Raw genomic sequence first — 57117 nt, 5'->3', positions numbered from 1 at the left:
CGGGACATACGGCGGCTCCTGAATGGAAATGTTTCGCAATTGCCTAGGTGCCGGACGAGATTGGAAAAGTGATAGGGGCGGATTGAAAATAATTTAGATTTAGACTGATTGAGGCTAATTCGCCGGCAAGCCAGCTCCTACGGGATCGGTGCAGGAGCCAGCTTGCCGGCGAAGGCTGCGACACCGACCTCAGTGCTTGGCGTCGGCCTTGGCCACCACCGTCACCCACCAGGGAGTGTGCCGTTCGATCTTCACCGGCAGGGTCGGCAGCAGGGCATTGAGCGCGAGGTCCGTGTCCTGCAATGGGAAACTGCCGGTGATCCGCAGGTCGGCCAGTTCCGGTGCGACGCCCAGGTGACCACGGCGGTAACGGCCCAGCTCATCGATCAGGTCACCGAGCCGGGCGTTGTCCACCACCAGCATGCCCCGGGTCCAGGCGTCGGCCCCCAGGTTCAGGGCCTGCAGCGGGCCGAGGCCATCGCGGCGCATCAGCACTTGCTGGCCTTCCTTGAACACGTGCTCGTCCTGACCGGCTTGCGGCCGCGCCGCCACCGCCGATTGCAGCACCCCGAGGCGGGTGCCCTGGTCCTCGCGCTTGACCAGGAACCGCGTGCCCAGGGCGCGCATGCGGCCGTCGCGGGTTTCGACGATGAACGGCCGGCTGTCGTTGTGCCCGGTCTCGATCAGGATCTCGCCTTCCTGAAGCACGATCCGCCGCTGCTTCTCGTCGAAGCGCACATCCAGCGCACTGTGGGTATTGAGGTTGATCACCGTGCCGTCGGCCAGGCGCAGGGTGCGCTGCTCGCCGGTGGCGGTGCGCTGGTCTGCCAGCCAGTAGTCCATCGGCAGGTAGCGTTCCCCGGCAAACAGCGCCAGGGCGCCGAACAGCACGACGCTGGCGACCCCGCGACCCAGCTTGCGTACCCGCCGGCGCAAGCCTTCGCGCGATTGCAGCAAGGCGTTGCGGGCCGGGCCGGTGGCCACGCCAAAGCGCTGGTCGAGCATGCCCAGCTGGCGCCAGGCGCGGGCGTGTTCTTCATGGGCAGCGTGCCACTTGGCAAACTCTTCGCGCTCCACGGCACTGGCGCCGCCATCCAGCGACAGCTGCCAGGCGATGGCGGCATCCAGCACCTGGGCCGACACCGGCTTGGAACTCATGGGGGTCATAGCGGCTCCCCGTACAGGGCGATGTAGCACTGGCGGATGCCCTGGGCCAGGTATTGGCGCACCCTTGGCACCGAGACCCCCAGGCGTTCGGCGATCTCGGCGTGGCTCAGGCCGTCGAGGCGGTTATAGAGGAAGGCCATGCGCGCCTTGCTGGAGAGCTTGCCCAGCAGGCGGTCGATGGCCTTGAGGTCTTCGAGGATCATCTGCTGTTCTTCGGGCGACGGTTGTTCGCCTTCGGGGATCAGCATCAGTTCGCTGAGGTAAGCCTGTTCCAGCGCGGCGCGCCGGAAATAGTCGAACAGCAGGCCCTTGGCGATGGCCACCAGAAACGCCCGCGGCTCCCGGGGCGCCTTGAGTTCGTCGCGGCCCAGCAGGCGCACGAAGGTGTCCTGGCTCAGGTCCTCGGCCCGCTGGCTGCAGGCAACGTTGCGCCGTAGCCAGGCCAACAGCCAACCACGATGGTCGCGATACAACGCACCAACCAGCTCATTGTGAGGGCTTTGGACTGACGACAACGGAACTCACCAATCGAGAAGTTTAAACTAACGAGAATTATTCGCGATTGTGGCAGAGGCGAAACAGTGGCGCAATTCACGCTGGTCGGCTGCCTTGTGGCTGAAAGAGGGCGGGTGCCCAAGACAAGGAACCAGTTGTGTCGAGGAAACTGGCTCCCGTTGGCGTGCGCAGCGCGCCCAAGGCGTTGTATCAGTTAGATCCAGGACTCAGGTTCTACGGCCGCTGCGCGGCCGAGCGGGAGCAAGCTCCTTCGCCACAGTACGGATGCTCAGAACGAAGGTGCCTGCTGCCGGCGTTTCCACTGGCCCAGGCGCTGTTGCAGGTTCAGCGGGCTGTGGATCTGCTGCTGGCGGGCGCGGTTGAACAGGATCAGCGCCAGCTCCGCGGTGGCCAGGGCATCGGCCGCCGCGTTATGCCGCTCCACCACTTGCAGGTTGAACCAGCGCACCCAGTCGTCCAGCCCGGCTTCGCGGATCTGGGCCTGGGGGCACAGCAGCGGCGCCATGTCCGCTACATCGAGGAAGCTGTGTTGCAGGCGGTAGCCCAGGCTGTCCTTCAGCGCCCGGCCGAGCATGTGCTGGTCGAACGGGGCATGAAAGGCCAGCAGCGGGCTGTCGCCGACGAACTCCATGAAATCCAGCAGGGCCTCCACCGGATCACAGCCGGCGGCGATGGCGCTGGGCCCCAGGCCGTGGATCAGCACGCTGGGGCTGAGCTTGTGGCCCTCGCGTTGCAGGGTGCGCTCGAACTGCTGGCTGAAGTCGATGGCACCGTCTTCGATCACCACCGCGCCAATGGACAGCACCTGGTCGCGGTTGAGGTTGAGGCCGGTGGTTTCCACGTCCACCACTACCCAGCGCTGCTCTCGCAGGCTGCTTTCATTCAGCTCGGTGAAGGCCGGTAGCCGATCGCGACGCTGTTGCTGCTCGGCACTCAGCAGGCTGACTGCGGGGCGGAACCAGGCAAACAGGCTCATAGCTGGTACCGCAAGGCCAGGCTGCTTTGCAGGCGCTGGGCCTGGCGCAGGGATTCACGCAGGATGCGCCGGTCCAGGTGGTTCAGGCTGTCCGGGTCGACCCGGTTGGAATAGGGCTGGTTCTCCCGGGTCTGGCGCTGGTGCTGCTGCATGCGGGTCTGCTGGATGAAGTGATAGGCCTCTTCATAGGCGGCGCCGTCCAGGGGCTCGATCACTTGTTTGGACACCAGCTGGCGCAGGCGCTCCAGGGTATTGATCGCGCCGATGCCGTTGGCCAGGGCCAGCAACCGGGCACCGTCGACGAAGGGGGTGAGGCCCTGGACCTTGAGGTCCAGGGTGGCCTTTTCGCCATTTTTCCTGGCCAGCACGAACTCGCGAAAACGCCCCACGGGCGGGCGCTGGCGCAGGGCGTTTTCCGCCATCATGCGTTGGAACAGACGGTTGTCCGCCACCTGGTCGAGGATGCCCCGACGCAGTTGTTCGGCGCTCTGTTCATCGCCCCAGACCACCCGCAGGTCGAAATAGATGCTCGAACCCAGCAGGTTTTCCGGGGTGGCCTCGCGGATGAAGGCCGCGAAGCGCCGGGCCCATTCAGCACGGGACAGGCACAGCTCGGGGTTGCCGGCCATGATGTTGCCCTTGCACAGGGTGAAACCGCACATGGCCAGGCTCTGGTTGATCTGCTGGGCGATGGGTAGCAGCTTGCCGCGGATTTCTGCCGCGTGGGCCGCGTCCCGGGCCTCGAACAGGATGCCGTTGTCCTGGTCGGTGTGCAGGGTCTGTTCGCGTCGGCCTTCACTGCCAAAGCACAGCCAGCTGAAAGGCACGCCGGGGTCGCCCTTGTCGGCCAGGGTCAGCTCGATGACCCGGCACACGGTGTGATCGTTGAGCAGGGTGATGATATGGGTGATCTGGGTCGAGGAGGCGCCGTGGGCCAGCATGCGCTCCACCAACTGGCCGATCTCGCCCCGCAGCGCCACCAGGTGTTCGACCCGGGGCGCGTTGCGGATGGTCCGCGCCAGGTGCACCAGGTCGACCCGCTGCAGGGAAAACAGATCGCGCTCGGAAACCACCCCGCACAGGCGCTGTTCTTTCACCAGGCAGACGTGGGCGATATGCCGCTCGGTCATGGCGATGGCGGCGTCGAAGGCGCTGTGGTCCGGGCTGAGGAAGAACGGCGCCTGGGTCATGTGCTGTTCGATGGGCTGGTTGAGGTCCTGGGTGCCGTCGGCCACCACCTGGCGCAGGTCGCGCAGGGTGAAGATCCCCAGCGGGGCCTTGCGTTCGTCCACCACGACGATGCTGCCGACCTGCTGCTCATGCATCAGCGCCACGGCTTCGCGCAGCGGCGTCTGCGGTGAACAGGCCACCGGATGACGCATGGCCAGCTCGCCCAGGCGGGTGTTCAGGGAATACTGGGTGCCGAGGGTTTCCACGGCTTTCTGTTTGACTTGCTGGTTGACCTGGTCCAGCAGGCTGCTGACTCCACGCAGGGCGAAGTCGCGAAACTCCGCGGACAGGGCGAACAGCTTGATGAAAGCGCCCTTGTTCAGTTGCAGGCAGAACGTATCTTCGGCGGCGCGATGCTCGGTGCGGGTCGCGCGCTCGCCCAGCAGCGCGGCCAGGGGGAAACACTCGCCGGAAGTGATTTCGAAGGTGGTCTCGGTGCTGCCCTTGGCGGCGTGTGTGCGTTCGCCCACCACGCGGCCCTGCTTGACGATATAGAAGTGCTCAACCGGGCCGTCGGCCGGCTTGATGATGCTGTCGCCGGGGCCGTAGAAGCGCAGTTGGCATTGTTCTACCAGGTAGGCCAGATGCAGCTGCTCCATCTGGTTGAACGGCGGGAACCGTTGCAGGAACTGCACGGTCCCCTGGATGTTCTGCAACACCGCGGTCTTCCCGGCCTGGGTGAAGGCGTCCGCTTTACTCATAACGATTACCGCAGTCTTTTTGGATTTGTTGTGGTCGGATCACGGCATGGTCGGCTGCAACGTCTGGGGTGCCCATTGGACGTAAGTCTAGGTAGCGCCCTAGGGGCCGGACATTTGGCTTTGAAGCGTCGGCAATCAATGCGAAAAAGCTCTGATCAAGACTCTTGGCAATTTTTCCGACGAAGTGCACATTGGAGGCCTGCTTAGCGATGTCTGACCACTGTGCTAGGGGATTGATCTGTTCATGTAGAGAAATGTATGCCCGACCACGATATTTTGAGTGACGCCGAGCGCGAGGCCCTGAGTGCGGTCATGCTGGAACCGGATCTGCCGCCCCAGCGGGTGCTGATCGCCGATGACGACAAGGATGCACGGGAGCTGCTTGCGGAGATTCTTGGCCTGGATGGCATCCGTTGCATCACGGCGGCCAGTGGCAAGGCCGCACTTGAGTTGCTTGAATCGAATAAATCCATCGGCCTGTTGATCACCGATCTGCGCATGGCGCCCTGCAATGGCCTGGACCTGATCCGCCAGGTGCGTGAATCGGAGCGGGCGGCGCTGCCGATCATCATCATTTCCGGCGACGCCGATGTCCGCGATGCCATCGCCGCCATGCACCTGAGCGTGGTGGACTTCCTGCTCAAGCCGATCGACACCACCAAGCTGCTGGCCCTGGTCAAGCACGAGCTGGGCGTGGTGCTCTAGCCGATCCCTTGCCACACAGGCGAAAAAAAGCCCCGGCCTTGCGACCGGGGCTTTTTTAATTACTGCTGGTTACGCGGGCTTACAGACCGTTCTTGGCCTTGAACTCGCGACGCCGGCGGTGCAGGACCGGCTCGGTGTAGCCGTTTGGCTGCTTGGTGCCTTCGATCACCAGTTCCAGGGCGGCCTGGAAGGCGATGTTGCTGTCGAAGTCCGGTGCCAGGGGGCGGTACAGCGGGTCGCTGGCGTTCTGCCGGTCAACCACCGGAGCCATGCGCTTGAGGCTTTCCAGCACCTGCTCCTGGGTGACCACGCCGTGGCGCAGCCAGTTGGCGATGTGCTGGCTGGAGATACGCAGGGTGGCGCGGTCTTCCATCAGGCCGACGTCATTGATGTCCGGCACTTTCGAACAGCCCACGCCCTGGTCGATCCAGCGCACCACGTAACCGAGAATGCCCTGGGCGTTGTTGTCCAGTTCGTTCTTGATCTGCTCCGGCGTCCAGCTCGGGTTGACCGCCAGCGGGATGGTCAGGATGTCGTCCACCGAGGCGCGGGCACGCTTGGCCAGTTCGGCCTGGCGGGCGAATACGTCGACCTTGTGATAGTGCAGCGCGTGCAGCGCAGCGGCGGTCGGGGATGGAACCCAGGCAGTGTTGGCGCCGGCCAGTGGGTGAGCGATTTTCTGTTCGAGCATCGCTGCCATCAGGTCCGGCATCGCCCACATGCCCTTGCCGATTTGCGCGCGACCTTGCAGGCCGGTGCTCAGGCCGATATCGACGTTCCAGTTCTCGTAGGCGCCGATCCATTTTTCGGCCTTCATGTCGGCCTTGCGCACCATGGCGCCGGCCTCCATGGAGGTGTGGATTTCGTCGCCGGTGCGGTCGAGGAAGCCGGTGTTGATGAACACCACGCGCTCGCTGGCCGCCTTGATGCAGGCCTTGAGGTTGACCGTGGTGCGGCGCTCCTCGTCCATGATCCCGACTTTCAGGGTGTTGCGCGGCAGGTTCAGCACCTCTTCGATGCGGCCGAACAGCTCGTTGGTGAACGCCGCTTCTTCAGGGCCGTGCATCTTCGGCTTGACGATGTACATCGAGCCGGTGCGGCTGTTCTTGCGCGACGTGTTGCCGTTGAGGTTGTGGATCGACGCCAGGCTGGTGACCAGGCCGTCGAGGATGCCTTCCGGCACTTCGTTGCCATCCTTGTCGAGGATCGCATCGATGGTCATCAGGTGGCCTACGTTGCGCACGAACAGCAGCGAGCGACCGTGCAGTTTCACCGGCTCGCCATTGACCCCGGTGTATTCGCGGTCGGCGTTCATGGTGCGGGTGAAGGACTTGCCACCCTTGGAAACTTCTTCCGCCAGGTCACCTTTCATCAGGCCGAGCCAGTTGCGGTAGATCACCACCTTGTCGTCGGCATCCACTGCGGCGACCGAGTCTTCGCAGTCCATGATGGTGGTCAGGGCCGCTTCCATCAGCAGGTCCTTGACCCCGGCGGCGTCGGTCTGGCCGACCGGGCTTGTGGCGTCGATCTGGATCTCGAAGTGCAGGCCGTTGTGCTTGAGCAGGATCGCGGTAGGGGCCGCAGCGTCGCCCTGGTAGCCGATCAGTTGCGCGTCGTTGCGCAGGCCGCTGTTGCTGCCGCCCTTGAGGCCGACCACCAGCTTGCCGCCGACGATCTTGTAGCTCACCGAGTCCACGTGGGAGCCGGCAGTCAGCGGCGCGGATTCATCGAGGAAGGCGCGGGCGAAGGCGATGACCTTGTCGCCGCGGACCTTGTTGTAGCCTTTGCCTTTTTCCGCACCATCGGCTTCGCTGATGGCATCGGTGCCGTACAGGGCGTCGTACAGCGAGCCCCAGCGAGCGTTGGAAGCGTTGAGGGCGAAGCGCGCATTCATCACCGGCACCACCAGCTGCGGGCCGGCCATGTGGGCGATCTCTTCATCGACGTTTTGCGTCGTGGCCTGGAAATCCGCCGCTTCTGGCAGCAGGTAACCGATGTCTTGCAAGAAGGCTTTATAAGCCACAGCGTCATGCGCCTGGCCGGCACGGGACTGGTGCCAGGCATCGATACGTGCCTGGAAATCATCGCGTTTGGCGAGTAGGGCTTTGTTCTTCGGCGCCAGGTCGTGAATGACCTTGTCTGCACCGGCCCAGAACGAGTCGGCGGTGAGGCCGGTACCGGGAATGGCTTCGTTGTTCACGAAGTCGAACAGGACTCTGGCGACCTGCAGGCCACCGACTTGAACGTGCTCAGTCATTGCTTGCCTCACTCTGCTCAGCTATTTCGCTTTTCAGCTCTTCAAATTAACAATGAAGCCGGCGGCCATTTAAAGCACAACCCTGTTCTCCAGTACATGCCATCGCTGGCGGCTGGGTCCTTCCAATCAACGGCGGAGCCTTGCTGACGGGCTGTTGCGGGGGTTGCGATCAGGCCTTGGCGGACATCGTTCCAACGTTATGTAGTGCGCGCTGCGGCATACTACATGATGAACTGCGGTTGTGAAAATTAGACTAAAAGCGTCGTTCCGCGACTTTAAAGTGCAGTGCGGTCACGCAGGGGAATGCGATGTTCTCAAAAAGCCGGTGGATTGTTCCATATAAATACAAAAAGTTGTACACGATTTGTGTTTTGCCTTGCGCACCCTCGTAGGAGCCGGCTTGCCGGCGAATGGGCCTTCGGGGTTGGCGTCGGCCTTGCGGGCGCATTCGCTGTCCTGCACAAGCTGCTGCCATATGGGCTGGAAGGCGCGGGGAATGAGGCTGCCTATACTGGATCTTTCATTGCTCAAAGAGGGCTGCGCCATGGACCATCTCGTTCTCACGGTATTCGCCCCGGACAAGGCCGGCCAGGTCGAGCGCATTGCCCAGTGCATCGCCGAGCATGGCGGCAACTGGCTGGAAAGCCGCCTGTCACGCATGGCCGGGCAGTTCGCCGGGATCCTGCGGGTGGCAGTGCCGGCCGAAGCCTACGATGAACTGGTGGATGCCCTGCAAGGCTTGTCGGCCCAGGGCATTCGCGTGCTGATCGCCGAAAGCGGCGTGGAGCAGTCCTGCACCTGGAAACCCATCGCCATGGAACTGGTGGGCAACGACCGCCCGGGAATCGTGCGCGACATCACCCGGCTGCTGGCCGAGCAGGGGGTGAACCTGGAGCGCTTGGTGACCGAGGTGCGCCCAGCGCCCATGAGCAGCGAGCCGCTGTTCCACGCCGAGGCGATCCTTGCGGTGCCCCTGACCCTGTCCCTGGAAGTGCTGCAGGCGCGCCTGGAAACCCTGGCGGACGACTTGATGGTGGAATTGGTCCTGCGCAGCGAGCCCTGAGCCTTGTGAGGGTTATCCCAGTAAACCGTGCATGTGCCTGTGGATAACCTGTAGAGACCAGGCCCTGGCCCAGAGCCAGCGCGGCGTTGCGCCAGTTGATCAAAAAACCAGCAGTTTCAAGGGCTTGTGCACAAAGGGCGGGGATCAGGCTGTGGATAACCTTGGGAAGAACTGCTGCAAGCCACGAAGAACGTGGCCTGCAGGGCTTTGTACGTTTATTGATCAGCGACGCCCGCGCAGGCTGAGCCAGGCATCCACGCTGTATACCGCCAGGCCGGCCCAGATAAACATGAAGGCCAGCAGGGTGCTGGAGGACAGGTGCTCGTCGAACAGCAGCACGGCCTGCAGCAGCACCAAGGTGGGAGCCAGGTACTGGAGGAAACCCAGGGTGGTGTAGGGCAGGTCCCGCGCGGCAGCGTTGAAGCACACCAGAGGTACCAGGGTCACCGGGCCGGCAGCCACCAGCCACCAGGCCTGGGAACTGCTCCAGAACTCGGCATGGGCACTGCTGGCATCGGGGTGCAGCAGCAGCCAACCCAGAGCGATGGGCACCAGCATCCAGGTTTCCACCACCAGGCCGGGCAGGGCCTTGACCGGCGCCTGCTTGCGGATCAGCCCGTAGAAGCCGAAGCTCAGCGCCAGCATCAGCGAGACCCAGGGCAGGCTGCCTACCTGCCACACTTGCTGGGCCACGCCCACCGCCGCCAGGATCACCGCCAGCCACTGCATGCGCCGCAGGCGTTCGCCAAGAATCAGCATGCCCAGCAGCACGTTGACCAGTGGGTTGATGTAGTAGCCCAGGCTGGCTTCGAGCATGCGCCCGTTGTTTACCGACCAGACGTAGGTCAGCCAGTTGGCGGCGATCAGGGTGCCGCTCAGGGCCAGGATCGCCAGGCGCCTGGGGTTGTCTCGCAGTTCGCGCCACCAGCCGGGGTGCTTCCACACCATCAGCAGCAGGGCGCCGAACAGCGCCGACCAGAGCACCCGGTGGATGATGATCTCGACCGCGGGAACGCTGGCGATAGCTTTGAAATAGAGCGGGAACAGACCCCAGATGATGTAGGCGGTCAGACCCAGGATGTACCCGCGGCGCGGGTTGGCGGCTTGCATGCAGAATCCTTGCTTAGGCAGCTAACAAAGCCGCAATTGTAAGGACAATTGTCTAGACCTGTCCTGACTTTTACCCCGCCGCCCACTGTGGACGCCGGCTTGCCGACGAGGGCAATCTCTCGGGCCCTTTCGCTGGCAAGCCAGCTCCTACGGCTGGCGCCCTGGTGTGGACGCCGGCTTGTCGGCGAAGGCGGTTTCTCGGGCCCCTTTCGCTGGCAAGCCGGCTACTGCAGGCCGGGTCAGAACAGCTTGAGGGGTTCTTCGTTGAGGGCCGCCAGCTGTTCGCGCAAGGCCAGCACCTGATCGCCCCAATAACGCTCGCTGCCGAACCAGGGGAAACTGTGGGGGAACGCCGGGTCGTCCCAGCGTCGTGCCAGCCAGGCGCTGTAGTGCATCAGGCGCAAGGCTCGCAGTGGTTCGATCAGGGCCAGCTCCCGCGGGTCGAAATCATGGAACTCGCTGTAGCCATCCATCAACTCGGACAACTGGCCCAGGCATTCCTGGCGGTCGCCGGCGAGCATCATCCACAGGTCCTGCACCGCCGGGCCCATGCGGCAGTCATCCAGGTCGACAATATGGAACATCTCGTCGCGGCACATCATGTTGCCGGGGTGGCAGTCGCCGTGCATCCGGATGTTCTGGTGTGGCGTGGCCTGGTAGACCTCTTCCACCCGCTTGAGCAGGTCCCGGGCCACCGACTCGTAGGCTGGCAGCAGGCTCTTGGGGATGAAGTTGCCCTGCAGCAGGGTTGCCAGGGAATCGTGACCGAAGTTCTTCACCCCCAGGGCTTCGCGGTGTTCGAACGGGCGGGTGGCACCCACCGCGTGCAGGCGGCCCAGCAACTGGCCGAGTCGGTAGAGCTGGTCCAGGTTGCCTGGCTCCGGTGCGCGGCCGCCGCGGCGGGGAAACAGGGCGAAACGAAAGCCCGCGTGTTCGAACAGGCTGGCGCCGTCGTGAATGATCGGCGCCACCACCGGCACGTCGCATTCGGCGAGTTCGAAGGTGAAGCGGTGTTCTTCCAGGATCGCTTCGTTGGTCCAGCGCTGGGGCCGGTAGAACTTGGCGATCAGTGGCTCGCTTTCGTCGATGCCGACTTGATAGACGCGATTTTCGTAGCTGTTGAGCGCCAGCACGCGGGCGTCGCTGAGAAAGCCGATGCTTTCAACGGCGTCCAGGACCAGATCGGGGGTCAGTGTTTCAAACGGGTGCGACATGCTTACTCCTGCGCGCAGCAGGCTGCCGCGTCCGGCCAAGCATGGTAACGCAGACGGGGAGCCAGCGGGGGAGGGTTTGCCGGTGGTTCGGCCGTGCGTCGGGGTCGCCGCCCAGCCGGTTCCTACGGGTGCAGAAGCCGGCCGGGCGCGAGGCGGGGTCAGGCGCCGATGACGCCGCCGTCTTCCCGGGTGATAGCCATGACCGAGGAGCGTGGCTTGCCGTTGAGCAGGTGTTCGGGGAATGTCGAACCGCCGTTTTCCCCAGGGTGCTGGATACCCACGAACAGGGTCTTCTGGTCCGGGGCGAAGGCGATGCCGGTGACTTCGCAACCCACCGGCCCGACCATGAAACGGCGGATCTCACCGCTGTCCGGATCGGCGCAGAGCATCTGGTTGTTGCCCATGCCGGCGAAGTCGCCGCTGTTGCTGTAGTCGCCGTCGGTGAGGATCCACAGGCGCCCGGCCTTGTCGAAGCCCAGCCCGTCGGGGCTGTTGAACATGTTCTGCGGGGTGATGTTGGACGACCCACCCTTGGGTTGGCCGGCGTGCACCCCCGGGTTGCCGGCCACTACGAACAGGTCCCAGGAAAAACTCATGGCACCATGATCGTCGCCGCCGGTGCGCCAGCGCAGGATCTGCCCGTAGACGTTCTTCTCCCGCGGGTTGGGGCCGCCTACCGGCTGGCCGTCCTCGCCACGCTTGGAGTTGTTGGTCAGGGTGCAATAGACCTGGCCGTCCTTGGGGCTGACCACTATCCATTCCGGGCGGTCCATGCGCGTGGCCTGGACCACGCTGGCGGCCAGGCGAGCCTGGATCAGCACCTGGGCCTGGTCGGCGAAGCCGCTGCTGGCGTCGATGCCGTTCTTGCCGTGGGTCAGCTCGATCCACTGGCCCTGGCCCTTGGGGTGGTCCGGGTTGCCGTCGCCGGCATCGAAGCGCGCCACGTACAGGGTGCCGTGGTCCAGCAGGTCGCGGTTGGCCTTGGGGTTGCGGTGGTTGATCTTGTCGCGGCTGATGAACTTGTAGATGAATTCGCCACGCTCGTCGTCGCCCATGTAGACCACGGCGCGGCCGTCGCGGGTTTCGGCCAGGGCGGCGTTCTCGTGCTTGAAGCGACCCAGGGCGGTGCGCTTGACCGGGGTCGATTGCGGGTCGAACGGATCGATCTCCACCACCCAGCCGTGACGGTTGAGTTCGTTGGGGTTCTTCGCCAGGTCGAACCGCGGATCGTGCAGGTGCCAGTTGATCTCCTTGCTGGCCACCACGGCGCCGTAGCGCTTCTGCGCGGCGTCGAATTTCTGCTCGGCGTTGCTGCTGCCGAAGCAGTCGGTGAAGTTCTCTTCGCAGGTCAGGTAAGTGCCCCATGGGGTCTTGCCGTTGGCGCAGTTCTGGAAGGTGCCGAGGACTTTCTTGCCCTTGGGGTCGGCGCTGGTCTTGAGCAGATCGTGACCGGCGGCGGGGCCACTCAGGCGGATCGGCGTGTTGCCGTGGATCCGTCGGTTGTAGCGTGAGCCCTGGACGAACTGCCACTGGCCATTCTTGCGCTGCACTTCAATCACCGACACGCCTTCGCTGGCCTGGGCCTTGCGCACGTCTTCGGCGGATTGCGGCAAGCCGCCATGGGGATAAAGGTAGCGGTAGTTGGTGTATTCGTTATTGATGGCCATCAGCGCGCGGTGGCGGTCGTCCGGGAAGGCGAACAGGCTCATGCCGTCGTTGTTGTCGCCAAACTGCACTTCCTGGGCCCGGGCGGTGCCATTGCCGCTGGGGTCGAAGGCCGGGCCGTTCTTGGCCAGGGGCTGGCCCCAACTGATCAGTACCGAGGACTTGTAGCCAGGTGGCAAGGTGATGCTGTCGCTGGTAGCGGCAGGGATGCCGGCAAAGCCCAGCAACTGGCTGGTGCCGGCGCTGACGCTGGCGGCCAGGGCGCTGCGGCTCAACAGGTTGCCGCCCAGGAACAGCGCTGCACCGCACAGGGCGCCGGCACCGATGAAACCGCGGCGGCTGAGGCCGACCATCTGTTCCAGGTCGGTGGGTTGGTCTTCTTCTAGTAACAGGCTCATATCAGGCTCCCTGCAGGTTTTTGCAGCCACCTTAATGAGCCCCCATGACGAATATGTTGCAGTGAAATGGCGGTGGAGCCTTGGTCAGAGCGGGGTTCCGATCAGCACGTGGGACGGTGAGAACTGCACCTGGACGGTCGAGGATTCCTTCAACTCCAGGGTCTTGAGCAGCAACGGCTCGGCCAGGGCGCACAACGTCTGACCATTGGGCAGGGCAATTCGCACCTCGCAGGGGCCGTCCTCGGCGTCGAGAATCTGCTCGATCGTGCCCCTCAGGCAATTGTGTCCAGTTGTTACTTGGGCGCCCGCGGCTTGTACGTCCAGCCAGCCAGCCTTGATCAGTGCCACCACTTCGGTCCCCGGCAGCAGTTCCAGGCGCAGGGTGCTGTCGTGGGTGATCTGCGCCTGGAGTTGCAGGCCCTCGGGCAGTTCCAGGACGATCAGGTCGTTGCAGCCCTGGCTTTCGACAGCCCGGACCTTGCCATGCAACTGATTGCGCGCGCTGGTGCGCAGCATCAGGCGGCTGAGCAAGTCGAGGTCGCTGGTGTCTTCCGCCGCTTCCAGTACCTGGGCCTGCAGAGCTTGCAGGCGCTGGTAAAGACGCAGCACCCGCTCGCCCTCGGCGGACAGCTTGGCGCCGCCGCCGCCCTTGCCGCCGACGCTGCGCTCCACCAGCGGGCTCTGGGCCAGGTTGTTCAGTTCGTCGATGGCATCCCAGGCTGCCTTGTAGCTCAGGCCGGCGCTTTTTGCCGCGCGGGTGATGGAGCCTTGTTCGGCGATGTGTTGCAGCAAGGCAATGCGTTGCGGGCGGCGGACGATGTGCTGGGTCAACAGAGTGGGCAAGGACATGGCGGGGGCGCTTTGAACACTGGGGTGGGACTGGGAGTTTGCGGCTTGGGCGGCGAGAGTCAAGTCAGTCGCCGGTGCCGGGGCTTGGGGTCCTGGCCAGGCAGTAGATATCCACCCGACGGGCACCGGCGTCGATCAGCAAACGGGCCAGGGCCTGGGCGGTGGCGCCGGTGGTCAGGACATCGTCCACCAGGGCCAGGTGTCGTCCTGCAACCTGGGCCTGATCTGCAAGGGCGAAGGCCTGGCGCAGGTTGCGCTGGCGCGCCCGGGCATCCAGGCCCTGCTGGGCGGGGGTGTCTTGGGTGCGCAGGAGGAGCTTGGGTTGCACCACCAATTGCAACGAAGCGCCCAGCCACTGGGCTAGCATGCCTGCCTGATTGAAGCCGCGCTGGCGCAGCCGCCTGCGGGACAGTGGCACCGGCAGCAGGCAATCAGGCCGTGGCAGGCCTTCATCGAAGCGATAGTGGAGGAACTGGCCGAGAAGTTCGGCCATCAGCCGGCCAAAAGGCCATTTTTCATGGTGCTTGAAACGGCTGATCAGGCTGTCCACCGGGAAATCGTAGCGCCAGGGTGCGATCACCCGCTGAAACGCCGGCGGCTCTTGCAGGCACTGGCCACAGGTGAGGCCGGGCCCAGGCAGGGGCAGGGCGCAGACTGAACACTGGGCGCCGAGCCAGGGCAACTCGTCCAGGCAGGGAGCACACAGGGCCAGGGCCGAATCGCTGGGTTCGTCACACAATAAACATGCCTGATTGTTTTTTAACCAGATGTAAACCGGTCCTTTGTATCTGGGTTGACAGTGCATGGCTCTTCCTTAAATATGCCGAACATCCGTGTCGCGGCTGTGGGCTTTCCTGTCCTGCGCCGCTTGCCAAGCATAATCAAGGAATCGCCCATGAGCGCCAGCACCACCGCCACCCTGCGTCATGACTGGACTTTGGCTGAAGTCAAAGCCCTGTTCGTCCAGCCCTTCAATGACTTGCTGTTCCAGGCGCAGACGGTGCACCGCGCGCATTTCGACGCCAATCGGGTCCAGGTTTCCACGCTGCTGTCGATCAAGACCGGCGCTTGCCCGGAAGATTGCAAATATTGTCCGCAGTCCGGTCACTACAACACCGGCCTGGAAAAGGAAAAGCTCCTTGAGGTGCAGAAGGTCCTGGAAGAGGCCGCCCGGGCCAAGGCCATCGGTTCTACCCGTTTCTGCATGGGCGCGGCCTGGAAGCACCCTTCGGCCAAGGACATGCCCTATGTGCTGGAGATGGTCAAAGGCGTGAAGGCCTTGGGCCTGGAAACCTGCATGACCCTGGGCCGTCTCGATCAGGACCAGACCGAGGCGCTGGCCAAGGCCGGCCTGGACTACTACAACCACAACCTCGATACCTCGCCGGAGTTCTACGGCAACATCATCACCACCCGCACCTACAGCGAGCGCCTGCAGACCCTGGCCTATGTGCGTGACGCGGGCATGAAGATCTGTTCCGGCGGCATTCTCGGCATGGGCGAATCCCTGGATGACCGCGCCGGCCTGCTGATCCAGCTGGCCAATCTGCCGGAGCATCCGGAGTCGGTGCCGATCAACATGCTGGTGAAGGTGGCGGGTACGCCGCTGGAAAATGCCGAAGAGGTAGACCCCTTCGACTTTATCCGCATGCTCGCGGTGGCGCGGATTCTCATGCCGCAATCCCATGTGCGGCTATCGGCCGGCCGTGAGGCGATGAACGAGCAGATGCAGGCCCTGGCGTTCTTCGCCGGCGCCAACTCGATTTTCTATGGCGACAAGTTGCTGACCACCGCCAACCCGCAGGCCGACAAGGACATGCAGTTGTTCGCGCGCCTGGGCATTCAGCCCGAAGCCCGCGAAGAACACGCCGACGAGGTGCACCAGGCCGCCATCGAACAGGCCCTGGTGGAGCAGAAAAGCAGCGAGCAGTTCTACAACGCCGCCGTCTGACCTTCTGCCGTAGGAGCCGGTTTGCCGGCGAATCTCGCGAGCCTCATGGATTTCGCGTCGCCTGCTTCGCCGGCAAGCCAGCTCCTGGCGATGAACTGCCCGTAAGCCAACATCGAGGCCTGCATGTCTTTTGATCTCGCCGCGCGCCTTGCTGCCCGCCGTGCCGAACACCTCTATCGCCAGCGCCCGCTGCTGCAGAGCCCCCAGGGGCCGCAAGTGGTGGTCGACGGTCAGCCATTGCTGGCCTTTTGTAACAACGACTACCTGGGCCTGGCCAACCATCCGCAAGTGATCGAAGCCTGGCGTTCCGGTGCCAGCCGCTGGGGCGTGGGCGGTGGTGCTTCCCATCTGGTGATCGGCCACAGCACGCCCCATCACGCCCTGGAAGAGGCGCTGGCCGAACTCACTGGCCGCCCTCGGGCGCTGTTGTTTACCACCGGCTACATGGCCAACCTGGGGGCGGTGACGGCGCTGGTGGGGCAGGGCGATACGGTGCTGGAGGATCGTCTCAACCACGCGTCGCTGCTCGATGCGGGGCTGCTTTCCGGTGCGCGCTTCAACCGCTATCTGCACAACGATGCGCACAGCCTGGCCAAGCGTCTGGAAAAGGCCACCGGCAATACCCTGGTGGTCACCGATGGGGTGTTCAGCATGGACGGCGATGTCGCCGACCTGCCGGCCCTGGCTCGGGCAACCAAGGCCCGTGGCGCCTGGCTGATGGTGGACGATGCCCATGGTTTCGGGCCGCTGGGGGCCAATGGCGGCGGGCTGGTGGAGCATTTCGGCCTGGGGCTGGATGAGGTGCCGGTACTGGTGGGCACCCTGGGCAAGGCTTTCGGCACCGCCGGGGCCTTTGTCGCCGGCAGCGAGGATCTGATCGAAAGCCTGATCCAGTTTGCCCGGCCTTATATCTACACCACCAGCCAGCCGCCAGCCCTGGCCTGCGCCACCCTGAAAAGCCTGGAGCTGCTGCGCAGCGAGCATTGGCGGCGCGAGCACCTGGCGGCCTTGATCCGTCAATTCCGCCAGGGCGCCGAGCAGATCGGCCTGCAGCTGATGGACAGTTTCACCCCGATCCAGCCGATCCTGGTGGGCGACAGTGCTCGGGCTGTGCGCCTGTCGCAGATGCTGCGTGAACGGGGAATCATGGTCAGCGCCATTCGCCCGCCTACCGTGCCGGCCGGCAGCGCGCGGCTGCGGGTGACCTTGTCCGCGGCCCACAGCGAGGCCCAGGTGCAGCTATTGTTAAGCGCGTTGGCAGACTGTTTCAGAGAACTGCAAGCGGAGCCGAGCCATGCGTGATCGACTGATTCTGTTGCCGGGCTGGGGCTTGGGCGTGTCGCCGCTGGAACCTCTGGCGGCGGCCTTGCAGGGGCTGGATGAACACTTGCGGGTGGAGATCGAGCCCTTGCCGGAGTTGACCTCCAGCGACCCGCAGGACTGGCTGGACGAACTCGATGACGCCGTGCCGGACAATGCCTGGCTGGGTGGCTGGTCCCTCGGCGGCATGCTGGCTTCGGAACTGGCGGCGCGCCGTGGTGAGCGCTGCTGCGGCCTGCTGACCCTGGCCAGCAATCCCAGTTTTGTCGCCCATGAACAATGGGCCAGTGCCATGGCCGGGGAAACCTTCGACGGCTTCCTGGCCGGCTGCGCGGCCGATCCGCGAACCACCCTCAAGCGTTTTGCCTTGCTCTGCGCCCAGGGCGCCGCGGACACGCGGGGCCTGTCGCGGTTGCTCCTGAGCGGCGCGCCGACCACGGCGCCGGCGGTGCTGATGGCCGGGCTGGAGTTGCTGGCGCAGTTGGATACCCGCGAAGCCTTGCAAGGCTTTCGCGGGCCGCAGTTGCACTTGTTTGCCGGGCTCGATGCTCTGGTGCCTGCCGAGGCGGGCGGTGAATTGCTGGCCTTGCTGCCGGATATTGAAGTTGGCCTGATTGAACACGCCAGCCACGGATTTCTCCTGGAGGACCCCCATGGAGTGGCGGGAGCGATCCAGGCTTTCTTGCATGAGTCCGGTGATGACTGATCTTTCTCTGACTGCCTTTCCCGGTCGCCTGCCTGACAAGCGCCAGGTCGCGGCTTCGTTCTCCCGCGCGGCGGCCAGCTACGACAGTGTCGCGGAGCTGCAGCGTGCGGTCGGGCAACAATTGCTCAGCCGTCTGCCCCCGGGCCTTGAGCCACGGTGCTGGCTGGACCTGGGCTGCGGCACCGGGCATTTCAGCCGGGTGCTGGGGCAGCGTTTCAGTGCTGCCCAGGGGCTGGCCCTGGATATTGCCGAGGGCATGCTCAATCACGCCCGGCCTTTGGGTGGCGCGGACCATTTCATCGCCGGGGACGCTGAACGCCTGCCGTTGCAAGGCGACAGTTGCCAATTGATCTTCTCCAGCCTGGCGGTGCAGTGGTGCGACGATTTCTCTGCCGTGCTCAGTGAAGCGATGCGGGTGCTCAAGCCGGGCGGCGTGCTGGCTTTTGCCAGCCTGTGCGTGGGTACTTTGCAGGAACTGCGCGATAGTTGGGCACAGGTCGATGGCCAGGTTCACGTCAATCGCTTCCGTGAGTTCGAACGTTATCGACAGCTGTGTGAAGCCAGTGGCTTGCAAGTGCGCAGTCTGGAAAAGGCGCCCCATGTCCTGTATTACCCGGATGTGCGCAGCCTGACCCATGAGTTGAAAGCCCTGGGCGCGCACAACCTCAACCCCGGACGCCCGGGCGGCTTGACTGGACGGGCGCGGATCGCCGGGTTGATCGATGCCTACGAGGGTTTCCGACAGGCCAAGGGCCTGCCGGCGACTTATCAAGTGGTCTATGCCGTGCTGGAGAAACCGCTATGAGCCCTGCCTACTTCATTACGGGTACCGATACCGATGTGGGGAAAACCACCATTGCGGCCGGCTTGCTGCATGCGGCGCGTCTGGCCGGCCTGAGTACTGCTGCGGGCAAGCCGGTGGCTTCGGGTTGCGAGCTGACGGCCAAGGGCCTGCGCAACGCCGATGCCCTGGCATTGCAGGCGCAGTCTTCGTTGCCGTTGGCCTATGCAGAAGTGAATCCGGTTGCCTTCGAACCGGCCATCGCCCCTCATCTGGCAGCGCGAGAGGCCGGGGTGGCGCTGACCGTGCAGTCGCTGTTGACGCCCATGCGCCATCTGCTGGCCAAGGGCGCGGACTTCACGCTGATCGAAGGCGCGGGTGGTTGGCGGGTACCCCTGGCAGACCAGGACAATTTGTCGGATCTGGCCATGGCGCTGGGGCTGCCGGTGATCCTGGTGGTGGGCGTGCGTCTGGGTTGCATCAATCATGCGTTGCTGACGGCCGAAGCCATCGCTCAGGACGGCCTGCAACTGGCGGGGTGGGTGGCCAATATCATCGATCCAAAGACCTCTCGTCTGGAGGAAAACCTCGCAACCCTGGCCGAGCGCTTGCCGGCCCCGTGCCTGGGCAGGGTGCCGAAACTCAAGCCGGCCAGCGCCGAGGCGGTGGCCGAGCATTTGCAACTGGATCTGCTGGACTAGATTTTGCCTATTGCAAGGCATATTGCCATTAGTGTTTTTGACGGGTGTTTTCTTGACGGGTCTGCTTCAATGACACCTGTCACTCATTCTCAAGGTCGAGTTCTCCCATGCAAATCTCCGGGAACACCGCTTTCTACGCCGGGCTGAACGCTATCCAGACCGGGCAGAATCGCGTCGATCAAGCCGCCGGCCAGATTGCCAGCACTGCAGTTGAACGCTCTGCCGGCAGCCAGTCGTCGGATGTTCAGGTTGACCGCCTGCGCGCTGTGGATCGCAGCCAGGAATCGGATCTGGCCAGCAGCATGGTGGAGATGTCCATGGGCAAGATCCAGGCAGAACTGGGCGTCAATGTCGCCAAGGCCTCGGATGAAGTCCTCGGCACCCTGATCGATACCTACGCCTGATTACCCTCTGCAAAAGCCCGGCCTCCCAGAGAGACCGGGCTTTTTCATGCCTTTTCTGTTGATAGCGGCTCTCGCTGATTCCTTTCCCTGACTGATTGCCGGTGCGTCGGCTCCTACACTTCATGGCAGTGCCGTGGGTGTTCGCCTGCGTATGCATTTTGTTTCGATGACGAAAGGCATTGGCGCGACGCTTGACAAGATTTGGGCGTAAACGTATGTTTCAAACAACTGTTTGACCGCTATAAAAACTCAACGCGGTTGTTCATTCCCGGTTACATCAGCAGAGGTTTATCGCTATGCCTGACTACAAGGCCCCCTTGCGTGATATTCGCTTCGTTCGTGACGAGCTGCTCGGCTATGAGGCGCATTATCAGAGCCTCCCGGCTTGCCAGGACGCCACTCCGGACATGGTTGACGCCATTCTCGAGGAAGGTGCCAAGTTTTGTGAGCAGGTGCTGGCTCCGCTGAACCGTGTGGGCGACCTGGAAGGTTGCACCTGGAGTGAATCCGGCGTTAAGACCCCCACCGGCTTCAAGGAAGCCTACAAGCAATTCGTCGAAGGCGGCTGGCCAAGCCTGGCTCACGACGTTGAGCACGGTGGTCAGGGCCTGCCTGAATCCCTGGGCCTGGCGGTCAGCGAAATGGTTGGCGAAGCCAACTGGTCGTGGGGCATGTACCCTGGCCTGTCCCATGGCGCGATGAACACCATTTCCGAGCACGGTACTGCCGAGCAGCAAGAGGCCTACCTGACCAAGCTGGTGTCCGGCGAATGGACCGGCACCATGTGCCTGACCGAGCCGCACTGTGGCACCGACCTGGGCATGCTGCGCACCAAGGCCGAACCTCAGGCCGATGGTTCCTACAAAGTCACTGGCACCAAGATCTTCATCTCTGCCGGTGAACACGATATGGCCGACAACATCGTCCACATCGTTCTGGCCCGCCTGCCGGACGCACCGGCCGGTACCAAGGGTATTTCGCTGTTCATCGTGCCCAAGTTCCTGCCTAACGCTGATGGCAGCGTAGGTCAGCGCAACGCCGTGAGCTGTGGTTCCCTGGAGCACAAGATGGGGATCCACGGTAACGCCACCTGCGTGATGAACTTCGACGCGGCCACCGGTTTCCTCATCGGCCCGGCGAACAAAGGCCTGAACTGCATGTTCACCTTCATGAACACCGCGCGCCTGGGTACCGCTCTGCAAGGCCTGGCCCATGCCGAAATCGGCTTCCAGGGCGGCCTGAAGTACGCTCGCGATCGCCTGCAAATGCGCTCCCTGACTGGCCCGAAAGCGCCGGACAAGGCTGCCGACCCGATCATCGTGCACCCTGACGTGCGCCGCATGCTGCTGACCATGAAGGCCTTCGCCGAAGGCAACCGGGCAATGGTCTACTTCACTGCCAAGCAGGTCGATATCGTCAAGTACGGTGTGGATGAAGAAGAGAAGAAGAAAGCCGACGCACTGCTGGCGTTCATGACTCCGATCGCCAAGGCGTTCATGACTGAAGTTGGTTTTGAATCCGCCAACCACGGTGTGCAGATCTATGGCGGCCACGGCTTCATCGCCGAGTGGGGCATGGAGCAGAACGTTCGCGACAGCCGTATCTCGATGCTGTACGAAGGCACCACCGGTATCCAGGCGCTCGACCTGCTGGGCCGTAAAGTGCTGATGACTCAGGGCGAGGCTCTGAAAGGCTTTACCAAGATCGTCCACAAGTTCTGCCAGAACAACGAAGGCAACGAAGCCGTCAAGGAATTCGTCGCACCTCTGGCTGCACTGAACAAAGAATGGGGCGAGCTGACCATGAAGGTCGGTATGGCTGCCATGAAAGATCGCGAAGAAGTCGGCGCGGCCTCCGTGGACTACCTGATGTACTCCGGTTATGCCTGCCTGGCCTACTTCTGGGCCGACATGGCACGCCTGGCGGCTGAAAAGCTGGCAGCCGGCACCACCGAAGAGGCGTTCTACACCGCCAAGCTGCAGACCGCGCGTTTCTACTTCCAGCGCATCCTGCCGCGTACCCGAACTCACGTTGCAACCATGCTTTCGGGTGCCAACAACCTGATGGACATGAAGGAAGAAGACTTCGGCCTGGCTTACTAAGCCCGACCGCAGTGGTTCGAAAAGCCGTTCGCCCCTTGGGGCGAGCGGTTTTTTTATGCCCGCAGAATCTTCATGAAAATTCCCGACTAAATCGCTAAGCAGAAGCGATTTCCTGCCGTTAAAGAGATGGCAATGTGATGTCCATCACACCGCGTGTGCTTAACTTCAATAAATGAAGGCACAATGCCATTCATTGATCAGCCGGGTCGGAGTTTTACCCTTGCCGCGTTCTTTCGCTGTACGTTTCAGTCACTTTGTACCGTCTTTACTGCTTCTGCTTGCGGGGCTGGCGGCCGCCTACGTCAAGGACCTCAACGTCTTCTTCACCTCGCTGTTCAACGTGCTGCCAACCTTGGTGCTGTTGCTGGGCGGGGCGTATTGCGCGGTGTATCGGCGCCAGCGCGAGCTGTTCTTGATGGTCACCGTGTACATCGCCTATTTCCTGCTGGACACCCAGACCGACTACTACCGGGACAACGGTAGGGTCCGGGAAGACGCGGCGGTGGTGTTCCATCTCTGCTGCCTGTTGCTGCCCCTGTTGTTTGGCCTGTTCGCTGCCTGGCAGGAGCGCACGCACCTGTTCCAGGACATGGTGGCGCGTTTTGCCGTGCTGCTGGCCTTCGGCAGTGTGGCTCTGGGGCTCGAGCAGAGTTACCCGCAGGCTCTGCTGAACTGGTTGGCGGAGATCCGCTGGCCGGCCCTGCATGGCAGTTGGATGAGTTTGATCCAGTTGTCGTATCCAGTGTTCTTCGCGGCCTTCCTGCTGCTGGCGATCCAGTACTGGCGCAGTCCGCGTCCGCTGCATGCGGCGCAACTGGTGGGGCTCCTGGGGCTGTTCTGGATGCTGCCCAAGACCTTCATCCTGCCGTTCACCCTGAACATCATGTGCAGCCAGGTGATGCTGATGATCGCTGCTGCTGTCGCCCACGAGGCCTACCAGATGGCGTTCCGCGACGAGCTGACCGGCCTGCCGGGACGCCGCGCGCTTAACGAGCGCATGCAGCGCCTGGGGCGCAACTATGTGCTGGCGATGACCGACGTCGATCACTTCAAGAAATTCAATGACACCCACGGACACGATGTGGGCGACCAGGTGTTGCGCCTGGTGGCCAGCAAGCTCTCGAAAGTCACCGGGGGCGGCCGGGCCTACCGTTACGGAGGCGAGGAGTTTGCCGTGGTGTTCGCCGGCAAGACCATGGACGAATGCATGCCGCATCTGGAGATGATTCGCGAGATCATCGCCACCTACAACATTCAATTGCGTAATCAGGACAACCGCCCTCAGGACGACCAGCAGGGGCGCCAGCGGCGCGGTGTCGCTGCCGCGTCCAGTGTCTCGGTGACCATCAGTATCGGCGTCGCCGAGCGGCTGGCAGAGCACCGGACTCCGGAGGAAGTGCTCAAGGCTGCAGACCAGGCGCTCTACAGCGCCAAGGGGGCGGGGCGTAACTGTGTCATTGCATTCGGGCAGAACCGCCGCGGTGCGGTGCGCATGGATACAGCTGCGGGTTGAGTGATGATGGCGCATTCAGCGCCTGCACAGTCATTGGCAGGCTGAGGGCGGCGGCAGTAGGTTGGTCTGATCTGCTGCCGGAGAAACCACCATGCCCGAGTATCAAGCCCCCTTGCGCGACATGCGCTTTCTGATCGATCACGTCTTCGACTTTCATGCCAGTTACGCGGCGTTGGGGGCCACTGACGCCAGCCCGGACATGGTCAGTGCCATCCTCGAGGAAGGCGCGAAATTCTGCGAAAACGTCTTGGCCCCATTGAACCGTTCCGGTGACGAGGAAGGTTGCCACTTTGATAACGGCGTGGTCACCACGCCCAAGGGCTTCAAGCAGGCCTTCGCCCAGTACGTTGAAGGCGGCTGGCACGGGTTGGCCGCCGATCCGGCCTATGGCGGCCAGGGACTGCCCCACTCGCTGGGGCTGGTGATCAGCGAGATGGTGGGCTCCAGCAACACCTCCTGGGGCATGTACCCGGGCCTGACCCACGGTGCCATGTCGGCTATTCATGCCCACGGCAGCGCGGAACAGAAGCAGTTGTACCTGGGCAAGCTCACCGCCGGGCAATGGACCGGCACCATGTGCCTGACCGAAGCCCATTGCGGCACTGATCTTGGCATCATCAAGACTCGCGCGGTGCCCCAGGCAGACGGCAGCTATGCGGTGACGGGGAGCAAGATCTTCATCTCCGCCGGCGAGCACGACATGAGCGAGAACATCGTTCACCTGGTGTTGGCCAAGCTGCCGGACGCGCCGGCCGGAACCAAGGGTATTTCGCTGTTCATCGTGCCCAAGTTCCTGCCGGATGCGGCAGGTGAGGCCGGCGAGCGCAATGGCGTGAGCTGCGGCTCCATCGAGCACAAGATGGGGATCAAGGCGTCCGCGACCTGTGTACTGAACTTCGACGGTGCCAGGGGCTTTCTGATTGGTCAGGCCAACAAAGGCCTGAACTGCATGTTCACCATGATGAACCACGCCCGCCTGGGGACCGGAATGCAGGGCCTGTGTCTGGGTGAAACCAGCTTCCAGGGGGCGATCAGATACGCCAACGATCGTTTGCAGATGCGGTCGCTGACCGGCCCCAAGTCTCCGGACAAGGCGGCGGACCCGATCATTGTCCACCCTGATGTGCGGCGCATGCTGCTGACCATGAAGGCGTTCAACGAAGGCAACCGGGCCCTGGCCTACTTCACGGCCCAGTTGCTGGATGTGGCGCATCTGAGCCGCGATGAAGCCCAGCGCCAGGACGCCGAGAACCTCCTGGCGTTCCTCACCCCGATCTGCAAGGCCTTCATGACCGAGACCGGGCTGGAAGTGACCAACCACGGCATGCAGGTGTTCGGCGGTCATGGGTTTATTCGCGAATGGGGCATGGAGCAGTTGGTACGTGATTGCCGCATTGCTCCGATCTATGAAGGTACCAATGGCATCCAGGCTCTGGACCTGCTGGGCCGCAAGGTGCTGGGTAGCCAGGGCAAGCTGCTGCTGGGCTTTACCCGGATTGTGCACAAGTTCTGCAGCGCGCATGCCGAGCATCCGCAGCTCCAGGCTTATGTCGCGCAACTCGATGCCTTGAACCGTCAGTGGGGCGAGTTGACCACCAAGGTCGGCATGGCAGCCATGAACAACCCCGACGAAGTGGGGGCTGCGGCCTTGGATTACCTGATGTACAGCGGCTACATCGTCCTGGCCTATTTCTGGTTGCGCATGGCTCTGGTCGCACAGCAGCAACTGGACGCCGGGCAGGGCGACCAGGACTTCGCCACCGCCAAGCTGATCACCTGCGAGTTCTATTTCAAGCGCCTGCTGCCCCGTACGGGGGCTCATCGGGCGGCCATCGAGGCCGGCAGTGATTGCCTGATGAAGCTTCCCGCGCAGTTGTTCGCCTTGTAACTGCTAGGGCGGCACGAACAAAGCCCGCTGCTGCGGGTTTTTTCGTGCTTGGGAATATCTGTGACTAAAAATTACATAAAGGTCACTAGTTGACCCTATGTGTCGCAAAAGTTGTTCGGGTACACTCTGGTTTTCTAAATGGGTCCGTTTCGGCCCGCTTTTTTAGTTCTTGCGAGGTTTGCCATGGCTGACTACAAAGCGCCCTTGCGCGATATGCGCTTCGTCCTCAATGAAGTTTTCGAGGTCGCCAAACTCTGGGCCCAGTTGCCGGCTCTGGCTGAGACTGTGGATGTCGAGACGGTCGAGGCGATTCTGGAGGAAGCGGGCAAAGTCACCGCCAGAAGCATCGCTCCGCTGAGTCGCGGTGCCGACGAGGAAGGTTGCCACTGGGACAACACCGTGGTGACCACCCCTGAAGGTTTCCCACAGGCCTATCAGACCTACGCCGAAGGTGGCTGGGTCGGCGTGGGTGGCGATCCCGAGTTCGGCGGCATGGGCATGCCCAAGGCGGTATCGGCCCAGGTCGAGGAAATGGTCAACTCCGCGAGCCTGGCCTTTGGCCTGTACCCGATGCTGACTGCCGGGGCCTGCCTGTCGATCAACGCCCATGCCAGCGAAGAGCTGAAAGCCACCTACCTGCCGAACATGTATGCCGGTGTCTGGGCAGGCTCCATGTGCCTGACCGAGCCCCATGCCGGTACCGATCTGGGGATTATCCGCACCAAGGCCGAGCCTCGAGCCGACGGTTCCTATGCCATCAGCGGAACCAAGATCTTCATTACCGGTGGTGAGCACGACCTGACGGAAAACATCATTCACCTGGTGCTGGCCAAGCTGCCGGATGCGCCGGCTGGTCCCAAGGGTATTTCCCTGTTCCTGGTGCCCAAGTTCATGGTCAATGCCGATGGCAGCCTGGGCGAGCGCAACCCGGTGACCTGTGGTTCGATCGAGCACAAGATGGGCATCCAGGCTTCGGCCACGTGCGTGATGAACTTCGATCAGGCCATCGGTTACCTGGTGGGTGAACCGAACAAGGGCCTGGCGGCCATGTTCACCATGATGAACTACGAGCGTTTGGGGGTAGGTATCCAGGGGCTGGCCACTGGCGAGCGTTCCTACCAGAACGCTATTGAATATGCCCGTGATCGCCTGCAGAGCCGCTCGCCTACCGGCCCGCAAGCCAAGGACAAGGTAGCCGACCCGATCATTGTGCACCCGGATGTGCGGCGCATGCTGCTGACCATGAAGGCTGCAAACGAAGGCGGCCGGGCATTTTCCACCTATGTGGCGATGCAGTTGGATACCGCCAAGTTCAGCGAAGATCCGGATACCCGCAAGCGCGCGGAAAGCCTGGTGGCACTGCTGACCCCGGTGGCCAAGGCTTTCCTGACCGACCTGGGTCTGGAAACCACGGTTCATGGCCAGCAGATCTTCGGCGGCCACGGCTATATCCGTGAGTGGGGCCAGGAACAACTGGTACGCGATGTACGGATTACCCAGATCTACGAGGGCACCAACGGTATCCAGGCTCTGGATCTGGTGGGACGCAAGATCGTCGGGAGCGGCGGTGCGTTCTATAAGCTGTTCGCCGACGAGATCCGCCATTTCACCGCTACGGCGGATGAGCAATGGGGGGAGTTCACCCGCCCGCTGAACGCGGCGCTGGACAATCTGGATGAGCTGACCGCCTGGGTATTGGACCGGTCCGCCAGCAACCCCAACGAAATCGGGGCAGCGTCGGTGGAATACCTGCAGGTATTTGGCTACACCGCCTACGCCTACATGTGGGCACTGATGGCCAAGGCTGCGTTGGGCAAGGAGCAGGAAGACGACTTCTATGCCAGCAAACTGGGGACGGCGCGGTTCTACTTCGCCCGCCTGCTGCCGCGTATCCACTCGCTTAGCGCCTCGGTCAAGGCCGGTAGCGAATCGCTGTTCCTGTTGCAGGCTGAGCAGTTTTAACCAGCAAGGGCGTTTGTAAGTCATCTCTTACATAACGTGCTGCTGATCGTCCATATCGGTAGATGACGGCTGAAGCTAATCTACTTCACATGGACGTCGCGCAGGAAGCGCAAAGCAACAACACGGACACGTAGGATTCCGCCAGGATGGTGGAGTGAAAAGGATGTCAGGGAAACAGTCTGCAAAGCCCCGCTTCGGCGGGGTTTTCTTTTGTCCGGGTTTTATATTTTGGCAGGCTTATCCCGGCACCTCCACGGCGGAAGTTCCCCCCAGGCGCGGTTCCTGCGCATTCATCGAGTCTTCCAACAAGCTGCGCAGCAGCTCCAGCGTCCCCTGCTGACGCTGCAGATCCCGGCAGACCAACCCCACCTTTAGCGGCACCCTGGGCTCGCTCAGCGGCTTCCACAACAGTTCCTTGTTGCCGTGCTGCTGTTGGGAGCGTCCGGGAAGCACGGTGGCCAGCCGTGTATGGGGCAGGCTGTCGAGAATCCCGGCCATGTTGTTCAGCTCCGCCTGCACCTGCGGGCGCCGCCCCAGATTGGCCAGTTGAGCCTGCCAGATCTGGCGGATCTGGAACTCCTCTCCCAACAACAGCATCGGCAACTCTGCTGCCTGGCTCATGGAGACCTTCTTGAATTCGCGCAGCGGATGCTGCTCCGGGATGACCAGAGTCAGTTCATCTTCGTACAGCGGTACCCCATGCAGACCTGGCTGGCGTGGCGGCAAGTAGCTGATGCCGATATCCAGCGAGCCATTGAGCAGGCGCCTTTCGATCTCCAGGCCGGTCAATTCATAGATCTGCACCACAAGATGGGGCTGGGCCTTGCGTACACGCTCAAGCATCTGCGGTACCAGGCTGGTATGCACGGTTTGCAGTACGCCGATCGCCAAGGTGCGCAGCGCCTGGCCCTTGAAGTTGCGCAAGGCTTCGCGGGCCTGTTGCAAGCCGTCGAGCAGGGGCAGGGCGTGGTTGTACAGCGTATGCGCCGCCAGTGTCGGCAACAGGCGTTTACTGCTGCGCTCGAACAGGCTGACGTCGAGGTTCTGTTCCAGCTGGCGGATCTGCTGGGAAAGCGCCGGTTGCGAGATCGACAGCCGTTCGGCGGCACGTCCCACATGACCTTCTTCATACACCGCGACGAAATAACGCAGTTGCTTAAAATCCATAAGTATTTCTTATCGAAAAAGCTTAAAAAACGAAATGGCCCGAAGCCCCTGAGGGGCCTAGTCTAGCGCCTATTCACAAGGCTTACAGGGCCACGAAGGGCGATGAATACCGTTTGCGTCGATGGTGTTTACATAGGCAAGGCAAAAAATCTCGGCCAGGGTCTGGTCTGCGACACCGACAAGTACCCGGTTGCCAACCGACTCTGGTTGTGGCCACAAGGCCTGGGCAGCGATGAGCACGGCGATCCGCGCTTTCACACCGGTCCCGAGCGCGCCTTGCATCATTACCCCGCTGAACACTATGACCACTGGCGCAAACGTTACCCACAGTTCGCCTGGTGCGCGCCGGCCTTCGGTGAAAACCTGTCCACCCATGGCCTCACCGAAGAACAGGTGTGCCTGGGCGATCTGTTTCGCTGGGGCGGTGCGCTATTGCAGGTCAGCCAACCGCGTTCGCCCTGCTATCGCCTGAGCCATCGCTGGGGCCTGGCCAATCTGCCGCAACAGGCCCAGGACAATGGTCGTTGCGGCTGGTTTTACCGGGTCCTCAAGCCAGGCTTCGTACAAGCGGATGAACCTTTTGAACTGATTCAGCGCAGTTACCCCGGCCTCACCGTGGCCTGGGCCTTGCACTGTTTTTTCCAGGAACCTCTGGAGCATGCTGGCTTGAAAACCCTCATTGATTGCCCGGCGCTTTCCTCGCGCTGGCGTGATATCGCTATCAAGCGCATGCGTACTGGCCGGGTTGAAGACTGGTCCGCGCGCCTGCTGGGGCTGCCGCTGGAGGGCCTGCGGGCATGAATCTGTTCAACCTGCGCCGCACTGTGCCGAGCCTGGAAGATCTGGCCGTCGAGCCCTATGCAAACGCTTCGGCCCCGGCCTTTTCCAACGAGTGCCTGATGCCCAGTGTGCAGCGTCCCCAACCGGTCTTCGTGCGCGGCCAGGGCTCTTGGCTATGGGACAGTGAAGACCGTACTTACCTGGACTTCACCCAGGCCGGGGCCGCCAATAGTCTTGGCCACAGCCCGTCGGTCCTGGTCGCCGCGCTTGCCGAGCAGGCGCAGTCGCTGATCAACCCGGGTTCCGGGTTCTACAACCGTGGGATGCTCAAGCTGGCCGATCGCCTGTGCCGCAGCACCGACAGCGACCAGGCCTACCTGCTGAGCAGCGGCACTGAAGCTTGCGAGGCCGCAATCAAGCTGGCGCGTAAATGGGGGCAACTGCATCGTGGCGGCGCGGCTGGCATCATCACTGCCAGCCAGAGCTGCCATGGTCGTGGCTTTGCTGCGTTGTCGGCGGCTGGCAGCGGCGCTCCGGGCAATCGTTTCGGCCCCGGGCTGCCGGGTTTCAGCCAGGTGCCGTTCAACGATCTGCCGGCCTTGCACGCGGCGGTGGATGCGCAAACCGTGGCGATCATGCTGGAGCCGATCCAGAGTGAGGCTGGTGTCATTCCGGCGACCGAGCATTACCTCAAGGGTGTCGAGCGCCTGTGCCGTGAACTGGGCATCCTGCTGATTCTCGATGAGGTCCAGACCGGCATCGGCCGCTGCGGCACCCTGCTGGCCGAACAGCTGTATGGCGTGCGTGCCGACATCATCGCTCTGGGCAAGGGGCTCGGCGGTGGCGTGCCACTGGCGGCGTTGCTGGCACGGGGCAAGGCCTGCTGTTTCGAGGCGGGCGAGCTGGATGGCACTCACCATGGCAATGCGCTGATGACCTCGGCCGGCCTGGCGGTCCTGGACAGCCTGCAGGAGCATGGCTTTCTCCAGCAGGCGCGCCATAACGGCCAGTACCTGGGGCAGGAACTGACCCGCCTGGCGAGCCGGTATGCACAGGGCCAAGTGCGGGGGCAGGGTTTGTTCTGGGGCATGACCCTGGCGGATGAGTCCGCCGACGCGGTGGTCAAGGCTGCCCTGCATGAAGGCTTGCTGCTCAGCGCGCCGCAACCGGACTGCCTGCGTTTTACCCCGGCATTGAGTGTCAGCAAAGGCAATATCGACGAGATGCTCCTGCGCCTGGCTCGGGCTTTTTCCCGGGTGCGCACGGCGCAATTGCACTGTCGCAAGGGAGTGGCCGTCTGATGCGTGTACTGATCCTGCAACATTCGCCTGCCTCCGGGCCGGGGCGGATCAACCAGTGGCTGCTGGAGCGGGCGAGCGCCGTGCACATCTGCCATCTGTACGCCCAGGCACGTTTGCCGCGGCTCGATAGTTTCGACCTGCTGATCGCTCTGGGTGGGCCCATGAGTGTGCACGACGAGGCCCAGACTCCTTGGCTGGCCGCGGAAAAACGCCTGTTGCGCAAGGCCCTGTCTGCCGGCAAGCGCGTGCTGGGCATCGGCCTGGGTGGCCAGCTCCTGGCGCAGGCGCTGGGGGCGCAGGTTCGCCCCAGTGCAGCGCGGGAGATTGGCTGGTGGCCTGTGGAAAAGTACCCCAATGCCCAGGACTCGCCTTTGGGGCTGGCCTTGCCGGAACGTCTGATGGCCTTTCATTGGCACGGCGAAAGCTTCGATCTGCCCAAGGGCGCGTTGCCGCTCTATCGCTCGGCGGCCTGCGATCACCAGGGCTTTATCTGGCAGGAGCGGGCCATCGGCTTGCAATGCCTGTTGCAGAGCGACTTGCACAGCATCGAGGCACTTTTGCAGGCGCGCCCCAACGGTTGGCTGAGCGCTGAACACAGCGCCGAGCCCGATAGCGTCGAGGATCAACAGGCGATTCTCGCCGGAATCCCGCATTGCAGTGGCCTGGCACCCACTCTGTTCCGGGTGCTGGATTACCTTTCCGGGCCACATGCGACCTTACGTTGACTGACTTCCTGAACCGTCTCGCGGTATAACGCATCGCCCCGTGTCCGATTTTTCGCACGGGGCGTTTTTTTATCTCCAGCTTTTTCAAACCCCCTCTTTGTTCTTGCAACCTCCTTCAAGTACCGGCTCGTTGTACGGGCGCCATGGCCATCAAGCTGTTGAGCGTGGTGCAGGAACATGGCCTCCAGATCCTCGCCCGAGTGGCAGCGCGGCCTCGAATCGCTCTGAACCCTGGCGTATGGCCAAGGTCGATTGCAGGTAAGGCTCATTCGAGCCGATTGTTATCAGGAGCTGCCCATGGACTTGATCCGCATCATCTTCGCCATTCTCTTGCCGCCCCTGGGGGTCTTCCTGCAAGTGGGGTTTGGCGGCGCTTTCTGGCTGAACATCCTGCTGACCCTGTGCGGCTACATTCCGGGGATCGTGCATGCGGTGTACATCATCGCCAAACGCTGATGGTCTGCCCGTTCCAGGGGAACGGGCAGTAGCTGATCAGTGCTGTGCCTGCAGCACACGGCGGTAAAACCGCCACTCCTGCTCCAGGGCGTGGGCCTGGTTGCTGGCCTTGCGAAAGCCGTGGCGCTCATCGGGATAGTAGTGGGCCTCGGCGGCGATGCCCTGGTCCTGTAGTGCCTTGAGCATGTCGCGGGTCTGCTTGGGCACCACCACCGCATCCTGCTCCCCCTGGAAAAACACCACCGGCACGCCGATGCTGCTGGCGTGGGCCAGGGGAGTACGGGCCAGATAACGTTCGCTGTCGCGTTCAGGATCGCCGATCAGCCAGTCCAGGTAGTCGCCTTCGAACTTGTGGGTGGCGCGGGCCAGGCTGATCGGATCACTGACTCCGTAGAGGCTGGCTCCGGCGCAGAAGACCTTGGCGAAGGCCAGGGCGCAGAGGGTGGTGTAGCCCCCCGAGCTGCCGCCGCGTATGAATGCCTGTTGCGGATCGATCAGCCCCTGCTCATCCAGGTGGGCCACCACGGCGCAGGCGTCTTGCACATCCACCTCGCCCCAGCGCAGGTGCAGGGCCTGGCGATAGACCCGGCCATATCCGGTGCTGCCGCGGTAGTTCAGGTCGGCCACGGCAAAGCCGCGCTGGGTCCAGAACTGGATACGCGGGTCGAGTATCGGGTAACAGGCCGAAGTCGGGCCGCCGTGGATGAACACCACCAAGGGCGGCCGGTTGACACCGTTCATGGCCGGGTAGAAGAAGCCGTGGGCCTGGCCGTCGCCGCTGGGGTAGCACAGGGTCTGCGGGCGGCTGATGCGTTCCGCCGGCAGAGGGGCAATCCCTCCCGCCAGGACTTGGACCTGCCGGGTCTTGCGGTCTATGGCGATAACGGCCGAGGGGCTGACAGGCGAGGCCGCGATGCAGTACAGGTAGTGCTGGTCTAGCGCCAGGCTGCGGAAGCGGCTGTAGTCGCTGCCAAAGTCCTGCTGGAAACCGTCGTCCTGACGCAGCCCGAGGCGGCCAAAACCCTGCTCGGTCCAGCTGCCAAACCAGGCATCGCCGCCCAGGGGCAGCCAAGTGCAACTTCCCAGTTGCCAAGGCGCCGGGGCATGGTCCGCGGCGGTGCTGGGCAACGGCCGCAAACCATCGCTCGATTCGGCCCAGGGTTGCCAGAAACCGCCGCGATCGCTGAGACAATACAGATGATCGTGCTGGTCGAAGCGCGGCTGTTGCAGTGACTCTGGCTCGCCATCGCCCGCCACGCAGCGGGGATCCCCCCAGGTCCCGTTGCCCAGGCGCTCAGCAAGCATCAGGCGGGTGCTGGTCCAAGGTTGATGGGGCCGGTCCCACTCGATCCAGGCCAGGCGCAGACCATTGGGGCTGAGGGTAGGAGCGGCATAGAAGTCGGCCCCGGCAGCCAGTAGCCGGCGTTGACCGGTGATGCTGTCAATGCTCACCAGTTGGTGTTGTTCGGCGCACTCCTCGACGGCCAGCACCTGGCCAGCGTGGCATCGCAGGTCACCGTAGCGGCACGTGCCTTGAGTCAAGGCGCTGGGCGCTCCACCGGCCAGGGGCTGGCGATACAGCTGCTGGTCCGCCTCGTTGACGAACAGCAGGGCATCATCGCTGAGGCAGAAGGCGCCACCACCGTATTCATAGACCCGGCTGCGCACGCTGAAGCCGGCCGGCGTCAGGCACTGGGCCTGGCCCTGATGCCACTGCCAGATCCGGCAGCGGCCGTCCTCGGGACGATATTCATTCCAGAACAGGCCGTGGGTCGTCAGTTGCAGTTCGGCAAAATCGACCCCGGCCGTAGTGGCCTGGCTGGCGCTGAAGGGCTCAACCCTTGGCGATGAGGCGGGAGTTTCGTTCATTGCGAAAAGCCAGTTGCTCGATGGTGTGGGTGGCCGTTTCAGACTCTTCACGGGCCTGGAGGATCATCCCATGGTGTGGCGATTTGCTGCACACCGGATCGGCATTGCTGGCATCTCCGGTCAGCATGAAGGCCTGGCAGCGGCAGCCGCCGAAGTCCTTTTCCTTCTCGTCGCAGGAGCGGCAGGGTTCGGGCATCCAGTCGTACCCGCGAAAGCGGTTGAAACCGAATGAGTCGTACCAGATGTGCTGCATGCTGTGGTCGCGCACATTGGGGAACTGCACCGGCATCTGCCGTGCGCCGTGGCAAGGCAGTGCGGTGCCGTCCGGAGTCACGGTGAGGAAGATGCTGCCCCAGCCGTTCATGCAGGCCTTGGGGCGCTCCTCGTAGTAGTCCGGAGTGACGAAGATCAGCTTGCAGGGATGCCCTTGGGCTTCCAGCCTGGCGCGGTATTCGTTGGTGATGCGCTCGGCGCGCACCAGTTGTTCCTTGGTCGGCAGCAGGCCCACGCGGTTGAGCTGGGCCCAGCCGTAGAACTGGCAGGTGGCGAGCTCGACGAAATCGGCTTCCAGGGCGATGCACAGCTCGATGATGCGGTCGATCTTGTCGATGTTGTGCCGGTGGGTGACGAAGTTCAGCACCATCGGATAGCCGTGGGCCTTGACCGCACGGGCCATCTCCAGCTTCTGCGCGAAGGCCTTTTTCGAACCGGCCAGCAGGTTGTTCACCTGTTCGTCGCTGGCCTGGAAGCTGATCTGGATATGGTCCAGGCCGGCTTTCTTGAAGTCGCTGATCTTCTGCTCGGTGAGGCCGATGCCGGAGGTGATCAGGTTGGTATAGAAGCCCAGCTTGCGCGCCTCGCCGATCAGTTCGGCCAGGTCCTGGCGCACCAGCGGCTCGCCGCCGGAGAAACCCAGCTGCGCTGCACCCATTTCCCGCGCTTCGCGAAATACCTTGATCCACTGCTCGGTGCTCAGCTCCTTGCCCTGCTCGGCGAAGTCCAGGGGGTTGGAGCAGTAGGGGCACTGCAACGGGCAGCGGTAGGTCAGCTCGGCCAGCAGCCACAGCGGCAGGCCAACTTCCGGTTTGCCGGGCAGAACCGCCGGTTCAGGCGAGTTCGATCCAGTGCTGAGCACGGGCGACCTCCATGAACTGCTCGATATCTTCACCGAGCTCCGCCACCCCCGGGAACTGGATTTCCAGCTCGCTGATGATCGCCGCAACGTCACGTTCGCCATCGATCAGGCCGCCAATCAGGGCGGCACTGTCGTTGAGCTTGATCATGCCCTCGGGGTACAGCAGGACGTGGCCCTTTTGCGCCGGTTCATACTGGAAGCGGTAGCCGGGGCGCCAGCGTGGGGTTTTACTGTGGTCGAAACTCATAGGGTGATCCCCTTATGCCAGACCCGCTGATCGGTGACGCTGTGATAGGGCGGGCGGTTCAGTTCATAGGCCATGCTCATGGCGTCGAGCATGCTCCAAAGGATGTCCAGTTTGAACTGGAGAATTTCCAGCATGCGTTCCTGGCCGGCACGGGTGGTGTAGTGCTGCAGGGTGATCGCCAGGCCGTGCTCGACATCGCGGCGGGCCTGGCCCAGGCGGGTGCGGAAGTACTCGTAGCCAGTGGGGTCGATCCATGGGTAATGCTGGGGCCAGCTGTCCAGGCGCGACTGGTGGATTTGCGGCGCGAACAGTTCGGTCAGCGAGCTGCTGGCCGCCTCCTGCCAACTGGCCCGGCGAGCAAAATTGACATAGGCGTCCACGGCAAAGCGCACACCGGGCAGCACCAGCTCCTGGGAGCGCAACTGGTCCGGGTCCAGTCCCACGGCCTGGCCCAGGCGCAGCCAGGCCTCGATGCCGCCGTCCTCGCCCGGGGCGCCGTCATGGTCCAGCAGGCGCTGGATCCATTCGCGGCGAATCTCCCGGTCCGGACAGTTGGCGAGGATCGCCGCGTCCTTCATGGGGATGTTCACCTGGTAATAGAAGCGGTTGGCGACCCAGCCCTGGATCTGCTCGCGGGTCGCCCGGCCTTCATACATCGCCACGTGATAAGGGTGATGGATGTGGTAGTAGGCGCCTTTGGCGCGCAGTGCCTGCTCGAATTCGGCGGCGGACAGCGGGGTGTCGGTCATGTGTGTTCTCCGGGGGACAGCCCTTTCGCGGGCAAGCCCGCTCCTTCGCAAAGGGGCCAAGGCTCGTGGGGCGAGCTTGTGGGCGATTCGCCCTACAGCTCAATACTCATTCCGTCGTAAGCCACTTCCACCTTTCGGCGTACCAGTTCGGCACGTTCGGCGGAGTCTTCATCGAGGATCGGGTTGGTGTTGTTGATATGTATCAGCACCTTGCGCTGGCGCGGCAACTGTTCCAGCACTTCGAGCATGCCGCCGGGGCCGTTCTGCGCCAGGTGGCCCATTTCCCGGCCGGTACGGGTGCCCACGCCACGACGCTGCATTTCATCGTCTTCCCACAGGGTGCCGTCCACTAGCAGCACATCGCTGGCGGCCATGATCTCCAGGAGTGGCGCGTCGACCTTGCCCAGGCCCGGCGCATAGAAGAGTTTGCCGCCGCTGCGCAGGTCTTCGACGATCAGGCCGATGTTGTCCCCCGGGTGCGGGTCGAAACGGTGTGGCGAATAGGGCGGCGCTGCGCTGCGCAGGGGCAGCGGCGTGAAGCGCAGGTTGGGGCAGGCGGGGATGCTGAAGCTCTGGTCCAGCTCGATGCGGTTCCAGCTCAGGCCGCCGTTCCAGTGGCTGAGCATCTTGAACAGCGGGAAACCGGTGCTCAGGTCTTCATGGACCATGTCGGTGCACCAGACCTGGTGCGGGCAGCCTTCACGCAGGCTGAGCAGGCCGGTGGTGTGGTCGATCTGGCTGTCCATGAGGATGATGGCGCCGATGCCGGTGTCCCGCAGGGCGCGGCCCGGTTGCATGGGGGCGAAGCTTTGCAACTGCGCGCGGATATCCGGAGAGGCGTTGCACAGCACCCAGTTCACCCCGTCATCGGAAATCGCGATGGACGATTGAGTGCGCGCCTGGGCCCGCAGGCTACCGTCGCGAAATCCGGCGCAGTTCACGCAGTTGCAGTTCCACTGCGGAAAACCACCGCCGGCGGCGGAACCTAGAATCTGGACAAACATGGACGCTCCCTGGGCTCAAGACTGAAAAAAGGACGGAGAACTGAAAATAAAAACGCCCCGGACGGGCCGAGGCGTTGCGCTGCGTTTCTGGCCAGAGGCAGAAATTAGCGGCTGGCGAAGTACATGGTGACTTCGAAGCCGATACGCAGGTCGGTGTAAGCAGGTTTGGACCAGGTCATAAAATTGCTCCTTTGAGGTGGGTGGGACGGGTGTTGCCTATACATATAGTCCACCTCCGGCGGGAGATGTTCAGATGCTTAGGAGGCTATCTTACTAAATTCCCGCTGAAGGTTGCCCGCAATTCTGAAGAAAGCTCATTGCAGCGCTGGTAATGATCATTCTGCCACTTGCCAGGGGGCACCCGGGCACGGCCTGTTGGCCAGCGCGCTGCAGCCGCCGGCAGCCTCTCTGAGTTGTCGGGCGGCCTGGATCGCGATGGCGGGTGTCAGGGCCTCTATGCAGCCTTGCAACTGCTGCAGGTAATCCGACGAATGGCCGGCCAGTTTTACCTGCCACAACAGCTCCATGGCCTGTTCCTGAGGCAGGGTCGCGGGCTGCAACTGTTGAGCCAGGGCCTGTCGCTGATCATTCCAGCTGGGCTCGTCGAGTGCCTGGAGTTGTTCGGGCAGGTGCTCAAGGAATTGTGCGATGTGCTGAAGTATCTCGGTGACTGTCGCGCCGGGGGATTGCACGCCGAACAACAGACCCGTCCGGCCGTTGCGCTGGCGAACGGCACTGAAGACGCCATAACCCAGTTGCAGCTCCACCCGCAGGCGCTGATAGAACGGGGTCTGGCAGAGCTGGCCGAGCAGGCGCCATGCGGCTTCATCGGCAAGGCTGGCGCTGGGCACTGGATAGAACAGCAGCAGGGCATGCTCACCGGCACTCCCGGGCAGGTTCTGCCACTGCTGGCCGGTGCCTGCTGGCACCGGCCGGCAGAGGGTGGCGTCCGCTGTGCCGGGCATCTGTTGCAGGGTTCGGCTCAAGGCTTCCTGGATGGCGGCTGGCAGCGCCAGGCCCAGTCCGTCCCAGCGAGCGCTGGCCCAGAGTGCTTGCAAGGCCTCTGGGTCGGGCTGGGCCGGGCTGTCGGGCTGTGGCTGTTCGCTGAATGCCTTGAGCAATTGGCGGATCGGCAGCAGGGGCGCTTCAGCATTGACGCTTGCCTGCTCATGCCAGAACGACTCGGCAGGTCGCCCCAGGGCTTTCAATGCTTGCAGTAGCACTGCGGGCATGGGGGACGGCAAACCGTGCAGTTTCAGCAGCCAGTCTTTGCCACAAGAGGTGAAAATCAGCTCTACGCCGGCCTGGCGGGCATCGTCGCGCAATGTCGCCAGGCTGCGCAGCAACCGGGCATGCAAGCCCATCGGGGCAGGCGAGGCCAGTTGCCAGCGCAGAGTCAGGGCGCTACCAGAAGGATCTGCTGGCAGCGCCTGGCTGAAGCTCAGGGCCGAGCTTTCCTTGCGGCCCCGGGAGCGATCCTGGGCAAAGGTGCGCAGCCCGCGATGAGCGCTGGTCTGCCCACGAATCAACCCGGCCCGTGGTGCCTCGATCGTGCTGCGCAGAAAGGGGTTGGCAGGAGGCAGGCGCCAGTCGTGGCTGAAGTGCTCCACAGCCTGGGGTTGCAACTGCTTGAGCACCTGCTTGAGGGCGGCCAGCCCCGACTCATCCAGCCCATCGGCAGCTTGGCGGCTGTCGCGTCGGGACAGTTCCAGGGCGCTGGCAACTTCGATCTGGCGCTGTTGCAGCAAGGCATATTCTTCGCGCAACGGTGCCCAGTCGGCCTGGGCACTGAAGAACCCCAGCCACTCTGTCAGCAGCTCGCGTACCTGAGCCGGGGCTGATGCCGCCACGCTGGTCAGATCGAACTCCAGGTGCAGCAGGGCCTGGCCGGCGAACTCATACAGGAGCGTGGCCTTGAGGCTGTGAGCCAGTTGGCGCTGCTGGAGTTCCGCCAGCAACCCGCCGGGCTTGGCCGATTGCAGCCAGGTGCAGAGAAAATCCACAGCGGCAGTCGCGCCCGCGGGCAGCCGCTCTAGAGCAAACAGCAGGTCCAGCCGCTGGCCGCTGAGTTGTTGGTAAGTCTGTTTGCCTGTGGCCATTAGGGCGGGAGGCGCTGTCTGCTCAAGGTGTTGACCGCTCGGCAGGCAACTGCCGTAGCGTTCCGCCAGGGCTCGGAGCTCCTCCAGTGGCTGCGGGCCGGCGAGGCTCAAGACCATTTGCCCGGCCTGGTAATACTCGCGATGGAACTGCTGCAAGGCCTGCTGGAAGGCGTTATTGGGCAGGTTCAGGCTGTAGCGGTTGCCAGCGTGGAAGGCCCTTAGCGGGTGCGCGGCATGAAGACCGTCAAACAGTGCGAACTGACGCTGCGCTGTCGCATCCCGGGACCAGGCGATGAACTCCGCGTGCAGGACTTCCCGCTCACGGTGTTGGTCCTCCAGGCTCATGCGCGGTTGAGCGAGCATCTCGCACAGACGTTCCAGGCCACCGGCGAAGGCGCTGGCCGGCAGCTCGAAAAAGAACTCGGTGGCACGTTCGCAGGTTCGCGCGTTCAGTTGCCCGCCCTGGGCCCGTACATAGGCCATCAGCCCCTGTTCGACAGGAAAGCGCTCGGTCCCGAGAAACAGCAGGTGTTCCAGAAAGTGCGCCAGGCCCGGCCAGGCCAGCGGCACATCGTGGCTGCCGGCGGCGACCCGCAATGTCGCGGCGCAGCGTTTCAAATGGGGAGCATGACGTAGGGAAACCCGCAGGCCGTTGGCCAGGGTTTCCAGTGGGGGCAGAGGGTGATTCGGCGCGGGCATGAGCACTTCCAGAACAGAGAAGCGCTCATGCTAGCGGATATCCCCGGATCAGCGCTTGCTCAGGTCGTCGTAAAGCTCGGGGCGGCGATCGGACAGGTAGCGGTTGAGCGCCCGGGATTCGCCCATCAGTTGGCGGTCCAGGGTGCCGATGATCAGGGCCTCGTCGAGACCGGCCAGGGCAATCCGGCTGCCGTCGGGGGCGGCGATGCTGCTCTGGCCGCAATAGCGGATCTGTTCTTCATGGCCACAGTAGTTGGCATAGGCCACGTAGCACTGGTTCTCGAAGGCCCGGGCACGGATCGTCACGTCGGCGACGAAGTCGTAAGGGATCATGTTGGCGGTCGGCACCAGAATCAGCTCCGCGCCTGCCAGGGCCAGGCGTCGTGCATTCTCCGGGAACTCGATGTCGTAGCAGATCAGAAAGCCGAGTTTCCAGCCGTCCAGTTCCACCAGCGGAAAGTCATCTTCGCCGGCGCTGAACATCGAATGGTCGAGGTCACCGAACAGGTGGGTCTTGCGGTAGTTGCACAGGCGCTGCCCCTGGGCGTCGATCAACTGCACGGCGTTGTAGATCTGGCCGTCGGCGCTGCGCTCCGGGTAGCCATAGAGGATCGCCGTGCCGGAGGCCTGGGCGATGGCGGCGATGCGCTGGGCCGAAGGGCCGTCCTGGGCCTCGGCCAGAGCGCCCACCGCTTCCAGGCCGATGTTGTAGCCGCTGAGAAACATCTCCGGCAGCACCAGCAGATCGGCATCGGTGGCCTCCATGGCCACCTGATGCAGGCGTTGCAGGTTGCCGGCCACATCCAGCGGCCTCGGCGGGCACTGATACAGGGCGACGCGCATGGTCTTCACTCCACTCACTGACAGACCGGCCACTGTAGCCGCTGTCGCAGGTTCGTACGACATCCCCGCAGGGCAAGCCTGCGGGAACGAGCGCCTGCCCGGCCGCCGGTTTCAGTCGGCCAGGGCAATCGGCCCGATCTCGTGGAACACATCCCCCGGGCCCGGATTCTCGGCGTGGGTAGCGCCACCGAAGTGCTTCATGATCCCCCACACCGCGTTCAGCGAGGTCTGCACCGCACCCTCGACCCAGGCCGGAGTCCAGGAGACATCGTCACCAGCGATGAAGATACCGCGCTGCTCGGCGGGCATGTCGTCCTGCATGAAGTGCGCGTACATCCGCTGGTTGTAGCGGTAGTGGCCCGGCAGCGCGCCCTTGAAGGCGCCGAGGAAATGCGGATCGGCCTCCCAGGAGACGGTGATCGGGTCGCCGATGATACGGCTGGCGATATCCACCTTGGGGTAGATCTTCTTCAGCGCATCCAGGGCCAGCTTCACGCGCTTTTCCACCGGCTGCGGGAGCATCTTCAGGGCATCGCTCATCCACGAGTAGGACAGGCAGATCACCCCCGGCTTGTCGTCGCCGTTGTCGAACAGGTAGGTGCCGCGGGTCAGGCGGTCGGTGAGGGTCATGCTCATCAGGTCGCGACCGGTTTCCGGATCCTTGTCCTTCCAGAACGGCCGGTCGACCATGACGAAGGTCTTCGACGACTGCATGTAGCGAGTGCGGTCCAGGGCCATCCACATCTTTTGCGAGAACAGCGATTCCTCGCATTCGATCTGGGTGGTCAGCAGCCAGCTCTGGCAGGTGGTCAGCACCGCGGCGTATTCCCGGGTATCGCCCCAGTTGTCGGTGACGCTGAAACGGCCATCGGCGGCCCGGGCAATGCGCTTGACCCCGGTACGCGGCGCGCCGTGGTGCAGCGAGCTGAGGCTGGTACCGGCCGGCCAGTGGGCACAACGCTCCGGCACGTGGCGCCAGATGCCCAGGGGCACCTGCTCGACGCCGCCCACCACCAGGTGTTGGTGGTCGTCGCAGTTGGTCATGACCACGCGGAAGATTTCCAGCATCGAGTTGGGGAAGTCCGAATCCCAGCCGCCGGTGCCGAAGCCCACCTGGCCGAACACCTCACGGTGATGGAAAGACAGCTTGGCGAAGGCCTTGGAGGTGGCGACGAAGTCGTAGAAGGTGCGGTCGTCCCACAGCGGCACCAGGGTGTTCCACAGTTCCTTGAGGCGCGGCACGTCGCGGTCACGGATTGCCTGCTGGATTTCGCTGAAGCGCGAACCATCTTCCAGGGCATCGGCCCAGGCATCGGCGACTTCCTGGAACAGCGCCGGCAGGTCGGCGAGTTTCTGGGCGTAGTGGGTCTGGCCTTCGAGGTCGATGACGGTACTGCCCGAGGCCGGGGTCAGCGGGTTGGGAAAGGGCTTGGTTTCAAGGCCGAGCTTGTCGACGTAATGGTAGAAGGCCGTGGACGACACCGGAAAGCGCATGCCACCCAGCTCGGCGATGACCCCCTCGGCTCCCTCAAAGGCCTGGGAGCGCAGGCGGCCGCCCATTTTCGAGGCTTCATAGACCACTGGCTTGAGGCCCAGCTTCATCAGCTCGTAGGCCGCCACCAGCCCGGCGATACCGGCGCCGACAATCGCCACTTCGGTGCCGTGCCGTGCCTGGGGAATGCTGCCCAGGCCGGCAGGATGCTCGATCCAGTCGTCGAAGGCGAAAGGGAAGTCCGGGCCGAAAATGGTGATCGGCTTCTTACCGTCTGCAGGATGGCGATTGTTCTTGTTCATGGCTGACCTTGGCGGGCGGCTCAGCAGAGTGCTGAGTATAGGAAAAGATGGCAGCCATTCTAGAGAGGGTGAAACACGTAAATAAGACGCAAACTGTCGTCGTTATGCTCGGTTATTTATCGATATGACGAATTTGTGCGTCAGATTGGCTGATTGGCAGGGCGCACCTTACAGCGCGTGCCCGCGATCGATCTTGCTGCTGAGAATGATCGAGGTGGTGGTTTTCTCCACGCCGTCAACGCTGCCGATCTGGTCCAGCAACTGGTCCAGCTGTTCCGGTGAGTCGGTGCGCAGCCAGGCCACATAGTCGAATTCGCCGCTGACCGCACACAGTTGCTGGACCTGCGCCATGCCGCTCAGGCGCCGCAGCACTTCCTTGCCAGAGCGCGGCTGGACCTTGATGCCGACATACGCCTGCAAGCCGCCATCGACTACCCGCTGCCCCAGGCGCACGCCATATCCGGTAATGACCCGGGTCTTTTCCAGGCGGGCCAGGCGCGAGGTCACGGTGGTGCGGGCGATACCCAACTGCCGGGCCAGCATCGCCACGCTTTCGCGGGCGTTGATCTGCAAGGCTGCGATCAATTGACGGTCGACTTCGTCAAGAACGGGAGGGCGGCTATCGGACAAGGTGGGCTCCAGCACGGCTATCGGGGGAGCGCACATGTTACAGGCTCCCGTGAACACCCGCCGCAGCTCCCGGAGAACATGGCGCAAGCGACAGCTACGCTCTGCAAGTCGGGAATTTTTTTGAAACAAATGACCTGCGACAGATTGTCATAAGTAACTGGTTAGTACATTCTCGCCGTCAGGTTTTGAAGATGGGAGAGTTTTTAAGATGAAAAACACGGGGGCTGCCGCCGGCAGCAAATGGTTGCTCGGGGGGCTGGGTATCCTGATTGCCCTGATCGGGCTGGGCCTGGCCGCAGGCGGGGGTTACCTCCTGAGCCTGGGCGGCAGTGCCTATTTCCTGTTGATGGGCCTGGCGATGCTGGTGTCCGGGCTGCTGATCGCGCGGCGCAACCCGCGTGGTGCCTGGCTGTATGGGGTGGCCCTGGTGCTGACGGCGATCTGGGCGGTCTGGGATGCGGGCCTGGAATACTGGCCGCTGGTCTCGCGGGTACTGACCTTCGCCGTGATCGGCCTCGTGGTGGCGCTGATCTACCCGACCCTGGTGCGTGCCTCCGGAGCCCATGCCGGGCGCGGTGCCTATGGCCTGGCTGGGCTGTTGGGGATCGGTGTGGTCGCGACCCTGGCCTACATGTTCGTGCCGACCCATGTGGTCAAGGCAGACAAGGTGCCAGCGGTCCAGCCGGTGGCTCCCGGGGCGGAACAGAAAGACTGGGCCCACTGGGGCAATACCACTGCGGGCAACCGCTTCGCCGCACTGGACCAGATCAACAAGGGCAACATCGACCAGTTGCAGGTGGCCTGGACCTTCCGCACCGGTGACCTGCCCGAAAGCAACGGCGCTGGTGCCGAAGACCAGAACACACCCCTGCAGATCGGCGATACCGTCTACACCTGCACCGCCTACGGCAAGGTGTTCGCCCTGGACGCCGACACCGGCGCCGAGCGCTGGAAGTTCGACCCTCAGGGCTACGCGCCAAACTGGCAGCGCTGCCGCGGCCTGGGTTATTTCGACGCCTCTGCCACCCCGGTAGCCGATGCTTCGGTGCCTGCTGCTCCGGTGGCCTGCACCAAGCGCCTGTTCCTGCCGACCGGTGATGCGCGCCTGATCGCGATCAACGCTGAAACCGGCAAGCCCTGTGAAGACTTTGGCAACCAGGGCACGGTCGATCTGAAAACCGACATGGGCGAGATCAAGCCGGGCTACTACCAGCAGACTTCGACACCGTTGGTGGCGGGTACCGTGGTGATCGTCGGCGGCCGGGTGGCGGACAACTTCTCCACCGGCGAACCGCCGGGCGTGGTTCGGGCTTTCGATGTGCGCAGCGGCGAGCTGATGTGGGCCTGGGACCCGGGCAACCCGGCCACCACCAAGCGCCCGCCGGCGGGTGAAACCTACACCCGTGGCACGCCCAACGTCTGGTCGGCAATGTCCTATGACGCCAAGCTGGGCCTGGTGTATCTGCCCACTGGCAACGCCACCCCGGATTTCTTCGGCGGCCAGCGCACCGAGTTCGACGACAAGTGGAACTCCTCCATCGTCGCTATCGACGTGAAGACCGGCCAGGTTCGCTGGCACTTCCAGACCACCCATCACGACCTCTGGGACTTCGACCTGCCGGCACAGCCGCTGCTGTACGACATTCCGGACGACAAGGGCGGTGTGCAACCGGCGCTGGCCCAGGTCACCAAGCAGGGCGAGATATTCCTGCTCAACCGTGAGACCGGCAAGCCGATTGCCCGGGTGGAAGAGCGCCCCGTGCCCCAGGGCAATGTGCCGGGCGAGCGGTATTCGCCGACCCAGCCGTTCTCGGTGGAAATGCCGTCGATCGGCAACCAGACCCTGACCGAGTCCGACATGTGGGGCGCGACTCCCTTCGACCAGCTGATGTGCCGTATCCAGTTCAAGGGCATGCGCCATGAGGGTGTGTACACCCCGCCGGGCCTGGATCATGCGTTGCAGTTTCCGGGCTCCCTGGGCGGCATGAACTGGGGCAGCGTGTCGGTGGACCCCACCAGCAACTACATGTTCGTCAACGACATGAGCCTGGGCCTGGCCAACTACATGATTCCCCGGGACCAGATCGCCGCCGGTGCCAGTGGCATCGAGATGGGCGTGGTGCCCCAGGAAGGCACGCCGTTCGGCGCCATGCGCCAGCGCTTCCTCTCGGCGGCGGGCATTCCCTGCCAGAAGCCGCCGTTCGGCACCATGTCGGCCATCGACCTGAAGACCCGCAAGCTGGTGTGGCAAGTGCCGGTGGGTACCGTGCAGGACACCGGCCCGCTGGGGATCCGCATGCACCTGCCGATCCCGATTGGCATGCCGACCCTGGGCGCGTCCCTGGCTACCCAATCCGGTCTGCTGTTCTTCGCCGGTACCCAGGATTTCTACCTGCGGGCCTTCGATACCGGCAATGGCAATGAGATCTGGAAGGCGCGCCTGCCCGTAGGCAGCCAGTCGGGCCCCATGACCTACGTGTCGCCCAAGACCGGTCGCCAGTACATCCTGCTCACCGCTGGCGGTGCGCGGCAGTCGACGGATCGTGGCGACTACGTGATTGCTTACGCGTTGCCCAAGAAATAAGCGCAGCCTGGCAGCAGCATGAAAAAGCCGCGCAATGCGCGGCTTTTTCATGGCCGCAGGCAACGGGCTTCAGCCCCCTTGCGATTTGGGGAAGGCGGGGCATGTTCCGGGAGGGCGTTGGTGGTTGACTGCAGGGGAGTGTAAATAAGAACTGTCTTAGATACTGTTTGTGGGTATTTTGCTAAAAAGCCGCCTTTTCCAGATCCCGAAATAGTGGGAATGAATAAGGATGTCGGCATGACGTACAGGCTGTCTCTTTCAGGCTTTCAGGATGCGGTCGAGCATTTCCACACGGTGGTCGAGGCCCTGGACTTCTATGAAAGCCTTCAGGAGAGGGAGAGGGAGGGGGGGGCACCTGGCGCTGGCCATGCAGAATTGCACTGCCTGCAAAGGAATACCTTCGTCGTCCTGCTTCCGGGAATCAGTGTGCAAACCGTCACCGAAGAACTGGAAACCGTGTGGGAGTGGGCGCCGGAAGATCGCCTGAAGATTCGCCCCATGTTGAAAGAGCGCTATCGGACCAAGACTTGATGAGGTTTGCTTTTCAAGCAACAGACACATAAAAGCCGCGCATTGCGCGGCTTTCTTGTTTGGTGGGCCCACACGGACTTGAACCGTGGACCAAAGGATTATGAGTCCTCTGCTCTAACCAACTGAGCTATAGGCCCTCAGTAGGCGCCGGATTATAGCGATGGTTTCTCGGCTGTGCTATCCGAAAAATCGGAAACTCGGATCCGCAGGAAGGTCGTACAGAACTCCTCGGCTTCAAGGGGCAGGCTGACGATATAACCCTGGATCTGTTCGCAGCCTTCCAGGGTGAGGAAGGTCTGCTGCTCCTGGTTTTCCACGCCTTCGGCAATTACCGTGAACTGCATGCTGCGCCCCAGGGCGATGATGGCGCGGACTATCGCCACGTCGTGGGGGTCGTCCGGCAGCCCGCGGACAAAGGACTGGTCGATCTTGAGAAAATCCAGGGGCAGGCGCTTGAGGTAGCTGAGGGACGAGTAGCCGGTGCCGAAGTCGTCGATGGCCAATTGCACGCCCAGGCGCTTGAGCTGATGCAGCACTTCCAGGGCTTCTTCGGCCTGGCTCATGATGAAATTCTCGGTGATCTCCAGCTGTAGCATTCCGGGCTGCAGGTCATAGTCGCGCAGCAGTTGCTCGATGCGCCCCAGCAGGTTGGGCTGGCGCAACTGGGCGCCGGCGAGGTTCACCGACAGTGGGCCGAAATCCTCAAAGCGCCGGTTCCAGTTGTTGAGTTGCAGGCAGGCCTGTTCCAGTACCCAGTCGCCGATCAGCAGGATCATGCCGTTTTCTTCGGCCAGGGGAATGAAGTGCTCGGGGGGCACATCGCCGAAAGTGGGGTGATGCCAGCGGATCAGGGCTTCGGCGCCCACCAGCTCGTGGTTGCTGAGGCTGATCTTGGGTTGGAAATACAGTGACAGCTCGTTGCGCTCTATGGCTCGCCGCAGCTCGTGCTCCAGGGCTACCCGTTCGCTGGCCTGGGCGGTCAGGTCTCGGGTGTAGCGCTCCACGCGGTTGCGGCCCTTGGCCTTGGAGCGATACATGGCGGCGTCGGCGTTCTTGATCAGGGTGGCGACATCGCAGCCGTCCTTGGGGTACAGGCTGGTGCCGATGCTGGCACTGATGAAGAACTCGTGTTCGCCGGCCTGGAAGGGGGCGGTAAAGCAGTTCAGCAGCTTGGTGGCGATGTGATCGGCATCGCTGGCCTGGTGCAGGCCCGGCAGCAGGATGATGAATTCGTCGCCACCCAGGCGGGCCACGGTGTCGATATCCCTCAGCTGTTCCTTCAGACGCACGGCGATGCCCTTGAGCAGCAGGTCGCCCACCGGGTGGCCGAGGCTGTCGTTGATGTGCTTGAACCGGTCCAGGTCGAGGAACAGCACCGCGCCCTGGCTGCCGTTGTCCTGTTGGTTATTGAGGGCACTGAGCAGCCGGCTTTCGAACAGGGTGCGATTCGGCAGGCCGGTCAGGGGGTCGTGGTGAGCCTGGTAGTCGAGCCTCGCCTGGGCGTGCTTGAGGCTGGAAATATCGGCGAACACCGCGACGAAATGGGTGATCTGGTTTTCCCGGTTGCGCACCGCGTTGATGGTCAGCCAGTTGGGATAAAGCTCACCGTTCTTGCGCTTGTTGGAGATCTCACCCTGCCAGTGGCCCTCCAGGGTCAACTGATGCCACATCGCGGCGTAGAAGGCGCTGTCATGCAGGCCCGAGGCAAGCAGGCGCGGAGTGTGGCCCAGGGCTTCACGTTCGCTGTAGCCGGTGATTTCGCTGAAGGCGCGATTGACTGCGCTGATGCGCTGCTGGGTATCGGTGATCATCACGCCTTCGGCCGTGCTTTCGAATACGGTCGCCGCCTGTTGCAGCTTCTCCTGCATCAGGCGTCGGTCTGTGATGTCCCGGGCGATGGTCAGCATGCAGTCGTCACCGCCGATGGGCAGTGGCCGGCTAGACAGCTCGCAGAGGCGGATCTGGCCATCGTTGCGCCGGATATGGCAGTTGAAGTCGCGGACAAAACCATCGCGCTGCAGCAGGTCGAGCATCTGCTTGCGCTCATTGAGATTGACCCAGATGCCCAGGTCCAGGGTCGAGCGGTCCAGCGACATGGCGCTGTTGAAGCCGGTGATGCGACTGAAGCCTTCGTTGACCTCGATCAGTAGCCCGTCGCGCTGACGGGTCAGCAGCAGGCCATCGGGGGAGGCATGGAAGGCCTTGGCGAACTTCTCCTCGGAGGTCTGCAGTTGTTGCTGGGTCTCCTTGAGCTGGGTGATGTCGCGCACCACCACCACCAGCGCCGGCGTGGTGTCGAGGTCGAAGGGCTCAGCGGAGATCAGGCCGGTGAACAACTGGCCGTTATGCCGGCGAAAAGGCATTTCCAGATTACGGATGCTGCCGGCCTGCAAGCGTTGCAGCAGCCCCGGCCCGACCCCGGGGATGCCCCAGATATTGAGCTCGGTGGCGGTCTGGCCAACCACGCTTTGCGCGCTCAGGCCGATCTGCTCCTCGAAGGCCTTGTTGACTTCCAGCAGGCAGCCGTCGGACAGCCGGGCAATCACCAGGATGTCCGGACATTGCTGGAACACCGAGGCGAACTTCTGTTCGGACAGGCGCAGGGCCTCTTCGGTGTGCTTGGTCTCGCTGATGTCGATCATCAGCCCGCGCATCACCGGTTCGTGGCCATGCTCGATCAGGCTGACGATGTCGCGCACCCAGAGGCAGCGGCCGTCGGCGGCGATCACCCGGTAATCGAGGCTGTGATCTCGCCCGGCCTGCACTTCGTGATCGCAGAAGGCCTGGGCCCGGGTCAGGTCCGCGGGGTGGATGATGTTGCGCCAGAAGCCGGGAATCAGCCAATGGGCCAGGGGATAGCCCAGCAGGGCTTCGGCATGGGGCGAGACATAGCTGTAGGTAAAGTCGCTGATGCGCGCTTCCCAGGCAATCGCGGACAGGCTTTCCACCAGGCTGCGGTAGTGGTATTCGCTGCTGCGCAGTTCCTGTTCCAGGGCGACCCGCCGGGAAATTTCCGAGCTCAAGCGGCGGTTGATGCGGATCACCACCGCCAGCACGGTGACCAGCAACAGAAGACCGGGCAGGCCATACATCAGGACATCCGACCAGAAGGTCCTGTGGTCGAGCACGCTGCCCACCCAGTGTTGCTGGATGGTGCTGATTTCCTCGGGGCTGAGGTCGGCGAGCACCTTGTCGAGAATGCTTACCAGGACCTTGTTTTCCTGCGGGACGCCCATCGCCAGCTGATAGCGATAGGGGGTTTCGCCGCTGACGTAGAGACCGTCGAGCTTGAGCTGACGCAGGCTCCAGACACTGGAGGCAAGGTCGCCGACCACGGCGTCCACTTCGTCGGTGGCCAGGGCCTGCAACGCCGAGCTGACATTGGGCATGGCCACCAGGTTCAGGTCCGGGTGGTGGGTGCGCAACAGTTCGTGAGGGGCGTAGTTTTCCACCACCGCTATCTTGAGGCCGTACAGTTCCTTGAGGTTGTGGGGTTGCGCGCCGCCTTCATGGGCGAGGATGACGATGGGGAAGTCCAGGTAAGGCCGGGTGAAGGCCATGTAGCTCTGGCGTTCGGGGGTCGACATGATCCCGGGCAGCAGGTCCAGCTTGCCCTGCTTGGCGTCCTCTAGCACCGCGGTCCAGCTGGCGGGCTCGACGGGCTTGAGGTTTACGGACAGGCGCTCCTGGATCAGATGGATGTAGTCCGCGGCCAGGCCCTGATAACGGCCTTCTTCATCCCGATACTCGAAAGGCGGCCATGAAGCGTCCACACCCAGGCGCAGTTCCGGGTGAGTCTTGAGCCAGCTACGTTCTTCGTCGGTGAGAGTCAGCGCGCCAGCCGTTGCGGTCCAGGTGAGCAGCGCCAGCAGGAGCATGGCCGACAGTCTGGGCATAACCGTCTCGTTATGGCACGGGGAATGTTTCGAGTGTAGACGGGCTATGGGGTGGGGAAAGAAGGACGGGCTGCAAAAAGCAAAACCCCCAGCTGGGCTGGGGGTCTTGGGCTTACTCGTCGAGGAAGGAGCGCAGATGCTCGCTTCGCGTCGGGTGGCGCAGCTTGCGCAGCGCCTTGGCTTCGATCTGGCGGATCCGCTCACGGGTCACATCGAACTGCTTACCGACTTCCTCGAGGGTATGGTCGGTATTCATGTCGATGCCGAAGCGCATGCGCAGTACCTTGGCTTCACGGGCAGTGAGGCCGGAGAGTACTTCGCGAGTTGCTTCCTTCAGGCTCTCAACCGTGGCGACATCGATTGGCGACTGCATGGTCGAGTCTTCGATGAAGTCGCCCAGATGGGAGTCTTCGTCATCACCGATCGGGGTTTCCATGGAGATCGGCTCTTTGGCGATCTTCAATACCTTGCGGATCTTGTCCTCAGGCATTTCCATGCGTTCGCCCAGCTCTTCCGGAGTCGGTTCGCGACCCATTTCCTGCAGCATCTGCCGGGAAATACGGTTGAGCTTGTTGATCGTCTCGATCATGTGCACCGGAATACGGATGGTGCGGGCCTGGTCGGCGATCGAGCGAGTGATCGCCTGACGGATCCACCAGGTGGCATAAGTCGAGAACTTGTAGCCGCGACGGTATTCGAACTTGTCCACCGCTTTCATCAAGCCGATGTTGCCTTCCTGGATCAGGTCGAGGAACTGCAGGCCACGGTTGGTGTACTTCTTGGCGATGGAGATCACCAGACGCAGGTTGGCTTCAACCATCTCTTTCTTCGCGCGGCGGGCCTTGGCCTCACCGATCGACATGCGACGGTTGATGTCCTTGATCTCGGCGATCTTCAAGCCGGTTTCGACTTCAAGAGCGGTCAGCTTCTGCTGGCAACGGATGATGTCCGGCTGCAGGCGGGCGATGGCTTCGGCGTACTTGCTCTTGCCTTTGGCCAGGGCGTCGGTCCAGCTTTCATCCACTTCGTTGCCCGGGAACTGGCGCAGGAAGTCGGCACGTGGCATGCGGGCATCACGCACGCAGAGCTGCATGATGGCGCGTTCCTGCTGGCGCAGGCGATCCAGGGCACTGCGTACACGTTCAACCAGGCCTTCGAATTGCTTCGGAACCAGTTTGATCGGCATGAACAGTTCAGCCAGGGCCAGCATTTCGGCGATGGCTTGCTTGTTCTCGCGGCCGTGTTTCTTCAGCGCCTTGCGGGTGACTTCCATCTGGTCGGCGACGGCGCCAAAGCGCTGTGCGGCGATGACCGGATCCGGACCGCTTTCGGCTTCTTCTTCGTCTTCGGTCGCTTCCGCTTCTTCGTCTTCGCTGTCGTCATCCGCTTTCGCGGTCTTGGTGTCGACAGGCGGTGGCACTTCGGCGGCAGGCGGCGTAATGCCGTCATCCGGGTCGATGTACCCGCTGAGAACGTCGGACAGGCGTCCACCTTCGGTGGTGACGCGAGTGTACTCGGAGAGGATGTGATCAACCGTGCCAGGGAAGTGCGCGATTGCGCCCATCACTTCACGGATACCCTCTTCGATACGCTTGGCGATTTCGATTTCGCCTTCACGTGTGAGCAGCTCTACCGTGCCCATTTCGCGCATGTACATGCGCACTGGGTCGGTAGTGCGACCAATGTCGGTTTCCACAGCCGCCAACGCTGCGGCGGCTTCTTCAGCTGCTGCTTCGTCGGTATCGGCTTCGGCCAACAAAAGGGCATCCGCATCCGGAGCACTCTCGAATACGTTGATCCCCATGTCGTTGATCATGCGGATGATGTCTTCCACCTGTTCCGGATCTGAAATATCCTCCGGCAGGTGGTCGTTGACCTCCGCGTAAGTCAGGTAACCCTGCTCACGTCCACGGCTGATCAACTCTTTGAGGCGAGACTGCTGTTGCGCTTTTCCGGACATAACACCCTATCCACTGAAGGTCTTGGCGGGCAAAAAACAAGCCGAGGATTATACCCGAGCTATGACCTCACGCGCCAGTTGAGGTCGGGTTTGATGCGGGAACATTGCGTTTTAGAAGCTCAACCAGCTGTTTTTTCTCTTCGCTGCTGAGCTCGCTTTGACGCGATTTCCTGAGAAGTTGCTCTAAAACACGCTCGCGTTGGCGAGCTGACAAACTATTAATGGTGTCGAAAAACTGTTGTTCAAGGTTATCTCCGTCGATCAGCCATTCTTTTTCCGCCAATGCGGTGAGCAGATGCCCTTGCTGGGTGCCGTGCCAGCGCGCCATCAATTGATGAATAGAGCGTAGCTTAGGATTTTTCTGCACGGCTTCGATCAGAGCCACCAGCAACTGGGTATTGGTGTTGTCGTCATCGGCAAAATGCCCGGCATCTTCAACTTTTTCTGCCAGTTGAGGGTGATGCAGCAAAGTGCGCAAGGCTGAAAGGGTCGGCGGTTCCACTGCAGCGGGAATGCGCGGGCCGCGTGGTTGGTCGCGGTCGCCCTGGCGCTTGCCCTTGCCGTTCTTGTCCCAGGGTTTGTTTTCCCACTTCTTGCCGCCGGCATTTTTCTTTGGCGTCCACTCTTGTTGTGGGGCGTACGCCTCCTGATGCGGCTCATGGTAGTCGGCGTAATCCGGCATCGCGTCGTAATCGATGCCTGCGTCGTAGGCGGGTGGCGCTTCGGGCGGTGCGCTGTGGGCCAGTTGGTTGACCGTTTCGTTGGTCAGGCCGGTGATTTCGCTCAGGCGCTGGCGCATCAGGGTGCGCAGGTTGGCCCCGGGGATCTTCTCGATCAGGGGCGCGGCCAGGGTCGCCAGATGGGCCTTGCCTTCCAGTGAGCGCGGATCGGCTTCATCGATCAGTTGCTGGAAAAAGTAATCGGCCAGCGGCTGTGCGTGCTGGTTGATTCGAGCGCGGAAGGCATCGGTGCCTTCGGAGCGGACCAGGGTATCCGGATCTTCGCCTTCGGGAAGGAACAGAAAGCGCGCGCGGCGCCCGTCCTGCAAGCAGGTCAGGGTCGCCTCCAGGGCGCGCCAGGCGGCCTTGCGCCCAGCCTGGTCACCGTCGAAGCAGAACAGTACGTTGGGTACGATGCGGAACAGGCGCTTGAGGTGTTCTTCGCTGGTGGCGGTACCCAGGGTGGCCACGGCATTGCGCAGGCCTTGCTGGGCCAGGGCGATGACGTCCATGTAGCCCTCGACAACGATGATTTCGTCGAGGTTGCGGTTGTTCTTGCGGGCTTCAAACAGGCCGTAGAGTTCCTGGCCCTTGTGAAAGACCGGGGTCTCCGGAGAGTTCAGGTATTTGGGCTTATCGTCCCCCAGAACCCGGCCACCGAAGGCGATGATTCGACCGCGAGTGTCGCGGATCGGGAACATCACCCGGTCGCGAAAGCGGTCATAGCGCTTGCCGGTCTCGGCGTTCTCGATCAGCAGGCCGGCATCGATCATGGCTTTCTGCTGCAGGGTGTCGCTGCTCAGGTGTTTGAACAGGTTGTCCCAGCCAGGCGGAGCGAAGCCCAGGCCGAAGTCCCGGGCGATCTCGCCGGTAAGGCCGCGCCCCTTCAGGTAGTCGACCGCAGCCTTGCGCGCTGGATGGCTTTTCAGGGCCTGGCGGTAGTAGTCGGCGGCGGCGGTGAGCAGCGGATACAGCGGTGAGTCGGTGGGTTGCCGAGGCTTGCGCTGGCCGCGGCTGCTCTCTTCGCGGGGGATTTCCATGCCAGCCGCCTTCGCCAGTTCCTCGACGGCCTGGGGAAAGTCCAGGTTGTCGTGGTCCATGATGAAGCCGAGGGCGTTCCCGCCTGCGCCGCAGCCGAAGCAGTAGTAGAACTGCTTGTCGGGGCTGACGCTGAAGGAGGGGGTCTTTTCCTTGTGGAAGGGGCAGCAGGCGGTGTAGTTCTTGCCGGCTTTCTTGATTTGCAGGCGTGAACTGACGACATCGACGATGTCGGTGCGGTTCAGAAGGTCGTCAATAAAGCTCTGGGGAATAAGCCCGGCCATGGCGTTCTCGTCATCACTGCGCGCAAAGATAGCCCTGGCGACACTGTCGAAAGCTCAGGTGGCGGCCAAGCGTGAGGTTGCGCGGCTCGACCCTGGTTTTCGGCGTGATCGCAGTCGGGAAGTGTATCTGCCGAACGTCCACTGACGTTAGTTTCAATCAGTATTCGACTATTTGAAGATGTCGCGCTGAGTCCGACAGTGGCTTTGGGCGGGCCTCGGATAGCTCATTAAGCGGGCGCTGGAGAAGGGCGCCTTGGGCTGATCGTCTGTAGGAATCAGAAAAGGGTGTGCTCGTCAGTAGCCTTGGAAGGCTCGTCAGAAAAGACGTGCACCGCTGGCAAGAAGCCAGGTCTGACGTGGTGAAGCAGAATCGTCTGGGTCGCATGGGCGGCTTCGACGGTGAAGCATCAAGCGTATTCCGCAAATGCCATTAGCCCGGCTGAGGGCCGGGCTTGGCAGAAGCTTGCAACGAACGTCTGTGTATTAGTACAGACGTACGGCGCGGCGCTGTTCGCGCTGAACTTTCTTGGCGTGACGCTTAACAGCAGCAGCTGCTTTGCGCTTACGCTCAGAAGTCGGCTTCTCGTAAAATTCGCGGCTACGAACTTCAGCCAGAACACCGGCTTTTTCGCAGGAGCGCTTGAAACGACGCAGAGCTACGTCGAAGGGTTCGTTCTCTTTAACTTTGACGGCTGGCATCCAGAGCTACCTTCATTCATTACCGGGGTCAACGTTCTCGTCGCAAAAATCGCGGCTGAGGTCGTCGGTTTTTAAGGGTTGCGGATGTTAACCCCTCAACGCTCGGAATGCAAAGCCTCTGATCGAAAACCGCTGGTCGGGCGCGGGAGTGGCGACTATTATGCGCGCCTTCGAATTCAGCCTCTACAAGGCGCAAACCCATGCTAGTACTGGGATTAGAAACGTCCTGCGACGAAACCGGCGTCGCGTTATACGACAGTGAGCGGGGCCTGCTGGCCGATGCGCTGTTCAGCCAGATCGACCTGCATCGCGCCTACGGTGGCGTGGTGCCGGAGCTGGCCTCCCGGGATCACGTCAAGCGCATGCTGCCCTTGATCCGCCAGGTGCTGGCCGAGGCCGACTGCGTGCCTACCGAGATCGACGCGATTGCCTACACCGCTGGCCCCGGCCTTGTCGGTGCCTTGCTGGTGGGGGCTTCCTGCGCCCAGGCGCTGGCCTTTGCCTGGGGCATTCCAGCCCTGGGCGTGCACCATATGGAGGGCCACCTGCTGGCGCCGATGCTGGAGGAGCAACCTCCGCAATTCCCGTTCGTCGCTTTGTTGGTGTCCGGTGGTCATACCCAGTTGGTTCGGGTCGATGGTATCGGCCAATACGAGTTGTTGGGCGAGACCCTGGATGACGCCGCAGGCGAGGCATTCGACAAGACGGCGAAGATGATCGGCCTGAATTATCCGGGCGGCCCCGAGATTGCGCGCCTGGCGACTCAGGGCGTAGCGGGGCGCTTTGTCTTTCCGCGGCCGATGACCGATCGCCCGGGGCTGGATTTCAGCTTCAGCGGCTTGAAAACCTTCGCTTTGAACACCTGGCAGCAGTGCGTCAGCGCTGGAGACGACGGCGAGCAAACCCGTTGCGACATCTCCCTCGCGTTCCAGCAGGCGGTGGTGGAGACTCTGACCATCAAATGCAAGCGTGCCTTGAAGCAGACCGGTCTCAAACGTCTGGTTATTGCGGGAGGTGTAAGTGCCAACAAGGCATTGCGCGCCTCGCTGGAAAAGATGCTGGCTGAAATGAAGGGCAATGTGTTCTACGCCCGTCCCGAGTTCTGCACCGACAACGGAGCGATGATCGCCTTTGCCGGTTGCCAGCGCTTGCAGGCCGGGCAGCAGGAAAGCCTGGCGATCAGCGTACAGGCGCGTTGGCCGATGGAGCAGTTGTCAGCTCTCTGATTTCATGCGGGGAGGCTCGGGCTGAGGCCTTTACATCTGAGGGATTCAAAAATGCCGTTCGCGCCCGGCAAACAGGTCGCGTAAATTGCCGCGGTGGCGCCAGACGATCAGCAGTGTCAGCACGCTCATCGGCAATAGCGCCTCCGGTTCCTGCCAGGCCAGCAGTGGCAAGGTCAGGGGTGTGGCGATCAGTGCGGCCAGTGAACTGGTACGAGTGAGATAGAAGGTCAGCGTCCAGGCGGCGATGGCCAGCAGCGCGGCCGGGGGGTAGAGCCCCAGCAGCATGCCGGCGGCGGTGGCGACACCCTTGCCGCCGCGGAAGCGGAAGTACAGTGGAAACAGATGGCCGAGGACGGCATAGAGCCCCACCCAGGCCTGTTGTTGCAGGGACAAGCCCGCGAGGTGGGCGATCAGCACAGGCACCAGGCCTTTGCACAGATCTCCCAGCAGGGTCAGGACTGCGAGCTTCTTGCCGGCCAGGCGCAGCATGTTGGTGGCGCCGGCATTACCCGAGCCACTCATTCGCGGGTCGGGATTACCCGTAAGGCGGCTGAGCAAAATGGCGAAGGACAGAGAGCCGAGCAGGTAGGCGAAAATCGCCAGTAACCAAAACATGCTAACTATTCCGGGCGAGGAAGCCCTGATTCTAACGGCGCATTGCGCCCTTGTCGTGCTGCGGAGAAGAGTGCTTGGACAGAGTGTTTATCGAAGGGCTGGAAGTGGACACCGTGATTGGTGCCTACGACTGGGAGCGCGGCATCCGACAGTGCCTGCGTCTTGATCTGAGCTTTGCCTGGGACAATCGCCCGGCAGCTGCTGGAGATGATCTGACGCTGGCATTGGACTATGCCAGTGTCTCCACCCGGATCCAGGCGTTTGCCGAGCATGCCCAGTACCAGTTGGTGGAAACCTTTGCCGAGCGCCTTGCCGAGGTTCTGATGAATGAATTTCACATCCCTTGGTTGCGCTTGAAACTGACCAAGCCTGGCGCCGTTCCGGCTGCCTCGGGTGTGGGTGTGGAGATCGAGCGCGGATGTCGCTGACTCAGGTGTATCTGGGGCTCGGTAGCAATATCGAGCGTGAAGTTCATCTGCGGGCCGGGCTCGATGCCCTGGCCGGTTTTCTGGTGGATATGCGTTGCTCGCCGGTGTTCGAAAGCCAGCCGGTGGGGATCAAGAGCGGCCCGTTTTTCAACTTGGTGGTGACGGCTTTTACCGACTTGCCTCTGACCGAGCTGGACCGGCGCCTGAAGTTCATCGAGGCCGATAACGGCCGTTATGCCCCTGATCGGAGAGGCCTGCCGCTGGATATCGATGTATTGCTCTACGGTGAACTGACCGGCAATTTCGATGGCCTGATCTTGCCCCGGGCAGAGATTCTGAAGAACGCCTTCGTGCTTTGGCCGCTGTCGCTGATGGCGCCCGAGCGGGTGCATCCGCTGGCGGGCAAGAGCCTCGGGGCGCTCTGGGCTGAGGCGCAGATCGATCAGGTGCTGGCCCCGGT

Annotated in this window: 48 protein-coding genes and 1 tRNA gene (2 of these 49 running past the window's edge); 21 read left to right on the top strand and 28 right to left on the bottom strand. The window is 62.8% G+C overall.

Annotated elements, in window-relative coordinates:
• From AC1RL5_RS10395 to AC1RL5_RS10375, 5 genes are all read right to left on the bottom strand, one after another.
• Nucleotides 1-8, bottom strand: partial view of a TonB-dependent siderophore receptor gene (locus AC1RL5_RS10395; protein ID WP_077934888.1) — the beginning only. Its footprint begins 2452 nt before the window's first position; 8 of the gene's 2460 nt are visible here — the first part of the coding sequence; the start codon lies at nt 6-8; the stop codon falls past the left edge of the window.
• 181 nt (nt 9-189) lie between these two features.
• The gene (locus AC1RL5_RS10390; protein WP_053154256.1) at nt 190-1167 is read right to left on the bottom strand and encodes a FecR domain-containing protein; all 978 of its coding nucleotides are present in this window, start codon (nt 1165-1167) and stop codon (nt 190-192) included.
• Nucleotides 1164-1682 (bottom strand): RNA polymerase sigma factor, encoded by a 519-nt coding sequence (locus tag AC1RL5_RS10385; RefSeq protein ID WP_011063879.1) that lies wholly within the window; start codon nt 1680-1682, stop codon nt 1164-1166. The genes AC1RL5_RS10390 and AC1RL5_RS10385 overlap by 4 nt, the downstream gene beginning before the upstream one ends.
• A 269-nt stretch (nt 1683-1951) precedes the next feature.
• Complete coding sequence (locus AC1RL5_RS10380; protein WP_065365120.1) at nt 1952-2659, bottom strand: 3'-5' exonuclease; 708 nt, start codon at nt 2657-2659, stop codon at nt 1952-1954.
• Nucleotides 2656-4590, bottom strand: coding sequence for a putative nucleotidyltransferase substrate binding domain-containing protein (locus AC1RL5_RS10375; RefSeq protein ID WP_015637279.1), 1935 nt, complete (start codon nt 4588-4590; stop codon nt 2656-2658). Before AC1RL5_RS10375 ends, AC1RL5_RS10380 begins: the two co-directional genes overlap by 4 nt.
• 258 nt (nt 4591-4848) lie before the next feature.
• Here AC1RL5_RS10375 and AC1RL5_RS10370 point away from each other — a divergent pair, with 258 nt between their 5' ends.
• Complete coding sequence (locus tag AC1RL5_RS10370; protein ID WP_015637278.1) at nt 4849-5295, top strand: response regulator; 447 nt, start codon at nt 4849-4851, stop codon at nt 5293-5295.
• A 79-nt stretch (nt 5296-5374) separates the two neighbouring features.
• Here AC1RL5_RS10370 and AC1RL5_RS10365 read toward each other — a convergent pair whose 3' ends face one another.
• Nucleotides 5375-7552 (bottom strand): malate synthase G, encoded by a 2178-nt coding sequence (locus tag AC1RL5_RS10365; protein ID WP_011063875.1) that lies wholly within the window; start codon nt 7550-7552, stop codon nt 5375-5377.
• A 544-nt stretch (nt 7553-8096) separates the two neighbouring features.
• Between AC1RL5_RS10365 and AC1RL5_RS10360 the strand changes: the two genes are divergently transcribed.
• Nucleotides 8097-8615 carry a glycine cleavage system transcriptional repressor gene (locus AC1RL5_RS10360; RefSeq protein ID WP_011063874.1) on the top strand — a complete coding sequence of 173 codons (519 nt, stop codon included), beginning with the start codon at nt 8097-8099 and terminating at the stop codon, nt 8613-8615.
• Nucleotides 8616-8837: 222 nt separating this feature from the next.
• Here AC1RL5_RS10360 and rarD read toward each other — a convergent pair whose 3' ends face one another.
• From rarD to AC1RL5_RS10335, 5 genes are all read right to left on the bottom strand, one after another.
• Nucleotides 8838-9725, bottom strand: coding sequence for an EamA family transporter RarD (gene rarD / locus AC1RL5_RS10355; RefSeq protein WP_011063873.1), 888 nt, complete (start codon nt 9723-9725; stop codon nt 8838-8840).
• A gap of 239 nt (nt 9726-9964) precedes the next feature.
• Complete coding sequence (locus AC1RL5_RS10350; RefSeq protein WP_011063872.1) at nt 9965-10939, bottom strand: serine/threonine protein kinase; 975 nt, start codon at nt 10937-10939, stop codon at nt 9965-9967.
• 158 nt (nt 10940-11097) lie between these two features.
• Complete coding sequence (locus AC1RL5_RS10345) at nt 11098-13002, bottom strand: PhoX family protein (protein ID WP_072451758.1); 1905 nt, start codon at nt 13000-13002, stop codon at nt 11098-11100.
• Nucleotides 13003-13086: 84 nt separating this feature from the next.
• A complete protein-coding gene (locus AC1RL5_RS10340) occupies nt 13087-13851 on the bottom strand; it encodes a TOBE domain-containing protein (protein ID WP_011063870.1) in 765 nt (254 codons plus the stop codon).
• Nucleotides 13852-13915: 64 nt separating this feature from the next.
• Nucleotides 13916-14656, bottom strand: a complete 741-nt coding sequence (locus AC1RL5_RS10335) for a ComFC family protein (RefSeq protein ID WP_492589372.1) — start codon at nt 14654-14656, stop codon at nt 13916-13918.
• Nucleotides 14657-14746: 90 nt separating this feature from the next.
• Between AC1RL5_RS10335 and bioB the strand changes: the two genes are divergently transcribed.
• The 10 genes from bioB to AC1RL5_RS10285 all read left to right on the top strand — a co-directional run bounded on the left by bioB (nt 14747) and on the right by AC1RL5_RS10285 (nt 27179).
• The gene (gene bioB, locus AC1RL5_RS10330) at nt 14747-15802 is read left to right on the top strand and encodes a biotin synthase BioB (protein WP_492589373.1); all 1056 of its coding nucleotides are present in this window, start codon (nt 14747-14749) and stop codon (nt 15800-15802) included.
• Nucleotides 15803-15925: 123 nt separating this feature from the next.
• Nucleotides 15926-17104 carry an 8-amino-7-oxononanoate synthase gene (gene bioF, locus AC1RL5_RS10325; protein ID WP_011063867.1) on the top strand — a complete coding sequence of 393 codons (1179 nt, stop codon included), beginning with the start codon at nt 15926-15928 and terminating at the stop codon, nt 17102-17104.
• A complete protein-coding gene (locus AC1RL5_RS10320; protein ID WP_072451756.1) occupies nt 17097-17828 on the top strand; it encodes an alpha/beta fold hydrolase in 732 nt (243 codons plus the stop codon). Before bioF ends, AC1RL5_RS10320 begins: the two co-directional genes overlap by 8 nt.
• Entirely contained in the window at nt 17821-18633 is an 813-nt protein-coding gene (gene bioC / locus AC1RL5_RS10315) for a malonyl-ACP O-methyltransferase BioC (protein ID WP_053154238.1), read from the top strand. The genes AC1RL5_RS10320 and bioC overlap by 8 nt, the downstream gene beginning before the upstream one ends.
• Nucleotides 18630-19310 carry a dethiobiotin synthase gene (gene bioD, locus AC1RL5_RS10310; protein WP_011063864.1) on the top strand — a complete coding sequence of 227 codons (681 nt, stop codon included), beginning with the start codon at nt 18630-18632 and terminating at the stop codon, nt 19308-19310. Before bioC ends, bioD begins: the two co-directional genes overlap by 4 nt.
• 107 nt (nt 19311-19417) lie before the next feature.
• On the top strand, nt 19418-19714 hold the full coding sequence (locus AC1RL5_RS10305; RefSeq protein ID WP_011063863.1) for a hypothetical protein: 297 nt from the start codon (nt 19418-19420) through the stop codon (nt 19712-19714).
• Nucleotides 19715-20010: 296 nt separating this feature from the next.
• Nucleotides 20011-21816, top strand: coding sequence for a phenylacyl-CoA dehydrogenase (locus AC1RL5_RS10300; RefSeq protein WP_015637270.1), 1806 nt, complete (start codon nt 20011-20013; stop codon nt 21814-21816).
• Between the two features lie 220 nt (nt 21817-22036).
• A complete protein-coding gene (locus tag AC1RL5_RS10295; RefSeq protein WP_011063861.1) occupies nt 22037-23329 on the top strand; it encodes a GGDEF domain-containing protein in 1293 nt (430 codons plus the stop codon).
• Nucleotides 23330-23420: 91 nt separating this feature from the next.
• Entirely contained in the window at nt 23421-25217 is a 1797-nt protein-coding gene (locus tag AC1RL5_RS10290) for an acyl-CoA dehydrogenase C-terminal domain-containing protein (RefSeq protein WP_011063860.1), read from the top strand.
• A 183-nt stretch (nt 25218-25400) separates the two neighbouring features.
• Nucleotides 25401-27179, top strand: a complete 1779-nt coding sequence (locus AC1RL5_RS10285; RefSeq protein WP_019094528.1) for an acyl-CoA dehydrogenase C-terminal domain-containing protein — start codon at nt 25401-25403, stop codon at nt 27177-27179.
• Between the two features lie 237 nt (nt 27180-27416).
• Here AC1RL5_RS10285 and AC1RL5_RS10280 read toward each other — a convergent pair whose 3' ends face one another.
• On the bottom strand, nt 27417-28346 hold the full coding sequence (locus tag AC1RL5_RS10280; protein WP_011063858.1) for a LysR family transcriptional regulator: 930 nt from the start codon (nt 28344-28346) through the stop codon (nt 27417-27419).
• Between the two features lie 102 nt (nt 28347-28448).
• On the opposite strand from AC1RL5_RS10280, the gene AC1RL5_RS10275 reads away from it, so the two are divergent.
• The 4 genes from AC1RL5_RS10275 to AC1RL5_RS10260 all read left to right on the top strand — a co-directional run bounded on the left by AC1RL5_RS10275 (nt 28449) and on the right by AC1RL5_RS10260 (nt 31608).
• Complete coding sequence (locus AC1RL5_RS10275; RefSeq protein WP_011063857.1) at nt 28449-29147, top strand: MOSC domain-containing protein; 699 nt, start codon at nt 28449-28451, stop codon at nt 29145-29147.
• The gene (locus AC1RL5_RS10270) at nt 29144-30427 is read left to right on the top strand and encodes an aspartate aminotransferase family protein (RefSeq protein ID WP_072451754.1); all 1284 of its coding nucleotides are present in this window, start codon (nt 29144-29146) and stop codon (nt 30425-30427) included. Before AC1RL5_RS10275 ends, AC1RL5_RS10270 begins: the two co-directional genes overlap by 4 nt.
• Nucleotides 30427-31152, top strand: coding sequence for a type 1 glutamine amidotransferase (locus AC1RL5_RS10265; RefSeq protein WP_011063855.1), 726 nt, complete (start codon nt 30427-30429; stop codon nt 31150-31152). Before AC1RL5_RS10270 ends, AC1RL5_RS10265 begins: the two co-directional genes overlap by 1 nt.
• Before the next feature lie 297 nt (nt 31153-31449).
• Nucleotides 31450-31608 carry a YqaE/Pmp3 family membrane protein gene (locus AC1RL5_RS10260; RefSeq protein WP_011063854.1) on the top strand — a complete coding sequence of 53 codons (159 nt, stop codon included), beginning with the start codon at nt 31450-31452 and terminating at the stop codon, nt 31606-31608.
• Nucleotides 31609-31644: 36 nt separating this feature from the next.
• On the opposite strand, the gene AC1RL5_RS10255 is transcribed toward AC1RL5_RS10260, so the two are convergent.
• The 10 genes from AC1RL5_RS10255 to AC1RL5_RS10210 all read right to left on the bottom strand — a co-directional run bounded on the left by AC1RL5_RS10255 (nt 31645) and on the right by AC1RL5_RS10210 (nt 42677).
• Nucleotides 31645-33477 carry a S9 family peptidase gene (locus AC1RL5_RS10255; RefSeq protein ID WP_072451753.1) on the bottom strand — a complete coding sequence of 611 codons (1833 nt, stop codon included), beginning with the start codon at nt 33475-33477 and terminating at the stop codon, nt 31645-31647.
• Complete coding sequence (pqqE, locus tag AC1RL5_RS10250; RefSeq protein WP_019094523.1) at nt 33443-34612, bottom strand: pyrroloquinoline quinone biosynthesis protein PqqE; 1170 nt, start codon at nt 34610-34612, stop codon at nt 33443-33445. The genes AC1RL5_RS10255 and pqqE overlap by 35 nt, the downstream gene beginning before the upstream one ends.
• Entirely contained in the window at nt 34584-34859 is a 276-nt protein-coding gene (gene pqqD, locus AC1RL5_RS10245; RefSeq protein ID WP_093405154.1) for a pyrroloquinoline quinone biosynthesis peptide chaperone PqqD, read from the bottom strand. The genes pqqE and pqqD overlap by 29 nt, the downstream gene beginning before the upstream one ends.
• Nucleotides 34856-35608 (bottom strand): pyrroloquinoline-quinone synthase PqqC, encoded by a 753-nt coding sequence (gene pqqC / locus AC1RL5_RS10240; RefSeq protein WP_011063850.1) that lies wholly within the window; start codon nt 35606-35608, stop codon nt 34856-34858. The genes pqqD and pqqC overlap by 4 nt, the downstream gene beginning before the upstream one ends.
• Before the next feature lie 92 nt (nt 35609-35700).
• On the bottom strand, nt 35701-36612 hold the full coding sequence (gene pqqB, locus AC1RL5_RS10235; protein WP_011063849.1) for a pyrroloquinoline quinone biosynthesis protein PqqB: 912 nt from the start codon (nt 36610-36612) through the stop codon (nt 35701-35703).
• Between the two features lie 104 nt (nt 36613-36716).
• Nucleotides 36717-36791 (bottom strand): pyrroloquinoline quinone precursor peptide PqqA, encoded by a 75-nt coding sequence (gene pqqA / locus AC1RL5_RS10230; RefSeq protein ID WP_003194766.1) that lies wholly within the window; start codon nt 36789-36791, stop codon nt 36717-36719.
• A gap of 156 nt (nt 36792-36947) precedes the next feature.
• A complete protein-coding gene (gene pqqF, locus AC1RL5_RS10225; RefSeq protein ID WP_492589374.1) occupies nt 36948-39410 on the bottom strand; it encodes a pyrroloquinoline quinone biosynthesis protein PqqF in 2463 nt (820 codons plus the stop codon).
• A 48-nt stretch (nt 39411-39458) separates the two neighbouring features.
• Nucleotides 39459-40253: a carbon-nitrogen hydrolase family protein gene (locus tag AC1RL5_RS10220; protein ID WP_072451750.1), complete on the bottom strand. Its 795-nt coding sequence runs from the start codon at nt 40251-40253 to the stop codon at nt 39459-39461.
• Between the two features lie 111 nt (nt 40254-40364).
• A complete protein-coding gene (locus AC1RL5_RS10215) occupies nt 40365-42047 on the bottom strand; it encodes a flavin monoamine oxidase family protein (RefSeq protein ID WP_053154221.1) in 1683 nt (560 codons plus the stop codon).
• Nucleotides 42048-42215: 168 nt separating this feature from the next.
• Entirely contained in the window at nt 42216-42677 is a 462-nt protein-coding gene (locus AC1RL5_RS10210; RefSeq protein ID WP_011063845.1) for an Lrp/AsnC family transcriptional regulator, read from the bottom strand.
• 208 nt (nt 42678-42885) lie between these two features.
• Between AC1RL5_RS10210 and AC1RL5_RS10205 the strand changes: the two genes are divergently transcribed.
• A complete protein-coding gene (locus AC1RL5_RS10205; RefSeq protein WP_492589375.1) occupies nt 42886-45261 on the top strand; it encodes a glucose/quinate/shikimate family membrane-bound PQQ-dependent dehydrogenase in 2376 nt (791 codons plus the stop codon).
• 219 nt (nt 45262-45480) lie between these two features.
• Entirely contained in the window at nt 45481-45792 is a 312-nt protein-coding gene (locus AC1RL5_RS10200) for a hypothetical protein (RefSeq protein WP_186452725.1), read from the top strand.
• Nucleotides 45793-45852: 60 nt separating this feature from the next.
• Here the strand turns inward: AC1RL5_RS10200 and AC1RL5_RS10195 are convergent.
• From AC1RL5_RS10195 to rpsU, 5 genes are all read right to left on the bottom strand, one after another.
• A tRNA-Ile gene (locus AC1RL5_RS10195) sits at nt 45853-45929 on the bottom strand.
• A gap of 15 nt (nt 45930-45944) precedes the next feature.
• Nucleotides 45945-49688, bottom strand: a complete 3744-nt coding sequence (locus tag AC1RL5_RS10190; protein WP_072451748.1) for a bifunctional diguanylate cyclase/phosphodiesterase — start codon at nt 49686-49688, stop codon at nt 45945-45947.
• Between the two features lie 112 nt (nt 49689-49800).
• Entirely contained in the window at nt 49801-51648 is a 1848-nt protein-coding gene (gene rpoD, locus AC1RL5_RS10185) for an RNA polymerase sigma factor RpoD (protein WP_011063840.1), read from the bottom strand.
• 67 nt (nt 51649-51715) lie between these two features.
• A complete protein-coding gene (gene dnaG, locus AC1RL5_RS10180) occupies nt 51716-53689 on the bottom strand; it encodes a DNA primase (RefSeq protein ID WP_019094980.1) in 1974 nt (657 codons plus the stop codon).
• Nucleotides 53690-54172: 483 nt separating this feature from the next.
• Nucleotides 54173-54388 (bottom strand): 30S ribosomal protein S21, encoded by a 216-nt coding sequence (gene rpsU / locus AC1RL5_RS10175; RefSeq protein ID WP_002551877.1) that lies wholly within the window; start codon nt 54386-54388, stop codon nt 54173-54175.
• A gap of 200 nt (nt 54389-54588) precedes the next feature.
• Here rpsU and tsaD point away from each other — a divergent pair, with 200 nt between their 5' ends.
• Nucleotides 54589-55614, top strand: a complete 1026-nt coding sequence (tsaD, locus tag AC1RL5_RS10170; RefSeq protein WP_011063838.1) for a tRNA (adenosine(37)-N6)-threonylcarbamoyltransferase complex transferase subunit TsaD — start codon at nt 54589-54591, stop codon at nt 55612-55614.
• Nucleotides 55615-55659: 45 nt separating this feature from the next.
• On the opposite strand, the gene plsY is transcribed toward tsaD, so the two are convergent.
• Nucleotides 55660-56229 carry a glycerol-3-phosphate 1-O-acyltransferase PlsY gene (plsY, locus tag AC1RL5_RS10165; RefSeq protein WP_492589376.1) on the bottom strand — a complete coding sequence of 190 codons (570 nt, stop codon included), beginning with the start codon at nt 56227-56229 and terminating at the stop codon, nt 55660-55662.
• 74 nt (nt 56230-56303) lie between these two features.
• Between plsY and folB the strand changes: the two genes are divergently transcribed.
• On the top strand, nt 56304-56657 hold the full coding sequence (gene folB, locus AC1RL5_RS10160; protein ID WP_011063836.1) for a dihydroneopterin aldolase: 354 nt from the start codon (nt 56304-56306) through the stop codon (nt 56655-56657).
• Nucleotides 56648-57117 carry the 5' portion of a 2-amino-4-hydroxy-6-hydroxymethyldihydropteridine diphosphokinase gene (gene folK / locus AC1RL5_RS10155; RefSeq protein WP_072451747.1) on the top strand. Its footprint extends 46 nt past the window's final position, so 470 of the gene's 516 nt are visible here — the first part of the coding sequence; the start codon lies at nt 56648-56650; the stop codon falls past the right edge of the window. The genes folB and folK overlap by 10 nt, the downstream gene beginning before the upstream one ends.

The organism is Pseudomonas sp. GW822-FHT06D10 (assembly GCF_058799535.1).
The sequence above is the reverse complement of the archived record's forward strand: the minus strand, read 5'-3'. Positions and strand labels throughout refer to the sequence as shown.

What these genes read in the sequence shown, in the direction of transcription:
- AC1RL5_RS10390 (WP_053154256.1), bottom strand. Translation starts at nt 1,167, where the DNA reads ATGACCCCCATGAGTTCCAAGCCGGTGTCGGCCCAGGTGCTGGATGCC.
- AC1RL5_RS10380 (WP_065365120.1), bottom strand. Translation starts at nt 2,659, where the DNA reads ATGAGCCTGTTTGCCTGGTTCCGCCCCGCAGTCAGCCTGCTGAGTGCC.
- AC1RL5_RS10375 (WP_015637279.1), bottom strand. Translation starts at nt 4,590, where the DNA reads ATGAGTAAAGCGGACGCCTTCACCCAGGCCGGGAAGACCGCGGTGTTG.
- AC1RL5_RS10370 (WP_015637278.1), top strand. Translation starts at nt 4,849, where the DNA reads ATGCCCGACCACGATATTTTGAGTGACGCCGAGCGCGAGGCCCTGAGT.
- AC1RL5_RS10365 (WP_011063875.1), bottom strand. Translation starts at nt 7,552, where the DNA reads ATGACTGAGCACGTTCAAGTCGGTGGCCTGCAGGTCGCCAGAGTCCTG.
- AC1RL5_RS10360 (WP_011063874.1), top strand. Translation starts at nt 8,097, where the DNA reads ATGGACCATCTCGTTCTCACGGTATTCGCCCCGGACAAGGCCGGCCAG.
- rarD (WP_011063873.1), bottom strand. Translation starts at nt 9,725, where the DNA reads ATGCAAGCCGCCAACCCGCGCCGCGGGTACATCCTGGGTCTGACCGCC.
- AC1RL5_RS10350 (WP_011063872.1), bottom strand. Translation starts at nt 10,939, where the DNA reads ATGTCGCACCCGTTTGAAACACTGACCCCCGATCTGGTCCTGGACGCC.
- AC1RL5_RS10345 (WP_072451758.1), bottom strand. Translation starts at nt 13,002, where the DNA reads ATGAGCCTGTTACTAGAAGAAGACCAACCCACCGACCTGGAACAGATG.
- AC1RL5_RS10340 (WP_011063870.1), bottom strand. Translation starts at nt 13,851, where the DNA reads ATGTCCTTGCCCACTCTGTTGACCCAGCACATCGTCCGCCGCCCGCAA.
- AC1RL5_RS10335 (WP_492589372.1), bottom strand. Translation starts at nt 14,656, where the DNA reads ATGCACTGTCAACCCAGATACAAAGGACCGGTTTACATCTGGTTAAAA.
- bioB (WP_492589373.1), top strand. Translation starts at nt 14,747, where the DNA reads ATGAGCGCCAGCACCACCGCCACCCTGCGTCATGACTGGACTTTGGCT.
- bioF (WP_011063867.1), top strand. Translation starts at nt 15,926, where the DNA reads ATGTCTTTTGATCTCGCCGCGCGCCTTGCTGCCCGCCGTGCCGAACAC.
- AC1RL5_RS10320 (WP_072451756.1), top strand. Translation starts at nt 17,097, where the DNA reads ATGCGTGATCGACTGATTCTGTTGCCGGGCTGGGGCTTGGGCGTGTCG.
- bioC (WP_053154238.1), top strand. Translation starts at nt 17,821, where the DNA reads ATGACTGATCTTTCTCTGACTGCCTTTCCCGGTCGCCTGCCTGACAAG.
- bioD (WP_011063864.1), top strand. Translation starts at nt 18,630, where the DNA reads ATGAGCCCTGCCTACTTCATTACGGGTACCGATACCGATGTGGGGAAA.
- AC1RL5_RS10305 (WP_011063863.1), top strand. Translation starts at nt 19,418, where the DNA reads ATGCAAATCTCCGGGAACACCGCTTTCTACGCCGGGCTGAACGCTATC.
- AC1RL5_RS10300 (WP_015637270.1), top strand. Translation starts at nt 20,011, where the DNA reads ATGCCTGACTACAAGGCCCCCTTGCGTGATATTCGCTTCGTTCGTGAC.
- AC1RL5_RS10290 (WP_011063860.1), top strand. Translation starts at nt 23,421, where the DNA reads ATGCCCGAGTATCAAGCCCCCTTGCGCGACATGCGCTTTCTGATCGAT.
- AC1RL5_RS10285 (WP_019094528.1), top strand. Translation starts at nt 25,401, where the DNA reads ATGGCTGACTACAAAGCGCCCTTGCGCGATATGCGCTTCGTCCTCAAT.
- AC1RL5_RS10280 (WP_011063858.1), bottom strand. Translation starts at nt 28,346, where the DNA reads ATGGATTTTAAGCAACTGCGTTATTTCGTCGCGGTGTATGAAGAAGGT.
- AC1RL5_RS10275 (WP_011063857.1), top strand. Translation starts at nt 28,449, where the DNA reads ATGAATACCGTTTGCGTCGATGGTGTTTACATAGGCAAGGCAAAAAAT.
- AC1RL5_RS10270 (WP_072451754.1), top strand. Translation starts at nt 29,144, where the DNA reads ATGAATCTGTTCAACCTGCGCCGCACTGTGCCGAGCCTGGAAGATCTG.
- AC1RL5_RS10265 (WP_011063855.1), top strand. Translation starts at nt 30,427, where the DNA reads ATGCGTGTACTGATCCTGCAACATTCGCCTGCCTCCGGGCCGGGGCGG.
- AC1RL5_RS10260 (WP_011063854.1), top strand. Translation starts at nt 31,450, where the DNA reads ATGGACTTGATCCGCATCATCTTCGCCATTCTCTTGCCGCCCCTGGGG.
- AC1RL5_RS10255 (WP_072451753.1), bottom strand. Translation starts at nt 33,477, where the DNA reads ATGAACGAAACTCCCGCCTCATCGCCAAGGGTTGAGCCCTTCAGCGCC.
- pqqD (WP_093405154.1), bottom strand. Translation starts at nt 34,859, where the DNA reads ATGAGTTTCGACCACAGTAAAACCCCACGCTGGCGCCCCGGCTACCGC.
- pqqC (WP_011063850.1), bottom strand. Translation starts at nt 35,608, where the DNA reads ATGACCGACACCCCGCTGTCCGCCGCCGAATTCGAGCAGGCACTGCGC.
- pqqB (WP_011063849.1), bottom strand. Translation starts at nt 36,612, where the DNA reads ATGTTTGTCCAGATTCTAGGTTCCGCCGCCGGCGGTGGTTTTCCGCAG.
- pqqF (WP_492589374.1), bottom strand. Translation starts at nt 39,410, where the DNA reads ATGCCCGCGCCGAATCACCCTCTGCCCCCACTGGAAACCCTGGCCAAC.
- AC1RL5_RS10220 (WP_072451750.1), bottom strand. Translation starts at nt 40,253, where the DNA reads ATGCGCGTCGCCCTGTATCAGTGCCCGCCGAGGCCGCTGGATGTGGCC.
- AC1RL5_RS10215 (WP_053154221.1), bottom strand. Translation starts at nt 42,047, where the DNA reads ATGAACAAGAACAATCGCCATCCTGCAGACGGTAAGAAGCCGATCACC.
- AC1RL5_RS10205 (WP_492589375.1), top strand. Translation starts at nt 42,886, where the DNA reads ATGAAAAACACGGGGGCTGCCGCCGGCAGCAAATGGTTGCTCGGGGGG.
- AC1RL5_RS10200 (WP_186452725.1), top strand. Translation starts at nt 45,481, where the DNA reads ATGAATAAGGATGTCGGCATGACGTACAGGCTGTCTCTTTCAGGCTTT.
- AC1RL5_RS10190 (WP_072451748.1), bottom strand. Translation starts at nt 49,688, where the DNA reads ATGCCCAGACTGTCGGCCATGCTCCTGCTGGCGCTGCTCACCTGGACC.
- rpoD (WP_011063840.1), bottom strand. Translation starts at nt 51,648, where the DNA reads ATGTCCGGAAAAGCGCAACAGCAGTCTCGCCTCAAAGAGTTGATCAGC.
- dnaG (WP_019094980.1), bottom strand. Translation starts at nt 53,689, where the DNA reads ATGGCCGGGCTTATTCCCCAGAGCTTTATTGACGACCTTCTGAACCGC.
- rpsU (WP_002551877.1), bottom strand. Translation starts at nt 54,388, where the DNA reads ATGCCAGCCGTCAAAGTTAAAGAGAACGAACCCTTCGACGTAGCTCTG.
- tsaD (WP_011063838.1), top strand. Translation starts at nt 54,589, where the DNA reads ATGCTAGTACTGGGATTAGAAACGTCCTGCGACGAAACCGGCGTCGCG.
- plsY (WP_492589376.1), bottom strand. Translation starts at nt 56,229, where the DNA reads ATGTTTTGGTTACTGGCGATTTTCGCCTACCTGCTCGGCTCTCTGTCC.